The organism is Bdellovibrio sp. SBM16, assembly GCF_056175625.1.
The window spans coordinates 806,402-862,843 of record NZ_JBJKJG010000001.1; the positions used below are offsets into that span (position 1 = coordinate 806,402).

A 56,442-nucleotide genomic window follows, 5' to 3' on the forward strand; every position below is an offset into this window, starting at 1 on the left:
GATCTCTGCGGCTTTTTTCATTTTTGCCGGCGTGCCGTCGGCCCCTGAAAAGTTTGAATAGCTTAACATGGCAATTCTTGGTTTTTGGCCAAAGTGTTCAGCGACGACCGCTGTCTGAATTGCGATCTGCGCCAATTGTTCAGCGGTCGGATTAACGTTTACGGTTGTGTCTGATAAAAATAAAAATTTATTATCTGAAATCAACAGGTTTAAACCTGCCGGCACGTGATCCTGCGCAAGGCCGATCGTGTGCAGAATCGGTTTTACGGCGTTGGCGTAGTTTGTCGTTGCGCCATTGACCATACCATCGGCATCACCCTGGTCGATCATCATCGATGCAAAATAGCTTGGGTCATTCATTAAACGCTCAGCTTCTTTGATGTTTACACCTTTACGCTGGCGGCGTTTGTAAAGTTCCTGTGCGTACTGCTGAAACTTCGGATGGCCGTGAATATTTACAATTTCAATGCCGTCCATGTCGATACCGTGCTTTTGGGCCTTTTCGCGAATCGCATCCGGTGTACCGATCACGATCGGGTGGCAGATTTTTTCATCGATCAGCGCGCGGATTGATTTTAAGATCTTAGAGCTTGTGCCTTCAGGAAACACCACGCGTGGAAGTGCGCCCTGGCGTTCAGTGTTGGCGTGCACCTGATTGATCACCGAACGGATAAATACTTTTTGCGGGCCTTGAATTGCTTCTAGGCGCTCGTGGTATTTGTCCCAGTTGTCAATTTTAATTCTGGCAACGCCGGTATCCATCGCCGCTTTGGCCACGGCCGGGGCAACCCACATTAATACGCGGGTATCAAATGGTTTCGGGATCAGATATTCGCGGCCGAATTTAAATTTTTGGCCGCCGTAACTGGCAGAAACCGTATCAGGAACTTCTTCTCTGGCAAGTTTTGCCAGTGCATGAACCGCAGCCAGTTTCATTTCTTCATTAATTTGAGTTGCGCGGGTATCTAAGGCGCCACGAAAGATCGACGGGAAACCTAAGACGTTATTCACCTGGTTGGGGTAATCCGAACGGCCGGTAGCTACGATTGCATCCGGTCGGGCAGCACGGGCTGCATCCGGGGTGATTTCTGGATCAGGATTTGCCATCGCAAAGATGATCGGGTCTTTGGCCATGGTTTTAACCATATCGCCAGTGACTGCACCGGCCGCAGAAAGACCTACGAATACGTCTGCGCCTTCTAAGGCTTCAGATAATGTGCGCTTGGTTGTGTCGTTGGCGAATTCTTCTTTGTATTTGTTCATGCCGTTGGTGCGGCCTTTGAAGATCACACCTGTGGTATCACACATGATGATATTTTCTTTTTTAACACCCAGGCTTACGAAAATTTTCGTACAGGCGATGGCCGAAGCGCCAGCTCCGTTGACGACTAATTTTATGTCAGAAAGTTTTTTGCCCACGATCTGGCAGGCGTTGATCATGGCTGCACCTGATACGATGGCGGTTCCGTGTTGGTCGTCATGGAATACCGGAATATTCATTTCTTTTTTAAGTGTCTCTTCAATTTCAAAGCACTCAGGGGCCTTGATATCTTCTAAGTTAATTCCACCGAAGGTTGGCTCCAGTGTTCGGACCGCAGCGATGAATTCAGCCGCTGAAGATGTTTTCACTTCGATGTCAAAAACATCGATGCCGGCAAAGTTCTTAAATAAAATTCCTTTGCCTTCCATCACAGGCTTAGACGCTAAGGGGCCGATATTGCCTAGACCAAGTACTGCCGTACCATCAGAGATCACCGCAACTAAATTACCTTTTGTAGTGTAATCAAAAACCGCGTCCGGGTTTTTGGCGATCACTTTACAAGGGGCTGCTACACCGGGTGAATAGGCTAAAGCCAAGGCTTTCTCCGTGTTACACGGTTTAGTTGAGATAACTTCGATCTTGCCCGGTCTTCCCATTTGGTGGAATTCAAGGGCCTGTTTATCAAAATTTGAACGATCATTGGTTTTATCAGAATTAGTAGTTTTGTGAGATTCAGATGATTTTTGCAAAATAAACTCCTAGAGTTTTCATTCTAAGTTTTACCTGATTCTAGGGTCAACAGTTGCTAACGTCCTATATTGATAGGCGTCATTTGCATAACGATCATTTTGGGTTTAGGCTTAGAGGGTCTGTTTTAAAGTAGAGGTAAATATGTCAAACAGGGATGTAGTGATTGTTGAAGGAGTGCGTACTCCATTTGCAAAAGCAGGAACAAAATTAAAAAGTGTGCATGCAGCAAAGCTTGGCCAAGTGGCAATGAAAGATTTGTTGGCACGTACGAACTTGGATGTGGATGTTGTTGATGAAGTGATCATCGGTAACACGGGTTCACCGTCAGATGCGGTGAATATCTCACGAGTGGTGGCTTTAAATGCCGGAATTCCGCAAAAAACTTCAGCGGTAACAGTTCACCGTAACTGTGCGTCGGCATTAGAGTCGATTTCTGCAGGTTACGAAAAGATTAAATCAGGGACTATGGATACAGTGTTAGTCGGCGGGACTGAAAACATGTCACAAATGCCACTGATCATGCCACCATCGATCACCTCGATCTTAGAAAAACTAGGTTCAGCCAAAACCCCTGGTCAGCGCCTTGCGGCTTTATGGGCATGGTTTAAAGCCGATCTTTCGCAAATCAAAGAGATGGTAACAACGCCACCGATGGCGAAAACAAAATACAAACCGATTATTTCAATCGTTGAAGGTCTGACAGATCCTTTTGTCGGCATCAACATGATGGGTACAGCAGAAATCTTAGCCAAAGAGTGGGGCTTAACCCGCGAAGCGCAGGATATGTTCGCTCTAAATTCACACTTAAAAGCAGCTGCTGCTAAAGCTAAATTGGCTGAAGAAATGACGCCACTTTATGTAGAACCTGATTTTAAAGAAGTAATCACTGAAGATATCGGGCCGCGTGCCGAGCAGACGATGCAGGCATTAGGAAAATTAAAACCGATGATCGATAAGGTGACGGGAACAATCACTGCGGGTAATGCCTGCCCGATTACCGATGGGGCGGCGATGATGTTAATTATGTCGCGTGAAAAGGCCCAGTCTTTAGGTTATAAGCCGTTGGCCAAAATCCGTGGTTACGCGTTTGCCGGCTGTGAACCTGAAAGAATGGGTTTAGGCCCGGTTTACGCTTCGCCAATCGCTCTAAAACGTGCCGGTCTGACTATGAAAGACATGGGCCGTGTCGAACTTAATGAAGCGTTCGCAGCCCAGGTGATGGCTTGTCAAAAAGCTTTTGATTCAGACAAATTCGCGCAGGAAAAACTAGGCCTGTCGGCAAAAGTTGGTGCTGTTGCTGATGACATCTTAAACGTAAATGGCGGGGCTATTGCGTTGGGCCATCCGGTCGGAGCAACCGGAACCCGTTTAGTTTTAACTTTAGCAAAAGAACTAAAACGTTCGAACAAACAATTTGGATTAGCAACTTTATGTATCGGTGGCGGCCAAGGTGGCGCCATGGTTATCGAGAATGAAGGGTAATAGGTAAAATGGAAATGCAAACCACACAAACAACAGGTACGACAGCAGGAAAAGCTTTTTCTTTAACAGAGAAAAACGGCATTGCCACGGTTACCTTCGATTTGCCGGGCGAAAAAGTTAACAAATTTTCTACGCCGGTGATGTTGGAGTTTAAAGCTCTGTTAGAAAAGCTTAAAACTTCGAGTTACAAATTTGTCATCTTTAAATCAGCTAAACCAAAAATCTTTATTGCCGGTGCTGATATTGAAGAAATTAAAGCCTTAACAACCGAAGAAGCTGTGCGCGGTGCGGTTGGCGGGGGTCAAGATATCATGAATATGGTTGAAGACCTGCCGATGCCAACGATGGCTTTAATCAACGGGGCCTGCGCCGGTGGCGGTTGTGAGTTTGTTTTAGCCTGTGACTACCGTATCGCTTCAGACGATTCGTCAACACGTATCGGCCTTCCTGAAACACAGCTTGGAATTTTACCTGGTTTCGGTGGCTGCGTGCGTATGCCGCGTGTTGTAGGTATTCAGGCTGCACTTGATGTGATTTTGGCAGGTAAATTATTAAACGCCAAAAAAGCCGCTAAGATTGGTCTTGTTGATTATGTCGTTCACCCGAATTTATTAGAATCATTTGCCGAAAAAGAAATCGAAAAGATTTTATCTTCTGGCAAAGGTAAACGCCGTAAAACCTTTAAAGCTAAAGGTTTAATGGCTAAGTTGCTCGAAGGGCCGCTTAAAGGTGTTGTGTTTTCACAGGCCAAAAAAGCCACTCTGAAAGCGACCAAAGGGCATTACCCAGCTCCGATTGAAGCTTTAGAAGTGATCAAAAAAACTTACGGTATGTCAAACCGTGCCAATGCGTTAGAGATCGAAAAAGATCACTTTGTTCGTTGTGCCCTGACCGACATTTCTAAAAACTTAATCCACGTGTTTTATTTAACTGAAATGGTTAAAAAAACCTCTGGTGTTGCTGATAAAAATGTAAAAGCAAAAACCGTAAAAAATATCGGCGTGCTAGGTGCCGGAACCATGGGTGGCGGTATCGCTTACGTAGCTGCTGATAAAGGTATCGGTGTGCGCGTAAAAGACATCTCTCATGATGCCAATACCAAAGCCTTAAAACACGCTTACGATCTGTGGAAAAAATTAGTGAAGAAAAAAGTCATTGATAATTATCAATTTTCACAAAAAACTTCGTTAGTTTCGACAACTTTAGATTTTTCAGGTTTTAAAACTTTAGATGTTGTGGTTGAAGCAATCGTTGAAGATATGAATATCAAGAAAAAAGTGATCGGCGAAACGGCGAAAAATATGCGCGAAGACGCGATCATCGTGACAAACACCAGTTCGTTATCTGTGACTGAAATGGCTGAAGGTCATCCGCGTCCTGAATATTTTGCAGGTATGCATTTTTTCTCTCCAGTTCACAAAATGCCATTAGTTGAAGTTATCCGCGGACCAAAATCTTCGGATGAAACCATTGCTACAGTTTTTGAATTATCGAAAAAAATGGGCAAAATGCCAGTGGTTGTTAAAGACGGGCCGGGCTTTTTAGTAAACCGTTTATTACTGCCATATATGGCCGAAGCAGCGTTCTTATTAACAGAAGGCATGGATATCGAAACGGTTGATAAAGCTTACTTAAAATTCGGTATGCCGATGGGACCATTTGAATTGATGGATTCTGTAGGTTTAGATGTTTGCGCGAAAGTACTAAAAATCTTTCGTAAGGCGTACCCGGATCGCGTAGAAGTAAGCCCGATCATGGAAAAACTTGAGCAAAACAAATCACGTCTTGGTCAAAAAACGAACTTAGGTTTCTACAAATATGATTCAAACGGCCGTAAGACCGAAGTGGATCAAACGGTGTACGCTGAGCTTGGTTTAAGTGCGCGCACTAACCCATACGATACCAAAGAATGCGTTGAGCGCGGTGTATTTGCGATGATCAACGAGTGCTGCTTAGCTTTAGATGCAGATAGAATCGTTGAAACCCCGCATGAAGTAGATCTGGCAATGATCATGGGCACAGGCTTTCCGCCGTTCCGTGGTGGGTTACTTAAATACGCTGACAGCGTGGGTGCAAAATACGTAGCTGAGCGCCTAACTCACTACGCAAGTGCACGCAATGCAAAGGCGCGTTTATCGCCGAGCACTAAATTATCTGAGCGCGCAAGTTCAGGTAAAACGTTTTACGTTTAAAAAATCAATCACCAAAAACAAAAAAAGGCTGCAAAGAAATACTCTTTGCGGCCTTTTTTATTTTAGCAGCAACGTTGGAGTTGCTTTTTAAAAGAAAAATTTTATCAGAATAAAAGTTCTAATTAAAGACGTAGCGAAGGTAAATTAAAAATGCGGTCGCCTGTGGTTTGATAAAAGTGCGATCTAAGCCCTGCAACGTTGTCGCATCGGCATATGCGCTGACTCCGGGCCGCCATTTTTTTCCGGCATAGCCGGCACCGAATTTTAAAGAGTAGCTGATGGTCGAGTAATCAATATTTTGCTCGTCGTTAACGAGGGTGTATTTATAAAGGCCGTAGGTTCCTGTTATATCAAGAACTGCCCCGGCAAAGAATTTTGATGAGGAAACCCAGTATTTTCCGGCGCCGAGGCCGAGATTAAGTGTATTCACTGACAGTTTTCTTAAACTATCCAATTCCGGGTTGATTCCCTGTAACGGTGCAGGGATCAAGGTGTTTGCGGTATCTAAGCTGTACTGGCGAAAACCACCGACGATAAAATAGCTGCCGACTGACTTAGTGATTTCATCGGCCTGGTTAAGTAAGCCTGCAATGGAAAAACCGTCGTTACTTAAAGCATTACGGCCCATGAGGCCGTAATGGTTGAATTTTAAATCCGGAAACAGGTGGTAGGTGGTCGTGCCGCCGACTTCAGAAGAGTTTTTTAAATAAAATCCTTCGTAGTTCTGCACATACAGGTCAACGCCCCATTTTTTATTGTTGTAACTTAACTGGAAATCTAAAAATTTACTTTCGCCTTTGTCCTTATCAAGTTCTTCGACTGAACCACGGGTGGATAGTGACGCCCCTAAGCCAAAAGCACTTAAGCCCACCCGTGACAGGCCCGGTATATTAGGCTCGTATTGCAGCTTTTCTTGAGCCGCATTAAAGCTATCAATTGAAAACAAAAAGGCGTCCGAGCCCACGCCGAAGTAAGGTGAGACTTTTTCAGTTGCGATTGCCTGCTGATTTAAGCAGAATAAAAGAATGAATAATTTAGCCACCGGACAGAGACTTTTCATATTGTTTATAATTCTACTCAGTGTTGTAGCTATTGATCAATGGACTAAGGTTTTAGCCGTTGAGCATCTTTCCGGAAAAGCACCGATTATTTATTTCGGTGGCTTGTTTCAGCTTGTGTACGCCGAAAATCCCGGAGCTTTTTTAGGAATGGGCGGAGACTTACCTCGCTGGGTTCGCTTTCTGGTATTTGGGTTGTTTGTTTTATTGGGTTTAGTTGTGATGCTGTGGTCGCTGGTTAAAAATAAGATGAATTTGACCGATCTGCTGGCCTATTCATTTATTTTAGCCGGTGGTATCGGTAATGTAATTGACCGTTTAACTCACGATAACGGCCATGTGATTGATTTTATGTTCATGGATTTTCAGTTGGCCCCGTTTACCAGAACTGGCGTGTTCAACATCGCCGATGTGGCCATTGTTATTGGCTTTTTTATCGCCCTTTTCGGTATGGTGCGAGAGCGCATAAATATGCATCAGCACAGTGTTGGTTAAATACAGACTACGCTTTAAGCAGATCTGTTCTCATTTTGTAATCGTTTTGTTGCGGGCGTAAATTTCTCGATTGCTTCAAAAGTTATTTAGGTAAACACTTCGGTGTTATATGAAAAACTGTCTTTTATCTTTTGTTCTGTTGTTTTCTTTAGCCGCGCCAGCGACCGACCTGACCTGGGGTTTAAATGATGTAACCTACATCATGCCGTTGCCTTTAAACGCGAGCGAAAATAATTTATTAAAGTTACAATCAGCTGCCAACAAGGGGCCATTAGTTCCTGAAGCGATGGTGATGCAGTTGCCTTTTATGGACATGCAACACGAAAAAACTGAAATCAACGCGATGACTCGTCTGATGGCTGTTCGTATCGACCACTGTTTTCCGCTACCGACGCCATTATCGTGTCAGCAGCAGATCCGCATGATTTGGCAGCCGGTTAAAGCCACCAGCACTGGGGTAACGACCATCGATGCGGCTTTTCACAGTTTTTATGTTTTAACCGCCGACGAATTCGTAGCACTGACGGCCGAGTTAAAAGCGTGGAAGTTAAAGCACCAGAGCCAGGTAACTGATAACGCCAAAGAAGCCTTAGACGTGCATCCGTTCTGGAAAAAAGACCGCGATGCCAGCCCGGCATTAAAAGAATTCAATACTCTGGTAATGAAATATGCCGGCGAAAAAAATCTAAGCCGCGTAACTGTGATGGTGTTGCGCCGTATGAATGACGTGTGGGGGTTTTTGGGTGCTGAAGTTGCAGAAGGTAAGCTGGTTATGGGAGCTATTCCGCGTTTAGACGGTAAAACTTCGCAGATGTTTTTTAATCAGCTAGGCAACAGTAAAAGCTACACCGGGGCAGGCATTGCACAGCCGCCGGCAACAAAAGAAGCCAATTTAACTGACTTCGTTAATAAAGTGAGTAACGGCGCTTCATTCACCGAAGCTGAGCTGGTTGATAATTTAAAAGCCGCTTATGCCATTGAAAATCCGGATTTGTTCAACCCCGAAAGTATGGATTGTGTTAACTGTCATATTGCGCAGGCTGCGCGTGAGTATATTTCTGAAAAGCTGTCTGCCGGCGGAGATCAAAACCTGCTTGCTGCCGTTAAGTTTAAAAACAGCCATTACAATTTAGAAAATAAAAGCAGCGAGGTGTTTAACACTCACCAATTGCGCGGGGTTGGTTACTTTGGCGTTAATCTGGCGATCAGCCAGAGGGTAATTAACGAATCTGCCGCCGTGGCCGAGTGGTTAAGCCGCTTAGACTATAAAAAGCCATAACGATTTTTATAGGGTAGAACCGGGTCTGTTTGAACCCTGTTAGAAACCTGACGGTTGTCTATGCTTGCGTACAGAAATTGTCTTAACACGCTCAAATCTAATATAACACAAGCTTTTTCTCACAGTGAGACAGCTTTTTTGGCACATGCCTTGTAGTAGATGGTGGTAGGAGTCTTTTATGAAAAAAGTTATTCTACTATCATTAATCGCATTAGTTTTTGTTGGTTGTAACCCACAAAAAGAATCGTCAAAACGTACATCAGGAAACGCACGTACGCAGACGATCTCAGGCACGACAAACGGTGTTTTCAGTCAGTCGTACTGCGGTAATAACTTATCTTCAATCGGTACGATCTACGATCAAGGGACTTCGGCCTCATTATATAGTACCGGAAACTTTGAAGCCCGCGTTAAAGGGTTATTATCTGCGACAATTGATCCTTCAGAAGTAGGCCAGATCAGTTCAGGTCCAAGCGATCAAACCGGTGTGCGCTTTCAAGGTCAGATTAAGATTGAAACAAACGGCACGGTCAATCTGGCGCAGTCTAAAATCTTGATTAAGGTTTACGATAGCTATGTATTGCAATCAGCTATGGATGGTTCAAACCAGTACCAGCCAATTCCGATCGAGTTTACCAGTGCGGCAGCTGGCCAATTTAATATGCAAACGGGCTCGGGTTATGTCGTGTTCCGTGACCAGTACGGCGAGATCAGACTTGATGGAAATTTAAGCGGTGATTATTTTTCTGGCCAAGTTAGCTTCACCAATTCAACAAATGTGACTGGTGGTTCAGCAGCTTCTGGCGTCTTAGGGCAATTCTATGTTGCTCGCTGCGGAATTATTAAATAGTCTCTCAAGGTGAATGCAACACCGTGAATCAGGCCGACTAAGCTTTTCTCATTTTAAGTTCGATCCTACCGCTCTATCTGTTATTGCAGGTGGAGCTTCGACGTTAGATCAATCAAAACTATACATCCAAAATTTAGAACAGGCCGATGCATTTGTAAAAAGCTATGGTTTTGATTACGCCAGCGAAGATGATTTAAAGCGTCTGTGGTACTTTCACCGCCGTTCGGTGGTGCTGATAACTGAAAAATTAAAATTTAAAATTGAAGAAATTCCCAAAGAGGTTCATAACCCCGAACATTTAAAAGATCTGCGTAATCTCTTGGTTTGGGCCACGCACCACGAAGATCAGAATATTCAGCGCTGGTCGTGCGCGATGCTTCGCTGCATTCATGTGTTTGTGCATTCTGAGACTGATCTATTTTCACATTTCGCAGAAGAGATCCAGCGTCAGATTTTGATTCCGTTTGAAAACGCGGTTGTGCACCAGGATAAGTTGTATTTAAAGCCACTGGGTAAAGATGAAAACACCAAGGTTGAGCTTTATAAATTTCAGACTAAGCCGTTTAAGACGTCGACATCGACGGTCATCAAGCTTCTGGCTAAGCCCGATGCTTTAGCGGTTAAGGTCTATGATAAAATCGGGGTGCGTATTGTTACACCTACGATTTTTGATTCGTTTCAGGTGATCCGTCACCTGGTTGATGCAAATTTAATTTCTTACCCTCATATCATGCCGGATCAGTCATCAAACAATATGTATCCGGTCGATGAGTTTTTGCAGGTGTGTGAACATCTGGAACGTAAACACGGTAAAGACTTTATGATGGATTCAGAAAAAGTAGACCGACTTTTACGCCAGCAGCTGAAAGTCAGCAGTAATCCGCTGATTAAGCTTTTTCGCAAAGAAAATCCGTATTCTTCAATTGACTTCAGATACATTAAATTTATTTGCCGTAAATTGATTAAAATCGCTCCGGGGTTAAATTCAACTGGCGGGCAGAACGTGAAAGAATTTTCATTTTTCTATCCGTTTGAAGTGCAGATTATGGATCAACACGCCTTTGAAAAAATGCAGACCGGAGATACCGACCACGAGGCGTATAAAAACCGCCAGATCGCAGCCGCAAGAAAAAGGATTCTACATTCATGAAACTTATTATTTTAATTCGCGCGGCGATCTCTGTTTTTTTATTCGCGGTGATTACCGGGGGGTTGGCTGCGCTTGGCATTGTATCTAATATTATTTTTAACCGCCGCCGTTATGACAACTGGGTCATACAGACCTGGGGAAGACTTTCGTTTGCAGTGATCGGGGTAAAGCTTAAGGTTTTTGGTATCGAAAATCTGACACCGAGACAGGGCACGGTCATTTTATTTAACCACTCAAGTTTTATGGATATTTTAGCTATGTCTGCAGGCATACATAATATCCGCTTCGGCGCTAAAATCGAACTTTTTAAGATCCCGCTGTTTGGCACCTGCATGCGCAGGTTTGGAACGCTTCCGATTGCCCGTGGTAACCGCGAAGAAGTTTTTAAAGTGTACGAAGAGGCCAAAGTGCGCTTTGCCAGAGGCGAAAGATTCTGTCTGTCGCCAGAGGGCGGAAGATTTCATTCAGATCAATTACTGCCATTTAAGGCCGGCCCATTTGTTTTTGCCATCAACTCGCAGGTGCCCCTGACACCGGTGGTGATCAAAGGCGCTTACGAAGTATGGCCAAAAGGAAAAATCCTGGCTAATAGCGATAAGTGGTCACGCACCATCGAAATTCACGTGCTACCGCAGGTGCCAACAACGGGTATCACCACAGATAACCGCGGCCCGCTTCAGGAAAAAATCTATAAAATGATGAATGACGTATATACGGCTAAGTAAAATTCGGAGTTAGAATTTTACAGGTGTCCAGTCTTGGGAGAAGATTGGCGATTTTAGTCGGACTTTGCGGGTGCCGGTGTGCACGTCGATCACGACGTTGTAGGGTTTTTGCACTTTGATTTTTGTGATCTGGATTTTCTTCGGTTGCACGCCGGTAGATTTTGAAATGGCCGATGATACTTTGTCGACCTGGATGTAGTTATCAAAAGTTTTTCCGCCATCGGTGCTTCGGTAGTTGCCGACAAACATCAGTAAATCAGAAAAGAAATGCACCGGGCCGGAGTAGTCTTTAAACTGCGCAATCTCAGTCCAGTTTTGGCCGTCTTCCGTGATAAAAACACCTTTGGCTGACACGAGTCCTTTTTTGGGATTGTCGCTCTGAAACGAAACCGAATATATATCTCTTTTAATGAGTTCGTCGATTGATATTGTGTTCTTTGCCAGGATTTCGGTATCGGGACGTTGCCACCAGACAAGGCCGTGGCCTTTGATATGACTTTGCAGCCACGGTTTGGCTTTTTCTTTGACGAGTTTAAAGCTTGTCCATTTCGGGTAGTGTTCGTTTTCTTTGTACGCAAACGCCAGTTTTTGGTCGACGATCAGACCTTTAATTTCTGCAAGATGCATCGATGGGTTGTCAGCGATGATCAGGGTGTCAAACACACGGCGTTCGACAACTTCCCAGTTATTGGTTTTAGATTTGAACGAAAAGGCAAATTTTGCAAAATCATATTTTGAAATACAGTCATTGATGTCGATAAAACCAAATTCGTTTTTATAAAGGATTTTGATAAAACCTTTTTCGAAACTGATCGGGATAAAGTAGTTAAACTTCGGAATGGTTTTAAGGGCGGTCGCACCTGCGTGTGCGGTTTTGCGTAATTTGGTTTCGTTCAAGGTTAGCACTAAACCGCGGTCATAGGGATCGGTGTCGTAGTTTAAAAGAATTGTCGCCAAATCCATTTCGTTATTGGGTTTAACTCTGCGTTTGGTGTATTTTTCAATCCACACGCGCGACAGGTGATAGGCGGTTATGTTCGGAACCAGGGTGGGCGAGATCTTTTTTTCATCCTTAGCCAGGTAAAAAGCATCATGGCTTTCGGATGACACCATTTGCTCGTTTAAGCGTTCTAAGCTTGCATGACCTGATGGAAAAACACTCATTTTGGACTTAAAAAATGGAACTTCTTTTGTCTTCCGGCCGGCGAAAAGTTCGCTTAAAACAGGGGCTTGGTTGTTGGATACGCTATCAACTGCCGCAAAAGCAGAAAAACTAGTCAAAATAGCAGCGCTAAAGGCCATGACAAACAGCATCTATTCATTTTGGCAGAGTAAAGTCGTTTCATTCAAGACCAGTTCTTTGCTATAACTAGGCATTATTTTTATAGACAAAATTTAAGCTATTTTCGGAGGAAAAATCATGGTTGAAGCGATCAAAAAAATCGGTGTTGTCGGCGCAGGTCAAATGGGTAACGGAATTACACAGGTCGCAGCGGCTTGCGGTTACGATGTTGTCATGTTTGATATCAATAATGCAGCCTTAGACAAAGGTCTAACTACAATTGCTGGCAGCTGTGATCGCTTAATCAAAAAAGGCACAATGACTGAAGATGCCAAAAAGGCCTTACTTGGAAAAGTTAAAGCAACAACGGCCATGGCCGATCTTAAAGACTGCGATTTCGTGGTTGAGGCAGCGACCGAAAATATTGACTTAAAACTTAAAATTTTCAAAGAGTTAGATCAAACTGTGAAAGCCGGATCTATCTTGGCTTCTAACACTTCTTCAATTTCTATTACAAAAATCGCAGCTGCAACTTCACGCCCGGATAAAGTAGTGGGTATGCATTTTATGAACCCAGTTCCGCTCATGCAATTAGTAGAAGGTATCAAAGGTTTACAAACTTCACCTGAGACTTTTGCGACAACAAAAGCTCTATCTGAAAAATTAGGAAAGATCTTTGTTGAGTCAGTTAAAGATATGCCAGGTTTTATCGTAAACCGTATTTTAATGCCGATGATCAACGAAGCGGTCTATACACTTCATGAAGGTATTGCGTCAGTTGAATCGATCGACAACGCGATGAAGCTTGGTACCAACCAACCGATGGGGCCGTTAACTTTGGCTGACTTTATCGGTTTAGATACATGCCTTGCAATTATGAACGTTCTTCATGACGGTTTAGGTGATTCAAAATACCGTCCATGCCCGTTATTAGTGAAATACGTTGAAGCCGGCTGGTTAGGTCGTAAATCTGGCCGTGGTTTTTACAATTACGCCGCTGCAGCGGAAAAGCGCAGCTAGGCATAAAGGATTAAATTATGAATCTCGATTATCAAACAATTAAGCTTGAACAAAAAGAAAACGGTGTTTGGATCTTAACGATCAACCGCCCAGAGAGTTTAAACGCCTTAAACATGCAAGTATTAAACGACATGGCCGATGCCCTTCGCCAGATTTCAGAAGTGGATTTTGAAACGGCAAAAGCGCTTGTTATCACCGGGGCTGGTGAAAAAGCGTTCGTCGCCGGTGCCGACATTAAAGAAATGCTTGATATGTCAAACGAGCAAGCGGTGGCTTTTGCCCAAAAAGGCCAAAGCGTGTTTCATGAATTAAATTTATTAAAGATTCCGGTGATTGCCGCTGTTAACGGTTTTGCTTTAGGCGGAGGATTAGAATTAGCGCTGGGCTGTGATTTTATGATTGCATCTGATAATGCAAAATTTGGTCTTCCAGAAGTTTCTTTGGGTTTAATCCCGGGCTTTGGCGGTACCGTTCGTTTAACGCGCGCCGTAGGTATTAGAAAAGCGCGTGAATTAACCTTTACCGGCGAAATGATTAAAGCTGATGAGGCACTTCGTTTAGGAATCGTTTCTCAAGTTGTTCCGCAGTCTGAGTTAATGATGGCGGTCAATAAAAAATTAGAAATGATTATTGCCAAATCGCCGTTAGCGGTTAGTCGTGCCAAACTTTCAATCAACCAAGCTTTTGATTTAGAAACAGAAAAAGCTTTAGAAAATGAAGCCGAAATCTTTGGTGGATTATTCGGATCATTTGACACGACTGAAGGCACAAAAGCTTTCACAGAAAAAAGAAAACCAAACTTTAAAGGTATCTAAGTGTCTGGGGGTAGCCCAGCGAGGTTAATAAATGACTAAAAATCCTGTGCGTATTGTTACTGCGGCTTCATTATTTGACGGCCACGATGCTTCAATCAACATCATCCGTCGTATGCTTCAAGAATTTGGAGCCGAAGTTATCCATTTAGGCCATAACCGTTCGGTCAACGATGTGGTGAAAGCCGTTTTACAAGAAGGCGCCCAGGGTGTGTGTATCAGCTCGTATCAGGGCGGACACATGGAATACTTTAAATACCTTCGTGATTTATTAAATCAAGCCGGTGCATCGCACGTAAAAATTTACGGCGGCGGTGGCGGAGTGATCGTGCATGATGAAAAACGTGAATTAGAAGCGTATGGCATCGCGCAGATCTTTCATCCAGATGATGGCCGAAGACTTGGTTTAGAAGGCATGATCAAAATGATCGTCGAAGGTTGCGACTTTCCCATGCCGACGAGCCTTGCATCCTCGACTTCCGTGCAAAACGTTTTTGCCGGCGATAATATTCCATCAACGCAGCTGGGTATTGCCTTAACTGCGATTGAAAACGGGCAGAAAGACGTAACACCTGAAAAATTTGGTCTGGCCAACTTTGTCCGCAAAACAAATACACCGAAAGTTTTGGGTATCACCGGAACGGGTGGTGCCGGTAAGTCATCTTTAATCGATGAGTTATCACAACGGTTTTTAAATGCGTATCCAGAGCAAAAAATCGCGATCGTCTGTGTTGATCCGTCAAAGCGTAAAACCGGCGGTTCGCTATTAGGTGACCGTATTCGTATGAACTCGTTATCACGCCCGCATATCTATATGCGCTCGGTGGCCTCACGTGGTTCAGGTAAAGAGATCGCCAGCTCGTTACCGGATATTTTAAATTTTTTAAAAAAATGTGATTTCGATTTTATCATCGCTGAAACTTCAGGTATCGGCCAGGGTAATATGGCGATCACTGATGTATCGGATTTATCGATGTATGTGATGACCTCTGATTTCGGAGCGCAGTCGCAATTAGAAAAAATTGACATGATCGATTTCGCAGACTTTGTTGCGGTCAATAAAGCTGACCGCCGCGGGGCTTTAGATGCGGTTCGAGATGTCACAAAACAGTACAAACGTTCACGCAAAATCTGGGATGATAAGGTTCAAGTTCCGGTGTTCTTAACTCAGGCTTCGCAATTTAATGACGGTGGTGTTAATAACTTATTCTTTTCAGTTGCAGACAAGCTTCATGAATTAAAATCGTTACCGGAAGTGCCAAAGGCTTACCGTGAAACTGTATTATCTGCAGATGAGCACACCGTGATTCCGCCGGATCGTCAAAACTACTTAGCTGAAATCGTATCGACCATTCATAAGTATAAAGACCGCGTAAAGCTTTTATCTGAGAAGGCGTCTAAGTTAGGGGCTTTAGAGAATCTAAAAGCTGAGCTTGGGTTAACTCAGGACCAGGTTGCAAAAAAACGCAGTGAATTTTCTGAAGGATTTACCACCGAAGAATTACAATCATTAGAAAAATGGGATGAGTTAAAACGCATTTATGCTCAGGATGAATTAATCTTTAAAGTGCGGGATAAAGAAATTCGCCAATCATTAGTTACGAAATCACTGAGCGGGACGAAGATTCGTAAAATCGTTTTACCAAGTTATAAAGACTGGGGCGATCGTTTTACCTTTTTAAAGATGGAAAACGTGGCCGGTGAATTTCCGTATACAGCCGGTGTATTCCAGTTAAAACGTGCCGATGAAGACCCGAAACGTATGTTTGCGGGCGAAGGTACGCCGGAAAGAACAAACCGTCGTTTTCATTATCTGTGCAAAGGTGAAAAAGCGCACCGCTTATCTACAGCATTTGATTCGGTCACACTCTACGGGCAAGATCCTGATTTGCGTCCGGATATCTACGGTAAAGTAGGTGAGTCCGGGGTCAGTATTTGCTGCCTGGATGATATGAAAAAGCTTTATTCTGGCTTTGATCTTATCAATCCGAATACATCAGTATCGATGACAATTAACGGACCGGCGCCGATGATCTTAGCTTTTTATTTCAACACGGCGATTGATCAGCAGGTTGAAAAGAAAGAAAAAGAACTGGGCCGAAAATTGGCTGATACTGAATGGCGCGAGCTTGCAACGGCTACGATGATGCAGGTACGCGGAACGGTTCAGGCCGATATTTTAAAAGAAGACCAGGGGCAGAATACCTGTATCTTCTCGATTAACTTCGCATTAAAGATGATGGGAGATATCCAGCAGTTCTTTATCGACAAAAATATCCGCAACTTTTACTCGGTTTCAATTTCGGGATACCATATTGCTGAAGCCGGCGCGAATCCGATTTCACAGTTGGCCTTTACGCTTTCAAACGGCTTTACTTTTGTTGAGTACTACTTATCGCGCGGCATGAAGATCGATGATTTTGCGCCGAACTTAAGTTTCTTCTTTAGTAACGGTCTTGACCCCGAGTACACGGTGATCGGCCGTGTGGCCCGCCGTATCTGGGCCGTGGCGATGCGCGATCTTTATAAAGGAAATGAACGTTCGCAAAAATTAAAATACCATATCCAGACTTCTGGGCGTTCATTGCACGCGCAGGAAATCGACTTTAATGATATCCGTACAACCTTACAGGCGCTTATCGCCTTAAATGACAACTGTAACTCATTACATACGAATGCCTACGACGAAGCGATCACAACGCCTACGCAAGAATCAGTTCGCCGTGCGATGGCGATTCAGATGATCATTAACCGTGAATACGGTGCAATGAAAAATGAGAACATCAACCAGGGTTCATACTTTATTGAAGAATTAACTGATCTGGTTGAAGAAGCGGTATTAGCAGAATTTAAACGTATCTCTGAGCGCGGTGGCGTTTTGGGGGCGATGGAAACCCAGTACCAGCGTTCAAAAATCCAGGAAGAGTCGATGTACTACGAACATCTTAAACACTCTGGCGAATTACCGATTATCGGTGTAAACACGTTTATCGATCCGAAAACTTTAGAAGCTGGTTATATTCCGCCGAAAATCGAGTTAGCTCGTGCTTCGACCGAAGAAAAAAATCATCAGTTAAAACAAATTGAAACGGTACAAAAGGCGAATCGAGCCCAAGCTGACCTTGAGATTAAAAAACTAAAAGAGGCCTGTTTGAGTGGCGCAAATATTTTTGAAGCACTCATGAGTGCGGCTCGATATTGCACGTTATATCAAATGTCGCAGGCACTCTACGAAGTTGGCGGGCAGTACCGTCGTAATCTGTAGTCATGTATTGATTGCTGGTTTATCCCAGACTGAAAAGCGGTCAATAAATAGTATTCCCGAAACAACCCGGTTTAAATCGGGTTGCGTTTCCATGTGAATTTCTGAAAGGTTTAAATACTTAGCGTACGTGGATTGCACTTCTTCGCAGAATTTTTTATAAGCTTCGTCATTTAAAATCAGCTCAAATTTTTTATTATATCCGGCCTGTTGTGCGCTATTCTCGATACGGGCGAAAATATTCTTAAGCACCATTTCACCGTAGGTTTTATGAAGTAAGCCGTTGGGCTGCCAGCGGACCGGGTAATGGATCAACGCCGCAAAACGATCACCCGGAAGCAGTTGTGCTAAGCCAACTTTTTCCAGCTCACGGGCGTGTTTACGTAAATCTTTTTCTGACATTTTTAACTGGGATTTGATATTTGCAAAACTAACCCCTGATAAGATGTAGCGAAACAACATTTTAATTTTGAAATCTGAAGCAAGAAGGCTTTCTTGTTCGGGGGTAAATAAATGGGGTTCGCGTTTAACATATTTAGAAAGCTCGATAATTTCGTAAAACGAAACTTCTAAAGCACTGGCTAGTTCTTTAAGTTGTTTTAGGGTTAGGTCGTCGCCGTTTAAGCGCCGTTTGATTGTTGCCGGAGAGGTCTTTAAAGCTTTGGCCATGCTTTCATAGGTGGCCTTTTTTGACTTCATCAAGTTTTTTAAAGTTTTCTGAATTTTTTTACACTCGTAGTCCATAAGTCATTTTCCTCTAAATCAGGTCAAAATCTGACCCTTTTAATATATTAATGTACATCATGGGTCAAATATAGTTTTTTAAGTTTTATCAGGAGAATCTATTTATGAAAAAAACCGTAAAATTAATCTTAGTGACTAGCCTAATGCTCACATCAACGTTGGCATCAGCGGCCGCACTTTGCCCACCAAGTTCATGTAACCCGCACAATGGCTGTATGGATGGCTGTTATACATTTACCGCCAGCGGATCAGCTGCATGTACTCCGGATGATCCGAAGATCGCTGAAAATGAGGCTATCAAAACCGGAACTAACTTTGCTGCAAAGTCGTGTTATTATGGTTTTTTTATGACGACACCTTGGCATATCAGCACACTTCAAGATGCTTCAAAGTGCGTCGTGAACGCTACGGCTAATTTTTCTTGTATTGATTAGTAACTGAATAATCGCGGTTACTTTAATTTATCGAAGATTTTTTCTGCGCAGCGAATACCATCAACGGCGGCTGAAGTGATGCCGCCGGCGTAACCAGCACCTTCGCCGCAAGGGTATAGGCCTTTGTGCGATAGGCTCTCGAGAGTTTCATCATCACGGGTTACGCGTAACGGGCACGAGGTGCGCGATTCAACGCCGTAAAGCTGTGAATCTTCGGTGATAAAGCCCTTCATGCTGGTATTGAAGTTATTTAAGCCTTCGGCCAGTTTTTGGTACATAAATTTAGGTAACAGCTCATCTAAGCGGATTGGTAATACACCTGATGGCGACGATGTTTTACGTAAAACATTTTTATTTGAGCGATTTAAAAACGAAACCAGGTTCTGTGCCGGTAATTCTTTAGTGCCTTTGTTTTCGCGAACCGCTTTAAACGCATTGGTTTCAAGTTCACGGCGCAGTTTCATTCCGCCAAGTAAGTCTTTACCGAATAATTTTTCATGCTGGATGCTGACAACAATCGCCGCATTGGCGAATTCTGAATTTCGGTTAAAGTTGCTCATGCCGTTGCAGACGATGCCGTCTTTTTCAGTGCCGCTGGATAACACGTAGCCGCCCGGGCACATACAAAAGCTGTAAACACCGATGCCGGTCTTATCGTCGTGGTGAACCAGTTTGTAGTTAGCTGAGCCTAATTTTTCGTGTTCAGAAAACTGACGGTACTGGATGTTGTTAATTAATTTTTGCGGGTGCTCGATACGTAAGCCCATGGCAAAAGATTTACCGTCAATATGCACGCCGGATTCTAACAGGTGATTAAGCATATCTTCGGCTGAATGTCCCGTGGCTAAAATCACATTTTCAGATTTGTATTCGGTAAGTTTGCCAGAGTCGTCTTTGATCACCACACCTTGAATGGATTTATCGCCGTAAATTAATTTTTCAACTTTAGAATCAAAATGTATTTCACAGCCGTTGGCGCGTAAAAAATCACGCACCTTCGGAATCACGCGGCGGATTTTATCAGAGCCCACATGCGGGTTAGATAACCACTGGATTTCTGCCGGCGCACCGAACTGAACTAGTCGGTTTAATACATACGGGATATGCGGGGATTTAATACGGGTAATTAATTTTCCGTCCGAATATAACCCTGCGCCACCTTCGCCGTAACAGACGTTGTTTTTCGGGTCTAATTCGCCGTAACGCCAGAAGCGGTTGATGCCTTTGATACGTTCGGCCGATTCCGAGCCACGCTCGAATAATAAACACGGAATGCCGCGCTCGACTAAGCGGATGGCGGCAAATAAACCTGCCGGGCCGGTGCCGACCACGATCGGGCGGTCGATTTTTTTATCGGGATTGATTTTTTCTAATTCAAATTTTTCTAAACTTAAGGTTTCGCCTTCTTCAGCTACTTCAATGGTGTATACAAAGTGCGGCGAGTGTTTCTGGCGGGCATCGACAGATTTTCGTAAAATTCGGTATTCGCCATGCTTAGGCATGAGCCATTCCAGATGTGACTCAAGATCATCATCAATTTTAAGTTTAATATCTTTAAAAATCTTCGACATTTCCTGGCGAATATAGCAGAATCAGCCCATGGCAGCAATCACACAGTTTTTACCGAAGAATCACTTAAGCTATATCGTGGGTAAATTGGTCCATTTGCATTTACCGCGTTTTATCTGGACACCGATCATTAGAATTTTTGCAAAAGCTTACAACATTAACCTTGAAGAGGCTGAATTTTCAGTCGACCAGTATCCGAGCCTAGGTGAATTTTTTATCAGAAAACTAAAGCCAGGGTTACGTCCGGTCGGTCAGACCTGGGCGGTACATCCGGCCGATTCGGTGATTACCCAGGCTGCAGTGATCGAAAACGGTAACCTGATTCAGGCCAAAGGTAAAACCTACAAAGCCACTGAGTTTACCGCAGATCCAAAGGCACTTGAGGTGTACAATGGTGGTCAGTTTTTAACTTATTATCTTTGTCCGACGGATTACCACCGTGTGCACAGTCCGGTAAACGGCACCATTGAAAAAGTCGTGCATATCCCGGGTGCCCTGTGGCCGGTTAACAACTGGTCAACCGACAATATCCACGAGTTATTTTCGATCAACGAACGGGTGGTGGTCGAGATCAAAACTGACCGCGGCTTAGTGAGTGTGGTGTTTGTGGCGGCAACCAATGTCGGCGATATTGCACTAAGTTTTGACCCGGATATTCGCGGTAATCAGTTCAGAGTATTTAAGCCGCTCACGAAGACCTATAACATTCCGGTCAAAAAAGGTGACGAGCTTGGCATGTTTCGTATGGGTTCAACCATTGTGATGCTATACCAAAAAGGTGTCTTAGGTTTACAGAATTCGCAGCTGGAACATTTTCACGGAAAACCAGTCAAGGTGAATGCTGATTTCGCCAATTAAGATTTACTGACCCGTTTAGTTTACGGGATAAGTGCACTCGGTCGTCGGGGTTTCCATAATGGTTACCGATTTAAGTAACGGAAGTTTTACTTTGGCGCGCTCAAAGATCCATACCGCTAACAGCTCAGAGGTTGGGTTTTCTAAACCCTTAACTTCGTTTAATACCCGGTGGTCGATCTCGGCTAATACCGGACGCATGACTTCGTTGATTTCGTGGTAGTCTTGCACCCAGCCGATTTTAGCATCTAAGGGCCCACGCAAAGTTAAAATGATTTTAAAGCTATGGCCATGCATGCGCTTACACGGGTGCCCCTCGGGGAGGTTCGGTAGAAAGCGCGCTGATTCAATTTGAAAGTGTGACTTTAGTTCAAAAGCTTGGCCCATTAAATATCCTTGCGAGGCTTTAGCCTCGACTTGTTATATAGCCCCAAAACGATTATACTGTCAGCATGAAAACCACCTCTTTACGCCTGGCTAAGCAAAATTTTAAGTTCTCTTCGGCGCATTTTCTGATTTTTGATCAGAAATCCGCTGAAATGCTTCACGGCCATAACTATCAGGTAGTGGTTTCAATGCTCGCGCCTGATGTAGGTAACGCGTCTGATGACGACGGCAAAATGGGCTACATGGTGGATTTTAACGTATTAAAAAAATTCATCAAAGCCCGCCTAGATGTGTGGGATGAGCATGTGCTGTTACCAAAAAATCATCCCGACATGAAGCACAGCTTATCAGGAAATAAGAAAAACTGGGAAATCACTTTTCGCGACCGTTTTTACTCATTACCAAAAGAAGAAGTGATCTGGCTCAACTGTTCAAACACCAGTGTAGAGCAGTTGTCATCAATCTTAGCTGAAGAATTTTTTCAGGAATTCAAAAAATACGGCATTAAAAAACTCACCGTAGCGGTTGAAGAAACGCGCGGCCAGTCGGCAGCAACGACGATCGAATAATTATTTAGGATTTTGAACTTCTTCTAAAGTAAGTTCTTTTTTGATCCGGTAAGACCAGAAACAGATTTTTCCTAAGCCTCTGACCCAGGCTTCAGCTTGATCTTCTAACATTTGCGGAAAGCCGTTGCAGGCGGTTGAGCCGAAGTCAGAAATATTTGTCACTTCAGAAACTGACCATGACCAAAAGCTTTTTTCTTTTTTCAGCAAATTACGGTTAAAGCCCTGGTGGCCTAACTGAATTTTGGCAAAAACGATTTTGTGCATATTCGGGTTGGCGATTTGCTCGCGCGCTTTTTGTAACAGGGTAGGGTCGTTGATTTTTACGATGAACTGATCACCGTTATTATCACTTGGGCCCATTAAAAAATATTTATCATCTGCTGAAGCAACTGAACGCTGGGGTTTGACCAGTGCGGGCTTTAACACTTCGCTCGCTGTTTTAACCGAAGTACGAAAACGTTCTTCCGCCGAAATCTTTACCCACAGCGAAGTAGGTTCTGGCTTTAATGTCAGGGTAAATAACTCTTTGCCTGCGACTTCGATTTCCAGTGGTTCAGATTTTTTTATAAAACTTAAATCTTCGACATAAAAAGTATTACGGCCCGGAAACAGGTTTTTAAGTTGCACTTCGTTATTAACCGTCGGATCAATTTTGTAATAAACCACGCCGCCTTCTAATGAATCGGCCGTGACGTGATCACGTAAATTACAATTGGATTCAACAACCAGGTCTTTCGGAGTATCCAGGGCTAATAACGAATAATCCTGGGTGGCCTGCGACGGGTCGTGTGAGAGCTGTAAATAAATTTTACCTTTGGCCGGAACCGTATGATCGATTTCATCGACCAGATATTTATCCCATTCCTGCAGCCACACGGTTTGTGGTTTGCTGGATTTATTTTCGACCGTGATGGCTTGATTTACACAGAGTTTTGGCCAGCGAAACACTTCAGCTAAGGCTGTATTAGATGCTAAAACTATAAGCACTGAGGTCATAAGCTGTAAATATCGAGCTGCTGGTTGGTTCATACTAACCAGATCGGACTTTGGTAAACCCGACTTGACCAGAGATGGGGTTTTCTGGACTTTGATCGCGATAAAAAAGTCAGTTGGCTTTCAATAAGCTGTACTTCAAGGCAAATTATGTTCATTTGCGCCGAAGCTGGTTACAAGACCCTTATGCCGACAGAAACCAAATTAAAGTTAAAAGGGTTTAACCAAGTAGAATCGACCCCGCAAGCCAGCCAAGATCTCATTCAGCGATTAATCGATTTCGGATTATATCCCGGCGTTGAATTTGAAATTGTTAGAACCTTGTCTCTATCAAAAGTAACGGTGATCCGTTTTCACCAGACATTGCTGGCATTAAATGAACAGGAGTTCAAATGTCTAGCGCACTAAATGTATTATTAGTCGGCTCACCAAACTCTGGTAAAACCACATTATATAATTGGTTAACGGGTTCAAAATCTAAAACCGTAAATTACCCGGGTGCAACGGTTGAGTATGCGATTGGCTCATTACAATCCGCACTGGCAAAAAAAGCAGAAATGCAGCCGTTAGGTATAATTGATACCCCGGGAATTTATTCTTTAGACCCAAGATCCGATGACGAAAAAGTTACGGTAAATATTTTAAAAGACTCACACCATGTGAAGTACAATGCGGTAGTCCTGGTGGTTGATGCGACCCAGATGAACCGTCAGTTATTGCTGGCCAAACAATTAATTCAGCCTGAATCACATGTGATCGTGGTACTGACGATGTCTGATTTAATCGAAAAAAACAAACAACAGCTGAACATCTTAGAGATCAAAAAATTCTTAGGGGTTGAGCAGGTTGTTCTGTTTGACGGTGTTTTAGGTAAAGGCCTGACTGAAATCGTGGCTTTGTTAAAAGCTACGCCGCAAAAACTATCGCGCTATTCTCAACTGACCCACTCTGGCGAGAAAAAAGTCGAAGTGCTGAAAGACATTTCTCAGTTTTTGAAAGAAAAAGCTTTCACCGAAGAAAAAGTGGCTGCGGCCCAGGCTGCGATTAAATCACAATCGCAATTGGAATTTACTCTTAAAGTTGATAAATGGTTGTTACATCCGGTTTTTGGCTATTTGTTTTTCTTTGCCTTTATGACCGTGTTCTTCGCCTCGATATACTGGTGGTCAGCACCGCTGATGGATTTGATCGACGGCGGAATGGCTTCTGCAATTGATTTGGCCAAAGAAAAATTTCCGGGTTTAGTCGGTGAGTTTATCGGTGATGGTCTATTGGCCGCGATTACCGGTGTGATTATTTTTGTGCCGCAGATTTTTATTTTATTTTTAGGTATCGGTTTATTTGAAAACACCGGTTATCTATCTCGGGTGGCAGCGTTAATCGACGGCCCGCTTAAAAAAGTAGGTCTCGGCGGCCGTTCGTTTGTTCCGATGTTATCTGGCTTTGCCTGTGCAATCCCTGCGATTATGGCCACCCGTAACATCAGCGCCCGCAAAGAAAGATTGATCGCCCAGATCACCATTCCGTTTATGAGCTGTTCAGCGCGTGTGCCGGTTTACGGTTTAATGATCGGCTTTTTAACAGCTGGAAGTGCTAATCCGTTACTTGGCGGTTTTATCATGACCTCGATTTACTTTGGTTCAATCGTGGTCGGTGCCGTTGCTTCGGCGATTTTAGCAAAACTTATCGCTGCTGATCAGAGTTCGCGTTTAATGATGGATTTACCGTTTTACCGCCGTCCGCGCTTTATGACGATCTTGCGCCAGTCGTGGGATAAATCGGTTTCGTTTATTAAAAAAGCCGGCCCGGTGATTTTGGTGCTGTCGATTGTACTATGGGTGGCAACGACATTTCCGAAAGCCGCTGAAGGCACTCCGGAAGAACAAGTGCCGCCGACGTATGCGCAACAGGTTTCAACAGCGATTGAGCCGGTCTTTAAACCGCTTGGTTTAGATGGCCGTGTGGGCTTTGCCTATCTGGCCTCATTTGCAGCGCGTGAAGTTTTCGTATCAAGTTTAGCGGTTTCATTAAATGCGCAGGTTGAAGACGAAGAAGACACCCTGCCGATTTTAGAAAAAATGGCCGGCGCGAAATTCGCCGATGGGACACCGATTTTTACGATCGCTTCGATTGCGGGCATTCTGATCTTCTTTATGATAGCTATGCAGTGCTTAACAACGGTGGGTGTATTGTACAAAGAAAACCGCAGTCTGCTCTGGACAGGATTACAATTACTGGGCAGTAACACAGCTGCATACATTTTAGCAGTTGCGGTGGTGCAATCTCTTAAGGCATTCGGCCTATAGCACAATAAGACATTCCTTCTCATCCTCGTGTAAAAACTCTAGTATTTGGATACACGAGGATCCAATGGCTAATAAAAAATCACTTCTATCGAAAAAAGTCTCTAAAAGAACCCAGGCTATTCACGGGGAGCACACCACTTCAGCCTGGGATTATTCACACCACATTATTCCTCCGCTGACGGCGTCCACCACATTTCGTCTTGAAAGTTTGCAGCGTGGTGCTGAGGGGTTTACTCAGTTTGCTGATCCAAAAGCTCAGACTCCGATTTTAATTTATGATCGTCTAGATGAACCAACCACACTGATGCTTGAAGAGCAGTTAAAAACCATGGAGTCTGCTGAATGTGCTGTGAGTTTCGGAAGCGGTATGGGGGCCATTTCGACGACGATCCTGTCGTTTGTAAAACAAGGGCAGAAAGTTTTATCACATAAAACTTTGTACGGTTGTACGTACAGCCTGCTTACGAACTGGATGCCGAAATTCGGTGTTGAGACCGAACTTTGCAATTTAAATAAAATCGATCTTGATGAAACGTTTAAAGATAAAGCAATTCGTCTGGTTTACTGCGAATCTGTGTGTAACCCGAATTTAGAAATCATTGATCTTGAGCGCGTCGTTAAGGCTGTCGCCAAAGCCAATAAATCCCGTAAAGAAGAAAATAAAATTTTAATCGCTGTTGATAACACCTTTGCTACCCCGTGGGGACTGCGCCCGATCGAGTGGGGTGTTGATATCGTGATTCAAAGTTTAACCAAAAATATGTCTGGCTTTGGGACTGATATGGGGGGTGCGGTCATGACCCATAAAAAACACGAAATGACTCTTAAGCTGGGCCGTAAAGATTTCGGAGCTATCATTAATCCGTTCTCGGCATGGCATATCATGGTGTACGGCTTATCGACCCAGTCGCTGCGTTTTGAAAAGCAGCAGGAAAACGCCATGGCTATCGCTAACTTTTTAGCGAAGCATAAAAAAGTAGAAAAGATTATCTATCCGGGGTTAAAAAACTTTCCCGACCTGAAGTTGGCAAAAAAATATTTAAAAACACCGGAAGGAAAATTTGCGCCGGGGTTAATGATCGCGTTCACATTAAAAGGCGACATGAAAAAAACGGCGAAGTTTGTCGATGATATTGCAAAAAATTCGTACAGCATTACGCTTGCTGTAAGCCTTGGTTTAAACAAAACTTTGATCGAGGTGCCTGGCTATATGACCCATTCAGCTTATCCAAAAGATAAGTTAGATGATTCGGGTATTGATCCAAAGCTCGTCCGTTTAAGTGTGGGCTTAGAAAGCATTGATGATTTACTCAATGATTTACAAGAAGCATTGGCGCGGGTTTAATATCTATTTTTTGCGTTTATGGTAATAATATTTGCGGTACCACGACGAGGTTTTCTTCCACAGAGAAAACTTTGACTCATCCGGAAACACATTCACTCTGAAAATCTGAAAAGGTTCTGCAAACATCTTCATCCCGCCGCTATCGGTGTTTACGGCAAAATCATAACCAGCAGCTTCAGCTAACTTTGCGCAAGCGGCATTGGTATCACCGTAGGTGTAAGCGTAGACGCAGACTTCGCGCTCAAATTCTTTTTCCAGGGCGCGTTTTGAATCGATCAGCTCAGTAAAAGCCTGATCCGGGGTCATTGCGGTTAAGCGTTTGTGGCTAAAGCCGTGCGAGCCGATTTCAAAATTAGAATTAAGCCAAAGTTTACGATCTTTTCCGGATACAATTTTATCGCCCTTTGCCGGATCACTTTCATCCCATTGGTTGTGCGAGATTTCGCTGTTGGCCAGTAAAAAAATCTGCGCCCTAAAGCCATACTTTTTAAGTAACGGATCGGCGTTATTGTAATTATCCCAGTAGCCATCATCAAAAGTTAAGACCAGCGGTTTTTTGGGAAAATCGGCAAACGAGCGGGTGCCGTTTTTAAACTGTTTTAGTTCGGAAAAAGTTACGGTCTGAAATCCTGCGGCCTTGTAAAACTGTAAATGTTTTTCAAAATTTTCTTCGGTCACGAAAATTTTGTGCGGGGAATTAAGCTCTGTCTTTGGTACTTTATGGTACATCATTACCGGTATCCAGTCGGCATGATGGGCCTCAAAATAACTGGCTTCGTAGATTTTCTGAATCTGCTCAGCCACGGTTTTAAGACCAAACTGGCTTTTAGTAAGCTTTGCCAGTTCCATCAGTTGTGCGACATTTAGCTTATAATAATTTTCAATGTCGGCATCCATCTGGGCCATAGACACTTCGGGTTTACCGAAGGTATGGCTTTCGATATCGCCGAAGTTTGATTTAATGTGCTCAGAGAAGTTTTCTTTTTGACAGAGGCCTAAGTACTTGGCTTCGCCAAACGCAATCGTTGCAGTTCCACACATTAAGCTTTCCATGCAGACCCGGCCTGAACCGATCACCAGATCAAACTGGGCGTAAATACCCTGGTTTAAATTTTGTGGCGGGTGAAAGTAAATGTTTTTTCCGTGCAGAGTCTTTTCAATCTCGCCTTCAGAGGCGCCGATAATATGAATTTCAAACTGGATATTTTTGCCAGTTAATAACGAGCTTAAACTCTGAATGGCGTTTTCGGTGCGTGTTTTTTTAGGGCCGGTAGCGCGTCCAACGATCGCAATTTTTAAAACCTCAGATCTATTTTTGGCTGAGGTCATTTTTTTCGGAAAGTACATGTCGCTGCTGATACCGTTTCTGATAACTTTAATATTTTCAGGCTGGTAGCCAAACTCGTTTATTAACTGTTCTTGCACATTTTCGCAGATAGCAATCTGATGTGAGCCGTAAATATTTTTTAAACGCTTAGAAAACGACAGATGCTGGCGGCCATGAATGGTGCTGATGTAGCCGATCTTTAAGGCACGGCTGGCTTTGTAGGCTAACTTAGAGGCCGCCCGCGAGTGGGCATGAATGACCTGTACGTTGTGTTTAAGCAATAAATCTTTAAGAGTTTTAACGCTTTGGTTAAATTCAGCACTTGATTTGGTTTCAACTTTTAGTTCGAATTTTTCAGCCTTGGTGGGGTAATAAAAGCCGTTTGAAACCTGCAAAATCCGGTGGCCGGACGTCACTTGCATATCGATAAGCTGACAGGCGTAAACTTCAGCGCCGGTGAGGTGGTTTTGAGACAATAAATGAAGAATAGTCACATGACTATTCTTCCGTATTTGCGGTCAATGGGCTACATTTTTTTGGGTGTTCGGCAGGAATTTCGACCGCTTGGGCCCAATCTTTTTCAAATAATGCCGTCATTTTTTCTTCGATCGCAACATCGCTGAACACAATTCCCAGTTCGCGGGCTTTAGTTAAGGAATTAATTGAGAAATTTTCTGAGCCGATAAATACGGCCTTACGGTCGACATTAATGGTTTTAGCGTGAATATAGGGGATCTCAGCAGTTGCCGGAAAGGGGTTACCTTTAACCGTAACACCTTTAGAGCTGAGATCTTTAAGGTTACGGTAAGCGGCATCAGCGGCCATACCTAATCCGCACACCGATGTTAACACGCGGACTTCGACTTTACGTTTTACCGCTGCGGCCAATGCTTCGTGGATTCGAGGATTTCCCATATTTTCAATCCAGATCTCGATCGTTTTATCTGCAGCCGAGATTAAATCCACAAGTTTGGCGTCGGAGTTATTCGGGCTCCAGACCAGATTTGTGTTTGTGAGTTTTGGGGTAATCGCTGACTGATCTTGGGCATTTTTAACATCCTGGTCGAAAACGGCGATGATCTCTTTTAAAATTTCGGCATCAGACGTAAACACGCCTAAATCGCGCATTTGGTTTGAACGGCTGATAAAGTTCATCGTTGAAATAAAGGCCAAGGATTCATCGATCACAAACATTTTCCAGTGCGAAATCGAAAAGCCTTTGGTCGCCAGCATAATGTTGGCACCCGCATTTTTAAGTTGTTCAAAGATGGCGTTACGTTTTTCGTTATTCGTGCAGTATTTATCGCAGATGATTGTGACCCTGATACCGCGTTTGATCTGCTTTTCGATCTGATCAGCCATCTCTTTTGACGAAATACCAAAAATGCCGATGCGGATTGTTTTCTGTGCTTTGGCAAAAGCGTTGTAGAGGGGAGTGTGGTCCTGCTCTGGAGTTACAACTAATTCAAGATCAGAAACGGTGTCTAATTGTTTTAACCAGCTGGCTTTTGGTGAATAGGCCTTGGCCGTCGAGATAAATAATAATGCTGAAATAAATAAACGTAGAAACATATCGTGGTGACCCCTCTCACACTCATAATTGTGCGAGTATTTCCCTACGAAATGCATAAACATGCAAAACAAAACCTATGCTGCATAGGCACACTGACTGAATCTTAAAAGCCGTAGATAATTTTGACTAAGTTTAAGGCGGCGCTGCTTAAAAATGCGTAACTATATTACAGTTTTTTCTCGAAAAGAATTTTGATAACCGGGCTTAAGCTTGTTTGCTCGGTGCCTACAATATCAAAACCGGCCTTTAAATTTAAGGCCATCATCGCTTTATGGCGATTATCTGATTTAGAAAGAATTAATTTGTAGCCTTGCGTTTTAGCCCAGGTATGTTGTTCATGCATTAATGCTAAGGCTACGCCTAATTTACGGTGCTGCAAAGATACTGCACCCATCCAGCTGTAGTATTTGCTTTCGTCTAACTCATAGCCGGCTTTAAATCCGACCAGTTCTTGTTCGTAGAAAAAGGCAAAGAGAGTAAAGTTTTTTTGTCCATGGGCACGTTTTCTAAATTTTTCTTCGTTAAAATCGGTAAAAGCTTCGCGGCATAAGGCGATGACGCTGTTTTCGGTCTCAGCCAGCGAGTTAAATCTTTTGATCTCAAACGGCACCTGTGCAAATCGCGGGGTGGTTTTTCCCTGAAACTCATTTACTTCAAAAAACATCTCTTTCGGACGAATCCATAACGTGGCTAATTCGTTCGGGTAGAGGCACTCGTAAATAACGTAGTCTTTTAACTCTTCTGAGTGTTTGGCTTCGCCGATATAGCGGTACGGCTTATTTTTATAGTGCTTAAAGTATTTTGAAGATTTTTTCATAAGGCGAGAGATGTTTTAGGCGGCAGAGGACTCATTGTCAAAATATATCATTTTGGCAATGTCCGGCGAGTCTAAAAACAAACGTAACTTAATATCGCGGATCCCATCGGCTAAACGCAGGTAGTTAGTGTAGGCGACAATCTGCTGAATCGGTGAGATTTCGTAGTGGCCCATGAGTAGATCCTGGTTTTTTTCGTTGAGCAATTTTTTAAGATTAACAATGCTTTTATTGTCATCGGTGACAACTGAGTAAATGCTCATCAGCTCCGGCCCTAAAAACGTAAGCACCGAGACCGTGTTTTTTTCGTTGGTGATTTTATAGCACGAAGCATTGATCTGTTCGATCTGGTAGTTCAGTTTAGCCATATGGGTCAGGGTGCGTTTGTAAATCGCCGTGTCTTCGGGGTTTAAAAAATTCTCCGGAGCTAAACAGGGAATAATATTTTTTCCGTAAGTGAGCGAAAAACTTTTTAACCACAGGTGATTATTCTTCATGTCAGTTAAGTACTGATCTGTATAGAACTTCATTTTTTGTAAGTTTAAAATTTCCATCACGATTTGGTCTTTATCGTCAATCCGGCGCCCCAGTTCGGTGATCATGGTGGCGTAAAGATAAAGTTCTACGTCTTTATCTGACATTGTATCTATTCCCCAGTGGCAGCCACGGTGGCAGTGATTCATCTGGGCGACAAATTCAACCAGGCGTTCATAGCTTAAGCCCTGGTGATCAAGCGGTACTTTAAGTTTAACAAAACCAAAGCTGTCATCGGCGTGTAATTTATTATCTTCTAATACCAGAGTGAAATTGTGATTTAATTTTTCGACGACGGCGCAGTTTGCCTGAATCGAAATTTCCGCATCGGAAAACGTATCCTTAATATGGGGTAGAATGCGGTGTAAGTATTGATCAGGCATATAGTCTAGGTATCGGACCTTAGGCTTGTGATCTTTAAATTATAATGAAATTGCGCGTCTCATAATGATGCGGGCCTATAGCTTGCTTGTTTAAGTGTATCGATTTTAAAACGAAAGGAATAATTATGTATAGCAAAGTAAAGATTATGGGGCGCGCCGTGCATCCGATGTTGGTCAGTTTTCCCATTGTTTTCTACACTGCGGCTTTTGTTTGTTTTAGTTTATTTCAAAGCACCGAAAATCTTTTTTGGTATCGCGTGGCATTTATCGCCAATGCCGCCGGAGTGATTAGCGCCGTTTTCGCCGCCATTCCCGGTGTTATCGATCTTTTATTTGGTGTACCGAGCGATAAAACCGAAATCAGAAACCGGGGCTTTTTGCATGCGGCTCTCAATGTGACCGCGCTTTTGTTATTTTGTATCAATCAGTATTTGCTCGCGGGCACATTCGATAGCGTGGTTGCGCCAAATTCGTTTAACCTGATTATCGCAGGAATCGGTTTTGGTTTAACAGTCGTTGCCGGCTATCATGGCCATACGCTGGTTGCAAAACATAAAGTCGGCGTTGAACTAACCCCTGAACAAGAGCGCATCGAGATCCGCCGCCGTCCCATTACTACTTAAAATTAATTAGCTAACCAAAGGAGAAACTTATGAAAGTTAAAGATTGTATGTCAAATTATGTAGAGCTTGGTCGCCCGGATATGACCCTGAAAGAAGCGGCCTGTCTGATGCGCGACGGAGATTTTGGCTTCTTGCCGATTCAAGAAAATGACCGTCTGATCGGAACTGTCACGGACCGCGATATCGCAATTCGCGGTGTGGCTGCCGGATTGAATCCTGAAAAAGCGAAAGCCAAAGACGTGATGTCGCAAAAAGTATTATACTGTTTCGAAGACCAATCCCTTGAAGAAGTTACGCGCAACTTAGGTGATAATCAGGTGCGCCGTTTGCCGGTGTTAAACCGCGATAAACGCTTAGTCGGCATATTGTCACTCGGGGATATTGCCCAGTCTGATTTAGCTCCCGATCAGTTTGAAGCTGCAGTAAGCCGTATATCCAAAAGTACACCAACATCACACACCGGACGTAATTTTCAGTAGTTAGAGATGCGTTAAGACCTGTTGGCTAACATGGACGTGGGCCAACTTTTGTCTAGGTACTTAAGATCAAGACTTTCTGTCTTTTGCTTATCAGTGAGAACATACTTGTATGGCAGCACTTTCTGATAAGCAAATCGCAGAATTCTTTGATCGTGGTTACATTGTTTTAAAAAAAGTATTTAATCAGCATGACCTGAACATGATGGTTCAATCCACGGAAAGACTGCTCACTTCCAGTAAAAAATTAAACCTGACCACTCAGCTTTACCACGGCTCAAGCTTTGTCTTTGAAAACCAGGCCCTGCACCGGGTTGTCTGGGCCGGGGCGCACGAACAAAATCTGTTAAATTTTGGCTGTGATGTCAGAATTGTCGAGCCCGTCAGTCAGTTGTTGCGTTCAGATGAGATGGATCAGCTGATTAATCAAATTCATTTTAAAATGCCCGGTGATGATATTGAATTTGAATGGCATCAGGACAGTCAGCACCGGGGGTATGGCACCGCCGATTGGCAGGATATCAACGGCACCGGTAGTTACGTGCAAACCTTAATCGCTATTGATGAAGTCACGGCCGATAAGGGGCCGGTAAAATTTGTGCCGGGTAGTAATAAACTTGGTCATGTGGGTTTAAATAATATCACTGATATAAATTCTGTATGTGATGTTTCCAAAGCGGATGAGCTATTGATGCAGCCAGGGGATATGGTTTTGTTTCATCCCTATGTGATCCATGCGAGCACGAAAAATATTTCATCGACGCCGCGCCGGGTTTTGATTAATGGCTATTCTTATCCCGGAGCCAACCATAAAAAATACCCGGGCGAAGGCTCGGGCCGCCGACTCAGTCTTGAGACGCTAAAAAATAAAAAATCCGCGTAAAGCAAACTGGCTGTTACTTTACGGTGCAGTTGTGGCTTCCGGCTTGATAGCCGTTTATGAAATGTGTTTCTAATTGTAAATCTAAATGCAATTTGCCTTGTTGACATAAGTTTTTCATGCCTTCCGCCAGACGTTTAGTGTTTAAGGCAAACTGGTTGTAATCTTTTTCGGTCATCATGGTCTCAAAGATAAAAAAGTCTTTAGCAAAGGCTGAACTTTGAGCTGCCGATAAATACGCATGAAAGCGCTGTAATTGATCGTAGGTTGATTTTTTCATATGACGGACATTCTCTAACATTTTTAATTTTTCGGCGATGCCGGTGCGGGCTACGCCTGATTCAACCGCGACGCCGCAGTCGTTATCTTTTAACATGATCCGGCGGACCGGTACGCCCGAAGTTCCATACTTGCTCACAAATTCAGTTAGAGATTTTTGTAATTCTTCGCCTGAGTCGGCTTTTTTGACATCAACAGATTTAATTTCGGTTTTTCCGCTCTCTGTTTTTACCAGGCCGGTGACTTCAAGTTTGTAGGCGATATTATTAAAGCGATCTTCCTGGCGCAGCATAAAATCCATGACTAACATATCGGCGGCATCAGCCATCAGGCGAACACGCTGAACATTGCTTTCGTTCCACTGCGTGCCGACAAAATCTGCGGTAAGGTTGGGATTAATTAAATCTAAGTACACCTGTTCCTGCATAAATGCACGACCACGGGCCATTTGATCGCCGCCGGCGTGATTTGAAATTTCCAGCCAATCGGCTTCGCCTTTGGCATTTTTAATCAGGCCTCCGAAAGTTTGCTGATAATCAGAGGTAAAAATATACGGGGCCCGTTTATCTGAGGTCGGGTTATTTAACTGGTTGATGACGGCTTTCCAGGTTGCAGCGATCACTCCGCCCTTAGCAAGAGTTGTTTTTCCTTTTAGCGGAACTGCTTTATAACTTTCGGCATCCATTGTTCGTAGCACAACTGGCGGCACTTTTAAAATATCGCCCATTAAGCGCGATACGTGATAGTAAGCTAGAATTGAAGGTGTGTAACTACAGCTGGTGCTAAGTTTATACTTGGCAATCTTTGTTCCCTCGCGCAGGTCTGAGGGCCTATCGCAGATCTTAGATTCAAGCGATGTTTTGCTAGACCCTGCACCGATTTCGTATAGCTCAAGACCCGGGTTGGTGTTGTGCAGTTTCGGGCAGACCGCGATAGCGTAGTTACTGCTGCTGTTTTTTGTGTATGGCGTCTGAGCATGAAAATCCATGCGACAAAGTTCTAGTTCAGATTCTATGTCCTTATTCGAATAGTTTGATTGGCCTTGTTTGTAAGGATTAATGTTGGGAAACTTGCGCGGAATCACACAAATCTCGTTTTTAGCAAAGCTCATGGTTTGCTGGCCACGCGGAGTTTTTAAATCCATATAGGCAAAGACGCTTGAAGAGAGCAGAATCGGTAGGGTTAACAGTGCTAAATTGGCTTTGAACATGGTTTTCTCCCGGTCTATAAATGTAGCAGGCCTGATGCCAAAGGGTGGTGCCTTTTAGCGGAGCTGAGCTGATGTAATGTGTTTATGGTTTAGACAGACTGGCACTATATGGAGTCTTAGCCTGCGGGCGGGCCGGTTAAAAGCATTTAAAACCAGTCTCAGATGGCACCTTGGTTGCTCAGTTCATAGCTTGTGGAGGATCTTATGAAATTATCACGTTGGCTTATCGTGGTTCTGTTATCGGGTTTTGTTGCTCAGACCAGTTTTGCCGCCTGTGAGTTTTTTCCCGACCTGGAAAAGCCGATCCGCAACAGTGATCCAAACCGCATTGCCTGTCTGCGCGAAGCCAAATTTTTATTGCCTATGCCTGCAAAAAAAACGCAGGAAGAAATCATCAACGGCCCTGAATCAGAAGAGGCAGCGATTGCCCCGCATAGCCGGATCTACTGCCGTTATTTTTACCGCTTCCAGAACGGCTCGAGCAACAAATTTCGCTGTCTGAGAACCGATGATAAAAACATCCTGATGTCAGAAAAAGGTGAGTTGTACCCTGAAGCTGTCGGCACCAGAGATTACACGATCGCCGGCAAAGTCGAAGAAAATATTCTCGTACGCGCCGATGGCAGCATGATCACAAAAGTAAACAAAAAAGGCGAAGTTAAACCGGTTACGGCTGATGTTTTAAAAGTACGTTTTAAAGTTTCGCAAGAAGGGCTAAAAAACCAGACTGAGTTAAATGAATGGCGTCACCGCGAAGCCTATACCAGCTCGGTTGCAACCCGTTTAGCCTGGATGATGGGTTTTCCGAGTGAAGACTACTACCCCGTCAAAGAAGTGGTGTGTTTTGGTTGTGATAGCGATCCATGGAAAAACGGATTACAGCCGCAGTTAGTGCCGGTGGCAAAAACCAATATCTTTCCGGGGGCAAGCATCGAGCGTAAATTTGCCGGTAAACGCATTATCAAAGCCTACACCTCTGATCCAAAGCTGGGTAAACAGTTCGTCAACACGCCTTGGCGCTGGGATGAGTATATCACTAATTTTAAAAAGCTTTCGTCGCAACAGCAGCATGAAATTCAGGTCTTGGCTTTATTTATTAATCTGGTTCACACCGTCGAAGAGCGCGGAAGTCAGCACGTGCTTTTATGTGAAAATGAAAATGTAATTAAGTCTTCTTCCGGTGATAAAAAAATCTGTACCGCGCCGATCGCAGGAACCCATGATCTGGGCTCAGCTTTTGGTAACCGCGATCCAAAGTTTGTAAAAAACAAAAATCACCCGCGCGGAGACTACGCCTCTTATCGGGCGTTGAATATGTTTTTAGACAATAACTGTACCCTGTCTGCCCAGCCTGGTAAGGGGCCTAAAAAAGATTTGCCGGGATTAAAAACAGTGAGCGAACAGGCCCGTCGTGATTTCGTGGCCCGATTAGATCTGGTTTCACGCCAGGATCTGTTGCTGATTCTGCAGACTTCAAATTTCAGTGACGTTGACATGCCTTTTAAAAATTCTGTAGCCAAACAGACAGGATTAAAAGGCGATGCTTTAAATGCTAAGGTTATTGAAATGTGGGCTGATCTGATCTTTTCTAAAATGAACCAGTTCAGAACCATGCAGTGCCCGCACGGTTCGCCGCTCTAGTTTAGTGCGAGATTTGATATCCCGGTTTTAAGTTCATTAATGCTTTGCCGTCTTCAGCCACGGGCACAGAAAAGTGCTCGTGAATAATGCGCCAACGGTGGTTGGTCTTCTTTAAAATACAACTGTAACGGCCCCAGCAATCAATTTCAGGCGGTTCGCCCTGTTGTGGCTCTTTTAGCGAGCCTGCGGTGTGGATTAAACAATGAAACACTCCAAGATCACCATCGACATGAATTTTCTCTTCATTGAATTCATAGGTGAGCGGAAACTTCATTTTTGTCGTAAACATGGTTTCCCAGTTTTTTCGGTATTCATTGGCATTGGTGAAGCGTAAGGGAGGGGCGACATCAAAGGCAATTAAACCAGGATCATAGAACGACATAATATCTTCAATTTTTCCACTGCGAACTGAGTCGGCAAATTCTTCTAACAGCTGGCGGATCTCACTCTCAGCGGCCTCTTTGGCTTGCGCTGTTACGGTAACGGGAGCATTGGTTGCCAGATTGGTTACGGCAGCGCGCGCACGTTCTGCGGCAGTTTCAACGGTCGTTGAACCGTTGGTGGGCTTATTCTGTTCCATAAAGTCTCCTCAATGTGGAATATTGGGATAGTTAATATGCACTTCCACAATAGCGAAGCTAAGTGTGCAAACAGGTCGCCACTATTTAATTGTACTTTTTAATTGTACATTATTGGAATTGTACTTTATTGGCCGAGATTGAGGTCTTGTGCCGATGTTTTTTCTAATATTTAATTTTGACAGTAGAAACTTGCCAAGCCTTAAAAACTTCTAAGGCCTCCGGACGCATCATCTGCACCATCGAGATTTTGCGCTCTGAAATCGGTTTCGGGATTTCAGTGTAGATAAAGTCGTCATCAAATTCGATGGCCGCCGCATCTTTTTTAGTGTTGGCGTAATAAATCTTAGATAGGCGCGCCCAGTAGATGGCTGACAAGCACATCGGGCACGGCTCGCAACTGGTATAAATTTCGGCATTGCTCAGGTCAAAATTGCTGATATTTTTACACGCTTCGCGAATAGCTTCAACTTCGGCGTGGGCCGTGGGATCGTTGTTGGCCGTAACCTTGTTAAAACCTTCGCCGATAATTTTGCCGTCTTTAACGATAACTGCGCCGAAGGGGCCGCCACCGTGTTCAATATTCTTTCTTGAGAGCTCAATGGCTCTTTTCATATACTCGTTGCTCATGACGAACTACGTTACAAAAGAAATATCTACAGATCAAGGGTCTTCTATTGAAGAATGAAGGATTGTATGAAGACACGTAATTATATTTTGTTTTATCTCAATGGTGAAAAACATCAGGTTTCGGGTGATCAGGCCGGGGTGATGTTATCGGATTATCTTCGTTATCACAAAAACTTAACCGGCACAAAAATCGTCTGCGCCGAGGGTGATTGTGGGGCCTGCTCAGTTTTAAGATTTTTTCCCTACAGTTCTGGCAAAAAAAAGAACATCTTTCTGCCAATTAATTCTTGTGTCACAACTGTTGCGCAAATGGATGGTTCACATTTAGTCACAGTCGATGCCTTGGCCAAGCAAAGCCGAGCGGCTCAGCCTGAACACACGCCAGTGCAAAAGGCGATGATGAACTGTCACGCAAGTCAGTGCGGTTTTTGTACACCGGGGTTTGTGATTGCTTTTACGGGCCTGGTCGAGAAAAAACTATGTCTCAAGCAAACAGAAATAACTTCAGCCGATGCTAAAAATGCCACCACCGGAAACCTCTGCCGTTGTACCGGTTATCAGCCCATCATAGATGCCGCTAAAAACATCTCATTGGCCGAGAGTGAATCGGTCAGCAAACGTTTTTATTCTTTGGCTTCACAAAAAGAAATCGCGCAAGCCTTAAAAGTTGCGGTCAGTATCGAAAGCGAAAATTTTAAGTTTTTTGCACCCACAAAGATCAAAGACGCTCTGACCTTTTTAAGTAAAAACAAAACAGTACGCATTGTCGGGGCTTCGACCGATTTAGGGGTTGTGCACAATAAACGCAAACTTCGCCTGACTGAGGCATTAAGCCTGCATTTAATACCAGAACTGTATGACATCGAAAAAGAAGGTAAAACCCGATTATCCGTCGGAGCCCGCGTTACGTTAAGCGACCTGCGGTTATATGTAAAAGACCTGATCCCTGAGTTTGCCACTTTCTTAGATTTATTTGCCTCACCGCAGATTAAAAATGTCGCGACCTTGGTTGGCAATGTGGCCAATGCCTCGCCAATTGCCGATACGCCGCCGTTTTTACTGACGATGAATACCGAAGTTGAAATTCACGGGCCTAAAGGAAAGCGCTTGGTAAAGCTTGAATCTTTTTTCCTGGATTACCGTAAAATCAATCTCTCCGCAAAAGAGCTGATTGTGGCTTTACACTTTGATATTCCGAAAAAAGATGAATCACTGGCGCTTTATAAAATTTCGCAGCGAAAGGATCTGGATATTTCGGCCGTGAATTTTGCGGCCCGGGTTTCGTGGGCTGATAAAGAAAAAACCGAAATCAAAGATATTAAACTTGCTTTAGGCGGGGTGGCAGCCACCACGCTGCGTCTGTTTAAGACTGAAAAAAGTCTGATCAATCAAAAGCTTAAACCTGACAATTTAACTAAAGCTTTAGAGCAATTGCACAGCGAAATCACTCCGTTAAGTGATTTGCGTGCGAGCAGTGCGTTTCGCCATGTTGTGGCAGAGAATCTGTTTAATAAATTCTTTCGTGAACATGGAGGACAGGGTGAATAATCTTCCGCATGATTCAGCCCACACCCATGTGACCGGGCGCAGTGAGTTCGTTGATGATCGTGCAAAACTTTCGAACGAAGTTTTTGTCGATGTGCTGTACAGTCCGCACGCTAAGGCAAAAATTAAAAAAATAAATATCGAAAAAGCGCTAAAAGCTCCGGGCGTTAAAGGAGTATTCTTAGGTAAGGATTTTCACGATAATGTCTGGGGAACTATCTTTCGTGACCAGCCGCTACTGGCCGTTGATGAAGTTAATTTTGCCGGTGAAGCGATTGCACTTATTGCTGCGGAAACTCCAGATGCCGCAGCCCTGGGTAAGTCGTTAATCGAAATTACCTATGAGATCAAACCGGCCATATTATCCGTGCAGGATGCAATTGCATTAGAATCGTTTATCGCAGGAACTCGGAAAATCGAACGCGGCGAAGTTGAAACAGCTTTGGCTTCGGCACCGAATAAAATTGAAAACACCTTGGTTATCCGCGGGGCGGATCACTTCTATTTAGAAAGTAATGTCGCTGTCGCCTATCCAAAAGAAGACGGGCAGATTGAAGTGCATTCATCATCGCAGCATCCGACCGAATGTCAGCATGTGATTTCGCACGGCTTAGGTTTAAGTTCAAAAGATGTAACGGTTATTGTTAAACGTATGGGCGGAGGCTTTGGCGGTAAAGAATCCCAGGCCGCGCCGATTGCCGCGTATGCGGCGTTAGTGGCGCAAAAACTCAATGTTCCGGCACGTATCGTATTAACCAAAGATGACGATATGATCATGACCGGCAAGCGCAATCCGTTTGAGGTGTTTTATAACGTGGGTTTTGATAACGAAGGGTATATCACGGCCCTTGATGCTAAACTTTATTCGGATGGCGGGGCTTACGCCGATCTTTCTACTTCCATCATGGAACGGGCCATGTTGCATTCAGATAATGCGTATTTTATCCCGAACTTACGGGTGACCGGGCAGGTTTGCCGCACGAACTACCATCCGCACACAGCGTTTCGCGGTTTCGGTGGGCCAAAAGGCGTGGCGATGATCGAAAAGATCATCGAAGAAGTGGCGCACTTTTTAGGAAAAGATCCGTTAACGATTCGTAAATTAAATTGTTACGCCGACGAGGGCGGAAGAAACATCACGCACTACGATCAGGTGGTTGAAAACAACTGCCTGCCACAGCTATTAAATGATTTAAGCCAAGAGTGCAGTTACGATGAACGAAGAAAAGAAATCGATGCACATAACATCAAGGCTTTATCAGACCGTTCTCTACCGGTGAAAGGTTTATCGCTTACGCCGGTTAAATTCGGTATTTCGTTTACCACGCGGTTTTTAAATCAGGCCAATGCTTTGGTGATTATTCACCGTGATGGCTCATTGCAGGTTTCAACCGGTGCAACCGAAATGGGGCAGGGAGTAAATGCGCGTATTGCAACCCTGGTGGCCAGCGAATTGGGTTTGCAACGTCAAGACGTGCGCATGATGCCGACTTCAACTGATAAAAATGCCAACACTTCACCTACCGCAGCGTCTTCAGGCACTGATTTAAATGGTGCGGCGGCAATCTTAGGTGTTCGCCGAATTAAAATGCGTTTAAGTGAACTGGCCGTAAAATTATTTGATGTTCCCGAGAGCCAGTGGGCCCGCCATACCGCAGGTCTTGGCACACAGCCTGAAGTCGAAGTTGAAAATGCAAAAATCACCAATGACCCCAATGAAGGTGCCGAGTGGAATTCAGGTATTGCCGAATATCATGGGGTCACGTTTAAAGATGGACAGGTGTTTCTGGCCAACGACCCCAAAAAACGTATGAGTTTTCACTCGTTAATTGTTGAAGCTTATCATAACCGTATTGCTTTAAGCGAATACGCCCATTACAAGTTTCCGGGGTTATCATTCAATAAATTAACCGGCAAAGGAACTGCGTTCTTGTATTACACCCAAGGAGCAGCTTGTTCTGAAGTCAGTATTGACCGCGACACCGGTGAAGCCAAAGTGACCCGTGTCGATATCATCATGGATCTGGGGCGTCCGATTAACGAGGGCCTGGATCTGGGTCAGGTGACCGGCGCATTTATCCAGGGCATGGGTTGGGTTACGACAGAAAAATTATTTTATAAAAACGGCTTTTTATTATCACATGCACCAAGCACTTACAAAATCCCGAACATTCAGGATACGCCTCGCGTATTTAATGTCAGATTATTAAATAACAACGAAAATAAACCGAATGTGCGCGGAACCAAAGCCGCCGGCGAACCCCCGTTGTTACTCTGCTTAAGTGTCTGGACGGCGATTCACGATGCATTAAAAAAGCTTGCGCCGTATAAATACAAATACCCGCACATGGAATTACCTGCGACGAATGAAGAGATTTTAAAAGCTATTCATCCTGATTTATTTAAAAAATGGACGGTTAAAAAATGAAAACCTACTGGGATATAGCCTGCGAACTCAAAAATGCAGCCCAGTCTTTTGTTGTCGTGACCGTGATAGGCTCACGTGGGTCGGCTCCGCAGGATGCCGGTGCCAAAGCAATCGTTATTGCAAACGGCCTGCACTGGGGCACCGTCGGTGGCGGTAAAGTCGAAGCCCGTGCTATCGTGCACGCAAAAGATTTACTCAAGACTGATAAAAACGATCCCGAACTTGTCACCTGGAATCTGCAAAAAGATATCGGCATGAGCTGCGGTGGCGAAATAACCTATTTATTTGAAGTGCATCGCTATACGACCTGGCCAATCGTTATTTTTGGTGCCGGCCATGTGGCGCAGGCACTGGTGCGTACATTGTTAAATTTAAATTGTCAGGTCACCTGTGTGGATAATCGTACCGAGTGGTTGGACAAGTTGCCTGAGTCATTTCATTTAAAAAAGATTCACGCTGAAGATCCGTCATCGGTAGTTGATCAGTTAGATAGAAATTCTTATTTCGTAATTATGACTCAGGGTCATGCCATGGATCTGCCGATTTTAAAGCGTCTTTACACGATCTATCCCGATGCGCCGTTTATCGGTAATATGGGAAGCAAGGTTAAAGGCATGAAGCTGCGTAAAGAGCTGCAGGAGTTCGGAATCAGTGCGCAGGCGCTAAAGGATTTTAACTGCCCGGTCGGGATTCCGCTGGGGCAAAACCATCCCTATGAAATCGCCATCAGTATTTCTGCTCAGTTGATTCAGGTTCGCGATCAAGTAAACGGTCAACTGTCTTTGCCAAAGTGGGAAAAGACGTAAGCGCTTTTTTGATCCAGGCCTGAGGAAACGCACGTAAAACAAAAAAGATCAGATACGCAATGGCGATCACCCGCAAGCCATAGACAAAAACATCGAAGTAACCTGATTTTTCGGTCAGCAACATAAAGGCAGTGGCTAAGACCAGCGATAAAATCATCCAGGGATTTAATAAATCTTGTAACGCGCCTCTGGCTGCATTTTGCGGTTTTTTATTTTTAATCGTTTTAGTTGTCAGATCTTTGTACTTCAAGATTTTTGTGAAGTACCTTTCGGTAATCCAAGTCGGATATTTCCAGCCAATCAGGGCGACGACCCAGCTTAAAATGACTTTAAGCATGACGATGCTTAAGAGGATTTTAAGGCCGTAGTCTGGCGAAAGTGAAAGTTTACCGGCGATTTCAAGCCACAGTTTTTCGATGGCAAAAAATAGTTTTTCGCCAAAAAATAAGTAGGCAAATAACAAGGGCTGAGCAAAGGCCCACAGGCTGAGCAGACTAATCCCCAGTAGCATCCCGAAAATATTATTACCGAGCGCTAAAATTCCGAGCGAGAATAAAAAGCCCTGCATACTGATGGCGAGCATTGGCGTAAGTCGTTTGCCGATGGGCGAGAGCGATTTTAGAATTGCGGTGATGATGGCGATGCCGTTCGTCGCAGTGATGGCTTCTTTGCGGGTCTGGGTTTTCTGGCAGGCCTGGGTCAGGATCAGCCCCTGATTAAGCGATAGGGCGTGGCCAGAAAACGGAATATGAAAGGCGTGCAGAAAACTGCCTAAGCCGACTTCGACCAGTGATTGCAGTGTTGCGTAGTAGCTGATTAGGCCTTGCATACCAAGACTGCGCCGATCCACGCTAAGGCAATACCGGCGATGCGGAGATTTGAAACCGGAATTGATTCGATTTTTACATCCCAGATTAAACTGGCCAACAGCTGTGCGGAAATAATTAAAATAAACGTATGTACAGCGCCCCATTTGGCGATGGCCCACGGGCCGCCAAAGACCAGGATGCAGCCTAAGGCACCGGGAACCAAGTACCACCACGAAAAACTTTTTAGATCAAAAGTCGATTTACCGTTTTGAAATAACAGCACTGTTCCGGCGATAACAGCAAAGACCAACGCATTTAAAAAAACGGCTGACGGTAATCCCCACTGACCGGAAATTTTGCGGTTTAAACCCGCTTGTAAAACAACAACCACACCTAATAACGCTGGTAAGAAACTAATTACTGTGTTCATAGCATAAAACTAGCACTGTTACGTGTTGTAAACCAAATTAAATTTTAAAAATCGAGGTAATAAACCCCGTATATTCTGGCGATCAACTTGCACCGTTATCTTTGAATGTGCAGCAAAACAATTTTTTGAAGGAGGAAAGACTATGAATAAACTATTTCTTACCACAATGTTGTTAACGGTATTTACGTTCGGGCATGTGCAGGTCACGAGTGCCGCGGAATCAACGACCACGGATAAGATGGCCCAGGCTGTTACCACAATGCAGATGTTATCGGACGGCGAAAGTGCTGAAGTGCTGGTAACCTTAAACGAAGGTGAAATCGACATTGGCCAGTTAGCAAAGCGTAAAGCTAATCATAAACAAGTGAAAGATTACGCAAAAATGATGGTCGATCAGCATAAAGATAACGAAAAAGAAACCAAGCGCGTTGCACGTAAACAGGATCTCAATTTTAAAGAAACTCAGTTAAGCGAATCGGTTGAAGCACAGGCCGAAGATAACGAAAAAACCTTAAAGAAAACCGCGAAAAATGATTTTGATATGGCCTATATCAACCAACAGGTTTCACGCCATGAAAAATCGCTGGAAACACTCGATTCATTAATCAGTAGTGCACAGAATACGGCCTACAAAACCCATTTACAAAAAACACGTGATGCGATGAGTGTGCATCTGGCACATGCAAAAGAAATTCAAAGCCAATTAAAATAAGAAAGGGGAATAAGATGTTAACACCGCAAATAAAAAGAATAGCAGTATTATTAACCTTGCTCGGTGGAGTTTACGCCAGTGCAAGCCCAACCGCAGGCCACAACCACCGGAGCATTGCCAGCGGGCGCCGCGCCGACAGAAATCACCAACCTGGATCCTATGGATCCGGCGCGTGATGCTGATAAAGCGAGTAGTGATGCCGTCAAGGATAACCGGGCTATGGCTCCGGCACCAGTTTCGGGAACTGTGATTCCTGATTCTCGGACAACAGCCCCATACTAAGGGTAAAACACAGTAATTTTAATGCAGTTAAGGATTAATCATTGATCTTTAACTGCATTTTTGTTTTAAAAAGCGCATGGAAACTGAACAGCGCCTGATCGATTTAGAAACTAAAATCGCCTACCAAGATAAGACTATCGAAGATCTAAGTGATGTTATCTATAAACAGCAGCAACAGATCCATAATCTGGAAAAATCGTTAGAGCTGTTAAAAAACCAGATCAACTCGATCGGTGAAAACGAAATCCGCGGTCACGAAAAACCACCGCACTACTAAAACTATACAGCTAAAAATAAACAGCTAAGATTTAAGTTTTTTAAGTTGTGCCTTTTGATAAGTGGCAAAACCTTCACTGAAAAGACAACGAATCAGTGGATCTTCAATCAGATCGACCTCTTCGTCATCACAGCTAATTCTTATATACATCGAAGTAAGTGATTCACCTTGTTCTAAAGCGGCGTACAGTTTTTGCACCGGTACTTCAGTTACCCAGTCGACCTGGGCCGGAATGTCCGAGCATAAGGTAAGCGAGTCTTCATTAATTTTGTAGTGGTATTCGGTCTTATCGCCGCTATGGTCATATAATTCTAATTTCCAGAAGCGAGGTTTAACGAAATAAGGATCGGCTGATGGGCCGATTTGGAAATACTTATCTGCAAGTTCTTTGTCACAGAACAAACGTATGCGCGATTTTTCGTTTTCAGTAAGTGTGGTAAAGTTTTTTGCAATCGTAGAAGTTAATTGCGGTTCTACCTGAAGGTTGTAATCATAGTCGACGTCTTGGTTGCCAATAGGTTTGATCCATTTAAGTGGTGGTGCAGGTGTAAGACCTGCGGGTGATAAGGTAAATGCGGTGCCCGGATTTAAGCGGTAGATCTGAGTGTTTGCCGCTACTGCAGTTACTTCGTTGCTGAACTGAGTATAGCTGATCGGAAAAAACGCCTGATTGTACCACGACCACGGCTCCATCTGAAACTGGCACGAACTTGGGATTAGAATCTTGGGGTTAAGTAATTTTATCTGGGTAAGCCACTCTTCCGGTAGGTGTTGCGGTTCTGTTTTATAGCGTGCCGGTGATAACACTTCTACTTCGCGCATGGTCTGAAATGGCCACATGATCAGATCCCACGGGCTTTCACTTTGTAGTAACTGCAAGGTATCATCATCAATCCATGAATCAACTACGTTTAAAATATTTAAGCCCTGTGATTTTACCTGAAACAGACAATCAACATATCGGTCTAAAGCTCTTCTGGGGATAACTTCCAAATCTCTCAAGCGGATTGGTTTATCCAACGTTAACGAGTGCACCTGTTTAAAGCCCAGCTCTTTAAGCATAGTAAACATTTCTTCGTGCACGCAGTACATGTAGATCGGGATGTCACGGTTTAATAGATTTAAACTTTCAAACGAACAATGATCATCATGGTGATGCGAGATAAAAACCGCATCCGGTTTTAAGGTTTTAATTACTTCCGTGTTAAATTCAACGCTGGGAAAAGCATGGCAGTTACGACTGAACGGGTTTTCAAAGATCGGGTCAAACAGCACCGTTGTCTGTTGAGATGCGATCTGATAACCGGCGTGCAAGAGGCGCGAGATCGTTACGGACATGTTTGCTCTACAAACGTTTTAACTTTTTCTAAAACTAAAGCTTCATGTTCGCGGTGAGGGATGTGACCGCAGTTTGGAACAATTACTTTCGTTGCCGGGCCTGCAACCGTAGTCGCAATACCATCCGGAAAAGCAACTGAGCCGTACTCATCGCGCTCACCGTGGATCACCAACACTGGACAAAGAACTTCCGGTAAGTGCGGAAGCAGACTCCAGTTGGCAAATTCTTCTGATAACCAGGTTTCAGTCCACGCTTTAAATACCCACAGTGTTTTTTCACCGTGGTATTTTTTTAATTTATCAAACTTTGCCGAATCCTGGTAAAAAGCAATGGCCTGTCTGATTCCGGCGGTGGTTTGTTCTTCAACAAAGGCCTGCGCCGAAACGCTGATCACAGCTTTGCAGCGTGAGTTATTTTTAGCGGCGATTAAACTCATAGCGCCACCGACACTGTAGCCAAAAAGAATAAATTCCTGAAGATCTAAGGCTTCGGTGAGTTTAGTAACTACAGATGTTTCATCTTCGATAAAGCCGTAGCTTAACTGTTCACTACGCGCTGAAGATTTGCCAAAACCCAAGCGGTCATAGGCAATGACCGTGCGGTTTAAATGTTTGGATAATTTTTCGGGAAAATCACGCCACGTATCCACACAACCTAAAGAGTCGTGCAGCATGACAATGGGTATTTGCTGGTTATCTGTATTCCAAATGCGGACAAAAACCTGGCCGCCATGAATTTCGATAATGCGATCGTTGATCATAACACCTTCTATCTACGGCGAACCAGTCCTACGGTTTCGTAAACTTTTTTAATCGTCACTTCGGCGCGCACCGAAGCGCGCTCAGCACCTTCGATTAATAACTGATCTAAATAATCACGGTTTTTCATTAAGTCATCGTATTTAGCTTTAACCGGCGATAGCTTTTCAACGACCACGTTGGCTAAATCAACTTTTAAATGACCGTACATCTTACCAACGTAGTCGTTTTCAAGTTGTTCGATGGTTTTACCGCTCAATACCGAATAGATCGTAAGTAAGTTAGAAACACCGGCTTTGTTCTCAGTATCGAATTTAATTTCAGTGCCTGAGTCAGTGGCTGCCGCTTTAATTTTCTTTTCGATTTTTTTCGCATCATCGATGATCGAAACAAAGTTTTTCTCATTCTCATCAGACTTCGACATTTTTTTAGTCGGGTCCTGCAGCGACATAATACGTGCGCCGGTTTTACCGATCATGGGAGCTGGCATTTTAAAAATACCCGCGCCGTAGCGGTTTGCAAAATAATCAACTAAATCACGGCATAACTCTAAGTGCTGTTTTTGATCTTCGCCCACAGGTACGATATCGGCTTGGTATAATAAAATGTCGGCTGCCATTAACGTCGGGTAAGTAAAAAGCCCTGCGTTGATGTTTTTAACATGCTTTTCGGCTTTTTCTTTAAACTGCGTCATGCGGTTTAAATTACCCATTGGTGTTAGGCAGGTTAAAATCCATGAAAGTTCTGTGTGCTGTGGCACTTGAGATTGCGCGAAAATGATATTTTTTTTAGGATCAAGGCCAAGCGCCAAGTACTGCGCAAAAAAACTGTACGTTCGGTTACGTAAAACTTCCGGATCCTGATGCACGGTCAGGGCATGCAGATCGGCTAAGAAATATAAGCAGTCGTACTCATCTTGTAACTGTGTCCAGGTGTTGATTGCTCCGATGTAATTACCCAGAGTTAGATCGCCAGTGACTGTGCTTCCGCTTAAAATTGTCTTCTTCATGGGGTATAATGTAGTCGCTTTTTAGATGTTTTTAAAGCTTAAAATCTCGGCAACTACGCTGTCAACGCTGGCAGTGCGAGTCATTGTCATCTGCTGGGCTACGCTTACGGTAATACGCTTATCGGGGCAAAAGCGAAAACAAGAGTAGGTCGATAAATTCCAGATGCGGTCGGGGCGCTTTTCTTCTAACGCGGCTTTGACGGCAGCCAAGAACTGCTCGTGTTCATCAGGAGTAGAGGCTACGTGTTTTCCCATACAGCCAGAGCAAATGACAATGTCGACGGTGCAAGTTTCTGCCATGTCAGATAGTATAAAGCGGAGTTACAAAGATGGTCAAAGAGTGCTTTGTAGGGCATTGTCTTTGTTATGAAAAAAGCGCAGAAGGCTAAGGTAAATTTAAAACTTTTGTACCCGATCGAGGCGTTAGGTGTTGAACACGCCTATCCGGGTGAGATCCGTGTAGAAAAACTGTCTGAGCGTTTAAAACCGAAAGTCGACTTTCCGCACCGTCATGATTTTTACCAGCTGACGTTTGTCACAAAAGGTAAAGGCTGGCACGAGATCGACTTTGTTAGGCATAAAATCAATGGCCGCCAGATTTTTTTTATGAAGCCAGGCCAGGTGCACACGTGGGTTTTTGCCAAAGGGGCTGAAGGTTTTGTGATCGAATTTACCCGCGAATCACTGCCATCGTTATCTGAAAAGTCATTACTATTGTTAAAACAAATCTCAGCCATTCAGGATGCGACCATTTTCAAAAATGAAAATCTTTGGAAAAATTTTGCGACCATTTGCAACCTGATGCTTCACGAATTTACCCATAAATCCGAGCACTTCGAGATCAGTCTTGAAGGTTTATTGCAAAGTCTACTGGTTCCGCTATTGCGTTTGTCTCAGGTCGGTGCGCAACATAATACCTCAACACTTGTTGAAAAGTTTCAGCGGTTATTAGAAGAAAATTTTCAGGCTGAACAACAGGTGTCATTTTATGCCCGCAAGCTGAATATGACTCCTAAAGCCCTGACCATGCAGATCAGACGCAGTTTGAATAAAGCTCCACGTGCAGTTATTCAGGAGCGGATTTTATTAGAAGCTAAGAGACTGTTGTCGTATTCGGATATGAGTGTAGCCGAAGTCGGGTATGATCTTGGTTTTGATGATGCCAACTATTTTACCCGTTATTTTACCAAAGCTGCAAAAGTTTCTCCGTCGAAGTTTCGCGACAAGGTTAAAATATTAACTTAAATGTTTACCAAAGCCGGTTTCTTCCGAGCTTGAACCTTTATTATGGGCCTTTTCGGCATCGAGTGCTACTTTACCGGTTACGCCGACCCATTCGGGAAAAAACATCAGCAAGGCCAGATACACAATTGTAGCGGCAAAAAAAACGATCACGCCACCGGCAAATACCGTTAATACAGTATCATCCATTAAAAACTCCTTGGGCTTTGACTCTATTATAAGCCTGAACCCGCTTTAAGCTAGGTCAGGATTCGACTTTAAATAGCACAAAGGTAACAAAGCTTAACTGGCCTTGCTGTCAAAACTGTGGACAGTAAAATTTCCAGCAAAATACCAGTTGTGGGGAATAATCGTCATTTTTACAGAAATTGTGTTCGAATTTAGGTATAACGCTTAAAACTTTACTAAGTGCCTTATGGGGGTAGTCTATGAATCTGATCGGCGTAATTTTAATAGTATTATTTTCAATTAATATCGTGGCTAACGCCAATGAAGCTGCACGCAGCTTGGTGCAAAATGAGCTTGTAACTTATCAGGCCGAGTACGGCATTTCTAATCCACAGGTTGGTGAATACCTTGGTGTAGTTAACAAAAAATATTCTTTTAAAGTTCAGTACAACAAAGATTTCTGTAACTCGGTAGCCTGTGTTAAGCTTCTTTGTGCCACAAAAGTTGGACTTGATTCAGATGCAGTGATCGACTTCGAAGCTGAAACAAATCCAAATCGTTGTATTAAATAATTTTTAATTACTCTTCAGTCTTCTCAGCATCTGCAACTGCTGGGAAGTACACGCTCTTGGCGTTGATCTTATGACCTGCTGGAAGTCCTGTACCTAACTCATCGGCGCGCATTACGCTTTCTGGCAAGTTTAACGTCTTACGAACTTCGTTCATCGTCTCTGGCGCAAAAGGCGCCAGCATAATCATTAAGTTTTTTAACACGTAAAAACAGGTAAATAGCGCATCTTTGCGATCGGCCTCAACCCCGCGGTCATCGTGCGGTTTAAACTGGGTGAATAAGCTGTTGATCTGGCGGGCGTAGTTTTCAATCTGGCCAAGTAGTGTTGAATAATCGCCTTTTTGCATCGAGCGTAAGTACATCTGAACTAATTTAACTGTTTCAGCTTCGGCTTTACCGATGAGTTTTCCTTCCGGAACCACACCACCGAATTTACCGTTACAGGCAGAGATCGGTTTTTCGATCGCCGCATTTAACGGGCCTGCCAAAAATTTGTTACGTTCAGCAAAATGCGCAAAATCAAAATTCGACGCTTTGACCGGTAAACTTAGCATTGCTAAATAATAACGGATCTGTTCAGACGTATAACCCATCTCTAAGAGTTGATCGCCTGAATAGAAATTGCCTTTTGATTTACTCATCTTTTCGCCGTTCACCATCAAGTGAAACACACTTAAGATTTCTGTCATCTGTAAATCAGTTTTCGTAGGCAGGGCCTGCGGATTGGCCTGTTGGCCTAACCACATCGAGCCTTGCATAATCACATAGAAAAAAACGTTATCTTGACCCAAGAATTGCACCACGGTGCTTTCCGGATCACACCAGAAATCTTTATAACTTTCTGGGTCGCGGCCAGATTGTTTTAAGGCCACTTGCGAAAACACAATCGGGGCGATCAATGAATCAGGCCATACATAAAGTGTTTTACCCTGCATTTCAGGGTCAATCTCTGGCGGCACCGGAATGCCGTTAGAAACATCGCGGGTAATGGGGCGGTAAGCCCAGTGGTCAGTGGCTACCGATGGAATGCCATTGGCTTCAAGTAACGATTGTGCGGTTGCAAGATCTGTTTTGTTCTCAAATAAACATTCAACTTTTTTACCCGGAACATAACGCGATTTATGCTTTGGCAAAGTATCTTTTATCACTTTGTATGCGGCTTCGTGGGTGTTTTCAAAGCGGCAACCGATTAATACCGTGTTGGTCACTTCCTGGACTACGCCGGTGCGCCAGGCTTTTTGTTTGCTATCAATCCAAGACTTTAACGGATCTGCCACTTTCCACATATTAAGCCACCAGTGGGCGGTATCACGCAATTCGGGAGTTGCGTCGGTTAACTGCGAGCGCGGATCTTTAAGCTCACTGGGGTCAAACTTTGCGCCACAGGCGTCGCACTCATCAGAATACGCTTCGACACTTTGGCAATTAGGGCAGGTGCCGCGCACAAAGCGGTCCTGTAAAAAACGGTTAGCTTTTGGGTCAAACCATTGTTTGGTAACGCGTTTTTCTAACATGCCGTTTTTGTACAGACGGCGTAAAAAATCCTGCGAGAATTTTTCGTGTAACGGGTAGGTCTCAGGGCGCGAAGTTCCGGTGAACACATCGGTTTGGATAGAGTAATTTTTTAAGGTTAATTTTTGCTGCTCGTGAATAGTGTCGATAAATTCACGAATGGTTTTTCCGGCTTTAGTCGCCGCAACTTCTGAAGTTGAACCGTGATCATCATTACCGTTAACGAATAAAACGTTTTCAGCGCCGATTAACATGCGCATCCAGCGGGCGTAAATATCTGCGGGAACATGTGCTCCGGCTAAGTGGCCTAAGTGCAGCGGGCCATTGGCGTACGGCATACCGGCTGTGATCACGGCTTTTTTCGGGCGTTTGTGCATGGCTAACACTGATTTTACATCAGTAGGTGGAGTAAATTGCGGCTTTTGAGCTTGAGACATAAGTTAACCTCTAAAGGTAATAATTTAGCTAAAATTCCAAAGGCTTGGCACTGTTTTTAAGGCAAAAACTGATATTTGTGCGTTACATAATACTTGTTTGTGCTTTGATAAGTTTGACCGTGCGAATTACGCGTGCAAACATGCTCTGCATGCACCCGCAAAACCAAGCCGAAAAGCTCAAACCGATCGAAGTCCCTAAAGAAAAATTATCGCCAGAAATCCTTGACGCCCTGATTGAGGAGTTTGTCTTACGCGAGGGCACGGATTACGGAGCCATCGAAATCAGTCTTGCTACTAAAAAGCAACAGGTCGAAAAACAGCTTAATAAAGACGAAATTAAAATTGTTTTTGATTTTTCAACCGAGACAGTGACCCTTGTCACTCTTCAAGAATTTAAAAGATTAGGTCTTTAAAAAAATCCCTGATGGCCTTTTTGTGCTTAAGCCCACAAGCTAACGGCAAGTAGTGTAGCTCAAAGCCACTGGTCGCGAAAGTTCTTGCGGTCAACCGGCCAGGTTTTCCATTGGGTTTTAATGCTCAACGCGAGTTTAAAGTTTTCTAAAATCAGGGTGATGTCATCTAGCGACCAGAAATCATCCCGGTATTTTTTAGCCTTCGGGCTTTTTAGGGCCAGCGCTGTGACTAACGAATACACCATGCCGCTCATCGGTGGGATCAGGCAGCCAAAAGTTGATAACACACCTTGCAGGCGTGAAAGTACGCCTTTACCGCCGACGGAGTGGTTTAACACAAACACGGCCGCAGGTTTTCCGGTAAAACTATCTGTACCTTCTAACTCAGTCGCTTCTTCTAAAAACCGCTGCAGCGGTGACCCCCACGAATCCCAGTAGGTACCGGTGACAAAGATAAATCCCGAAGCTTTGTTAATCTCTTTATATAAAGAAGAGATGTTTTTTATTTTGCTCAAGTGAATCACTTTAACGGTCTGTGATTTAGAAAATGATGTTGCAATAATGCTGATGAGCCTTGTGCAGTTACTGCGGGCGCCTTGTGGACTTCCGTTGAAAATCAGTATCGATTGTTTCATCATATCTCCTTAGATTTAATAGCCTAGATACATCTCTTTTATACCATACCTAAGCTGTCTCACTAGAATTTTCTTTAAGCAAATCGGCGAGCCAGCTCTGTTCCGGAAAGCGTATTAGCATCTGTTTGATCCAGCTAATCTGAAAAAACATTGGCATGTGCTGTAGTATTCGCACTGTCAGCACACTGTATTCGGCTTTCATGGCCTCTTGTGAATTTAAATGCTGGCGCATCACCTCATTTAATAAGCGCAGATTTTCGTAGTAAAGGTATCGCAGGCGCAACTTTGCCAGGGCCGGTTGGTTTTGCTCGATCAGCGAGCGTAAATACAAAAGCTCGGTCTCGGCTTTTTTGGTGTAGTGATCATAAAAGCTCACAACATTAGATGTGGTGATATTGTCTGATTCGACAGCATGTAAATGCGCGATAGTTTTTTTCAAATATTTCCCCTTTAGTTAGTCGTCCCGGGGAAGTTGAAGCTAGAACCGTGCCTGTTGAAAGCTGATAAACTTGGTCTGCTGTATCATTTTCGTCCAAGCCTTAGTCACTGGATGTCAGGTTAAACAGTTTCTCAGTTTGAGAATCGTGGCTATAGCTTTTCCGGGTAAAGCTTGTTAGATTGCCCGCATGACCATCCCGAAAAAAGCAGACTTACCTAAAGCAGTTTTAGTTGGAATACAGCTTCCACAAATAGATAACGCTGAACTGCAGAGTTCTTTAAATGAATTAACCCGCTTAGTGACAACCCTTGGTTACCGGGTCGTAGGACAAGTAACGCAAAAGCGCAGCAGCGATCGTTCGGCCTTAATCTTGGGTGACGGTAAAATGCAAGAGCTCGCCCGTTGGACCGGGGGAACCGGAAAAGTTGCAAGTCTGGTTGAACGTAAAAAATCCAAAGCTGCTCTTAGGTGGGAAGAAGAAAAATCGCAAGAAACTATTGAGGCCGATCACAGCGATGAGATTTACGAAGAAAGCGATGCGGCAGTTAACGAGATTACCGAAAAAGCTGATATCGTCATTGTTGATTGTGATCTATCGCCATCACAGTTGCGCAACTTAGAAAGTGCGACCGGAGTATCGGTTTTAGACCGTACCGGTGTTATTATCGAGATCTTCAGTCGTCATGCTAAAACCAAAACAGCGCGTCTGCAGGTTGAAATCGCCCGTTTAACTTACGTGGCCCCTCGCCTGCGCGAAACGGGCGGGGGAGATGACCGCGAGGGCGGCGGCGGTAAAGGTGTCGGTGAGTCGGCCCTAGAACTGGATAAACGTAAAATCCGCGACCGCATCAAAGAACTTAAACTAGAATTAAGTGCAATCAGTAATGAGCACGATGTGCGCCGGGCCAGACGCAGTCAGGAGCTCACGGTCGCTTTAGTAGGGTATACCAATGCCGGTAAGTCTTCGCTTATGCGGGCCCTTACCGGCAGTGACATTCTCGTGGCCGATAAGCTATTTGCCACGTTAGATACGACCATTCGTCCGCTGTATCCCGAATCGCGTCCTAAACTGTTAATATCAGATACGGTGGGCTTTATTAAAAAGCTTCCGCATGATCTGGTGGCCTCATTTAAATCAACTCTCGACGAGGCTTTACACGCATCGCTGCTTTTATATGTCGTCGATAGTTCCGATCCATCTTTTCGCACCCAGCTGGAAGTGACGCAGAAAGTGTTAGCCGAAGTCGGGGCCACGGATGTTCCGCATTTACTGGTGCTAAATAAACGCGATAATTTAACTGACGAAGAACAGGCAAACCTGGCCAGCGAGTATCCAGAGGCCATCGCCATCTCAACCCGCAGCCCGGAGGATCTAAAACACCTGCGGGAAAAGATCTTAAGTTATTTTGAAAGTGATATGGTTGATGAAGAGCTGTTTATTCCGTATCTTGTTCAGGGGCAGATTATCGGTGATATTCGCAGCCGGGTCAGGGTTTTATCCGAAAGTTATAACGAATTAGGACTGACGTTAAAGATCCGGGCAAATTCGAATGTGGTGGCCCAGTATCAGGAGCAACTTAAAAAACTTACTAAACGCAGCTAAAGCCGTATAAAAATTGACCAGTAATGTGCTTAAACCAGGGGAGCGTTCACATTCTAGTAGCGAATCAATAGTATTGTGTTAATCATAGCTTTATGAAAAAGACGGCTACCACAAACAAACTCCTCCTTGAACTGACTAAACGTAAACTTGAAGCTAATAAAGCAGGTACCTCTGAGTCTTTCGGTAAGTTTTCCTATAAAAAACCGCGCAATGAAAATAACTCAAACGTAGGCCCGTCATGGGGCGGACGTAAAGGTAATTAGTTTTTAAAAAAGGTTTACGCCGCTACTTTTCTGGAGATAACGGAATTTTTCGCGAAAACCTGGCCTCTTGCGGATTGTTCAGATCAATTTTTGATTCAAGTAGAACGTGATCATCGCGTACTATGATGCGCTCTACGCCCAGACCAACAAAATAATTTAAGATATTCGCGACAAAATTCTGCAGGTATTCAACCACCGCAATCGGCGTTGATACAATCGATCCGAACGGAACCACTTCTCCGGCATCATCAAAAAAGCGCTTAAATGGTATCGTGCCGACCGGCAGAAGATTGATGGCATCAATTTCCAGCGAGCTAAATAATAGATCTCCGATAAACGTTCCAAACTTGGTTTTTGAAAGTTTGTAGCCTTTTAAAAAGTAAATAATCACATAGTCTTTTTCAGGATCACCTTCATTATGGGCACAGATATAAACAATATTGCGGTCGCGGTCTAACTGCGCCACAAATAACGGAATCGGTAAAATTGAAAACCAGGTCGACTCTGTCGGGCGGTAATAGCCTTCAAAGGTAATATCGCGCTCAGCTTTGAAAGATCCGTTTTTAAAGTTTACTTTGCTCTCGGCGCGGTTTTGAATAATTGATTGTTCGGGAAAATACTCACCTTCTTCTTTATTGGCTTTAAATATCCGCTGTGCCACGGTGGCGATCTCTTTAGGTTTGATCAAGCAATGCTCGCCCACAGCTAAGGCGGCCTGGGTGCTTAAAAGAGTAATGATTAACAGTAAAAGGTTCTTCTTCATTACGGCTTCCTAACTGGCGGGTTATGGCCTTGTGCCTGCCACTGTGTGCTGCCATGGACATAAAATGGGCGCTGCATTTTAGCCAGATTCAGATCAGTTTCTAAATCAATATCAACTTGATCCTGCGAACGAAACTGTACGGTTAAATGCCCCTGATAGATCATATAATTCTTTTCAGATCGCTGGCCGCTGTTGTTTAACTCAAAATGCGTAGCACGGATAATGTCGGTCA

At 43.9% G+C, this 56,442-nt stretch carries 57 protein-coding genes (2 of these 57 only partly in view); 31 read left to right on the forward strand and 26 right to left on the reverse strand.

Annotated elements, in window-relative coordinates:
- Positions 1-1,917 carry the 5' portion of an NADP-dependent malic enzyme gene (locus AC04MM_RS03695; RefSeq protein WP_475379034.1) on the reverse strand. The gene continues 333 nt to the left of window position 1, outside the view, so only the first 1,917 of its 2,250 coding nucleotides appear in the window; the start codon lies at positions 1,915-1,917; its stop codon lies beyond the left edge, outside the window.
- 235 nt (positions 1,918-2,152) lie between these two features.
- Between AC04MM_RS03695 and AC04MM_RS03700 the strand changes: the two genes are divergently transcribed.
- Complete coding sequence (locus AC04MM_RS03700) at positions 2,153-3,493, forward strand: thiolase family protein (protein WP_475378964.1); 1,341 nt, start codon at positions 2,153-2,155, stop codon at positions 3,491-3,493.
- Positions 3,494-3,507: 14 nt separating this feature from the next.
- Positions 3,508-5,685 (forward strand): 3-hydroxyacyl-CoA dehydrogenase NAD-binding domain-containing protein, encoded by a 2,178-nt coding sequence (locus tag AC04MM_RS03705; protein WP_475378965.1) that lies wholly within the window; start codon positions 3,508-3,510, stop codon positions 5,683-5,685.
- Between the two features lie 118 nt (positions 5,686-5,803).
- Here AC04MM_RS03705 and AC04MM_RS03710 read toward each other — a convergent pair whose 3' ends face one another.
- On the reverse strand, positions 5,804-6,745 hold the full coding sequence (locus tag AC04MM_RS03710) for a DUF4421 family protein (protein WP_475378966.1): 942 nt from the start codon (positions 6,743-6,745) through the stop codon (positions 5,804-5,806).
- Position 6,746: 1 nt separating this feature from the next.
- Here AC04MM_RS03710 and lspA point away from each other — a divergent pair, with 1 nt between their 5' ends.
- The 5 genes from lspA to AC04MM_RS03735 all read left to right on the forward strand — a co-directional run bounded on the left by lspA (position 6,747) and on the right by AC04MM_RS03735 (position 11,242).
- A complete protein-coding gene (lspA, locus tag AC04MM_RS03715; protein WP_475378967.1) occupies positions 6,747-7,238 on the forward strand; it encodes a signal peptidase II in 492 nt (163 codons plus the stop codon).
- Between the two features lie 109 nt (positions 7,239-7,347).
- Positions 7,348-8,517, forward strand: a complete 1,170-nt coding sequence (locus AC04MM_RS03720; RefSeq protein ID WP_475378968.1) for a hypothetical protein — start codon at positions 7,348-7,350, stop codon at positions 8,515-8,517.
- Between the two features lie 178 nt (positions 8,518-8,695).
- A complete protein-coding gene (locus tag AC04MM_RS03725; protein WP_475378969.1) occupies positions 8,696-9,367 on the forward strand; it encodes a hypothetical protein in 672 nt (223 codons plus the stop codon).
- A 13-nt stretch (positions 9,368-9,380) separates the two neighbouring features.
- Complete coding sequence (locus AC04MM_RS03730; protein WP_475378970.1) at positions 9,381-10,517, forward strand: TIGR04552 family protein; 1,137 nt, start codon at positions 9,381-9,383, stop codon at positions 10,515-10,517.
- Complete coding sequence (locus AC04MM_RS03735; RefSeq protein WP_475378971.1) at positions 10,514-11,242, forward strand: lysophospholipid acyltransferase family protein; 729 nt, start codon at positions 10,514-10,516, stop codon at positions 11,240-11,242. The genes AC04MM_RS03730 and AC04MM_RS03735 overlap by 4 nt, the downstream gene beginning before the upstream one ends.
- Positions 11,243-11,251: 9 nt before the next feature.
- On the opposite strand, the gene AC04MM_RS03740 is transcribed toward AC04MM_RS03735, so the two are convergent.
- On the reverse strand, positions 11,252-12,406 hold the full coding sequence (locus AC04MM_RS03740; RefSeq protein ID WP_475378972.1) for a WD40/YVTN/BNR-like repeat-containing protein: 1,155 nt from the start codon (positions 12,404-12,406) through the stop codon (positions 11,252-11,254).
- A gap of 256 nt (positions 12,407-12,662) precedes the next feature.
- Here AC04MM_RS03740 and AC04MM_RS03745 point away from each other — a divergent pair, with 256 nt between their 5' ends.
- Genes AC04MM_RS03745 through icmF form a run of 3 tightly spaced genes read left to right on the forward strand, consistent with a single transcriptional unit; the run spans position 12,663 to position 17,621 of the window.
- Positions 12,663-13,544, forward strand: coding sequence for a 3-hydroxybutyryl-CoA dehydrogenase (locus tag AC04MM_RS03745; RefSeq protein ID WP_475378973.1), 882 nt, complete (start codon positions 12,663-12,665; stop codon positions 13,542-13,544).
- A 17-nt stretch (positions 13,545-13,561) separates the two neighbouring features.
- Positions 13,562-14,359, forward strand: a complete 798-nt coding sequence (locus AC04MM_RS03750; protein WP_475378974.1) for an enoyl-CoA hydratase/isomerase family protein — start codon at positions 13,562-13,564, stop codon at positions 14,357-14,359.
- A 31-nt stretch (positions 14,360-14,390) separates the two neighbouring features.
- Positions 14,391-17,621, forward strand: a complete 3,231-nt coding sequence (icmF, locus tag AC04MM_RS03755; RefSeq protein WP_475378975.1) for a fused isobutyryl-CoA mutase/GTPase IcmF — start codon at positions 14,391-14,393, stop codon at positions 17,619-17,621.
- Here icmF and AC04MM_RS03760 read toward each other — a convergent pair whose 3' ends face one another.
- The gene (locus tag AC04MM_RS03760; RefSeq protein WP_475378976.1) at positions 17,622-18,317 is read right to left on the reverse strand and encodes a helix-turn-helix domain-containing protein; all 696 of its coding nucleotides are present in this window, start codon (positions 18,315-18,317) and stop codon (positions 17,622-17,624) included.
- 149 nt (positions 18,318-18,466) lie between these two features.
- Between AC04MM_RS03760 and AC04MM_RS03765 the strand changes: the two genes are divergently transcribed.
- A complete protein-coding gene (locus tag AC04MM_RS03765; RefSeq protein WP_475378977.1) occupies positions 18,467-18,796 on the forward strand; it encodes a hypothetical protein in 330 nt (109 codons plus the stop codon).
- A 17-nt stretch (positions 18,797-18,813) separates the two neighbouring features.
- On the opposite strand, the gene AC04MM_RS03770 is transcribed toward AC04MM_RS03765, so the two are convergent.
- The gene (locus tag AC04MM_RS03770; RefSeq protein ID WP_475378978.1) at positions 18,814-20,367 is read right to left on the reverse strand and encodes an NAD(P)/FAD-dependent oxidoreductase; all 1,554 of its coding nucleotides are present in this window, start codon (positions 20,365-20,367) and stop codon (positions 18,814-18,816) included.
- Between the two features lie 28 nt (positions 20,368-20,395).
- On the opposite strand from AC04MM_RS03770, the gene asd reads away from it, so the two are divergent.
- Positions 20,396-21,223 carry an archaetidylserine decarboxylase gene (asd, locus tag AC04MM_RS03775; protein WP_475378979.1) on the forward strand — a complete coding sequence of 276 codons (828 nt, stop codon included), beginning with the start codon at positions 20,396-20,398 and terminating at the stop codon, positions 21,221-21,223.
- Between the two features lie 15 nt (positions 21,224-21,238).
- Here asd and AC04MM_RS03780 read toward each other — a convergent pair whose 3' ends face one another.
- Entirely contained in the window at positions 21,239-21,607 is a 369-nt protein-coding gene (locus AC04MM_RS03780; protein ID WP_475378980.1) for a 6-pyruvoyl trahydropterin synthase family protein, read from the reverse strand.
- Between the two features lie 65 nt (positions 21,608-21,672).
- Between AC04MM_RS03780 and AC04MM_RS03785 the strand changes: the two genes are divergently transcribed.
- Positions 21,673-22,176 (forward strand): 6-pyruvoyl trahydropterin synthase family protein, encoded by a 504-nt coding sequence (locus AC04MM_RS03785; protein ID WP_475378981.1) that lies wholly within the window; start codon positions 21,673-21,675, stop codon positions 22,174-22,176.
- Here the strand turns inward: AC04MM_RS03785 and AC04MM_RS03790 are convergent, their stop codons facing one another.
- Positions 22,177-23,205, reverse strand: coding sequence for a BP74-related protein (locus tag AC04MM_RS03790; protein ID WP_475378982.1), 1,029 nt, complete (start codon positions 23,203-23,205; stop codon positions 22,177-22,179).
- A 150-nt stretch (positions 23,206-23,355) separates the two neighbouring features.
- On the opposite strand from AC04MM_RS03790, the gene AC04MM_RS03795 reads away from it, so the two are divergent.
- The 3 genes from AC04MM_RS03795 to AC04MM_RS03805 all read left to right on the forward strand — a co-directional run bounded on the left by AC04MM_RS03795 (position 23,356) and on the right by AC04MM_RS03805 (position 26,820).
- Positions 23,356-23,577, forward strand: a complete 222-nt coding sequence (locus tag AC04MM_RS03795; protein ID WP_475378983.1) for a FeoA family protein — start codon at positions 23,356-23,358, stop codon at positions 23,575-23,577.
- Positions 23,562-25,475, forward strand: a complete 1,914-nt coding sequence (gene feoB / locus AC04MM_RS03800) for a ferrous iron transporter B (RefSeq protein ID WP_475378984.1) — start codon at positions 23,562-23,564, stop codon at positions 25,473-25,475. The genes AC04MM_RS03795 and feoB overlap by 16 nt, the downstream gene beginning before the upstream one ends.
- Positions 25,476-25,539: 64 nt before the next feature.
- Positions 25,540-26,820: a trans-sulfuration enzyme family protein gene (locus AC04MM_RS03805; RefSeq protein WP_475378985.1), complete on the forward strand. Its 1,281-nt coding sequence runs from the start codon at positions 25,540-25,542 to the stop codon at positions 26,818-26,820.
- A gap of 3 nt (positions 26,821-26,823) precedes the next feature.
- On the opposite strand, the gene AC04MM_RS03810 is transcribed toward AC04MM_RS03805, so the two are convergent.
- The 4 genes from AC04MM_RS03810 to AC04MM_RS03825 form a co-directional block, all read right to left on the reverse strand.
- Entirely contained in the window at positions 26,824-28,623 is a 1,800-nt protein-coding gene (locus AC04MM_RS03810; protein ID WP_475378986.1) for a polysaccharide deacetylase family protein, read from the reverse strand.
- Between the two features lie 22 nt (positions 28,624-28,645).
- Complete coding sequence (locus tag AC04MM_RS03815; protein WP_475378987.1) at positions 28,646-29,719, reverse strand: phospholipase D-like domain-containing protein; 1,074 nt, start codon at positions 29,717-29,719, stop codon at positions 28,646-28,648.
- A gap of 167 nt (positions 29,720-29,886) precedes the next feature.
- Positions 29,887-30,537, reverse strand: a complete 651-nt coding sequence (locus AC04MM_RS03820) for a GNAT family N-acetyltransferase (protein WP_475378988.1) — start codon at positions 30,535-30,537, stop codon at positions 29,887-29,889.
- A 15-nt stretch (positions 30,538-30,552) separates the two neighbouring features.
- Complete coding sequence (locus AC04MM_RS03825; RefSeq protein WP_475378989.1) at positions 30,553-31,452, reverse strand: hypothetical protein; 900 nt, start codon at positions 31,450-31,452, stop codon at positions 30,553-30,555.
- A gap of 125 nt (positions 31,453-31,577) precedes the next feature.
- Between AC04MM_RS03825 and AC04MM_RS03830 the strand changes: the two genes are divergently transcribed.
- The 3 genes from AC04MM_RS03830 (at position 31,578) to AC04MM_RS03840 (ending at position 33,434) form a co-directional block, all read left to right on the forward strand.
- Positions 31,578-32,075, forward strand: coding sequence for a DUF2231 domain-containing protein (locus AC04MM_RS03830; protein ID WP_475378990.1), 498 nt, complete (start codon positions 31,578-31,580; stop codon positions 32,073-32,075).
- A gap of 29 nt (positions 32,076-32,104) precedes the next feature.
- On the forward strand, positions 32,105-32,554 hold the full coding sequence (locus AC04MM_RS03835) for a CBS domain-containing protein (protein WP_475378991.1): 450 nt from the start codon (positions 32,105-32,107) through the stop codon (positions 32,552-32,554).
- A gap of 109 nt (positions 32,555-32,663) precedes the next feature.
- Positions 32,664-33,434, forward strand: coding sequence for a phytanoyl-CoA dioxygenase family protein (locus tag AC04MM_RS03840; protein WP_475378992.1), 771 nt, complete (start codon positions 32,664-32,666; stop codon positions 33,432-33,434).
- Positions 33,435-33,447: 13 nt separating this feature from the next.
- Here the strand turns inward: AC04MM_RS03840 and AC04MM_RS03845 are convergent, their stop codons facing one another.
- Positions 33,448-34,920 (reverse strand): hypothetical protein, encoded by a 1,473-nt coding sequence (locus tag AC04MM_RS03845; protein WP_475378993.1) that lies wholly within the window; start codon positions 34,918-34,920, stop codon positions 33,448-33,450.
- 204 nt (positions 34,921-35,124) lie between these two features.
- On the opposite strand from AC04MM_RS03845, the gene AC04MM_RS03850 reads away from it, so the two are divergent.
- Positions 35,125-36,561, forward strand: a complete 1,437-nt coding sequence (locus AC04MM_RS03850; protein ID WP_475378994.1) for a hypothetical protein — start codon at positions 35,125-35,127, stop codon at positions 36,559-36,561.
- Position 36,562: 1 nt separating this feature from the next.
- On the opposite strand, the gene AC04MM_RS03855 is transcribed toward AC04MM_RS03850, so the two are convergent.
- Both AC04MM_RS03855 and AC04MM_RS03860 read right to left on the reverse strand, forming a co-directional pair.
- Entirely contained in the window at positions 36,563-37,141 is a 579-nt protein-coding gene (locus AC04MM_RS03855) for a YybH family protein (protein ID WP_475378995.1), read from the reverse strand.
- 163 nt (positions 37,142-37,304) lie between these two features.
- A complete protein-coding gene (locus AC04MM_RS03860; RefSeq protein WP_475378996.1) occupies positions 37,305-37,769 on the reverse strand; it encodes a nucleoside deaminase in 465 nt (154 codons plus the stop codon).
- Between the two features lie 66 nt (positions 37,770-37,835).
- Here AC04MM_RS03860 and AC04MM_RS03865 point away from each other — a divergent pair, with 66 nt between their 5' ends.
- Genes AC04MM_RS03865 through xdhC form a run of 3 tightly spaced genes read left to right on the forward strand, consistent with a single transcriptional unit; the run spans position 37,836 to position 42,548 of the window.
- Positions 37,836-39,317: an FAD binding domain-containing protein gene (locus AC04MM_RS03865; protein WP_475378997.1), complete on the forward strand. Its 1,482-nt coding sequence runs from the start codon at positions 37,836-37,838 to the stop codon at positions 39,315-39,317.
- Positions 39,310-41,742, forward strand: coding sequence for a xanthine dehydrogenase molybdopterin binding subunit (locus AC04MM_RS03870; RefSeq protein ID WP_475378998.1), 2,433 nt, complete (start codon positions 39,310-39,312; stop codon positions 41,740-41,742). The genes AC04MM_RS03865 and AC04MM_RS03870 overlap by 8 nt, the downstream gene beginning before the upstream one ends.
- Positions 41,739-42,548 carry a xanthine dehydrogenase accessory protein XdhC gene (gene xdhC, locus AC04MM_RS03875; RefSeq protein ID WP_475378999.1) on the forward strand — a complete coding sequence of 270 codons (810 nt, stop codon included), beginning with the start codon at positions 41,739-41,741 and terminating at the stop codon, positions 42,546-42,548. Before AC04MM_RS03870 ends, xdhC begins: the two co-directional genes overlap by 4 nt.
- Here the strand turns inward: xdhC and AC04MM_RS03880 are convergent.
- Positions 42,469-43,377 carry a hypothetical protein gene (locus tag AC04MM_RS03880; RefSeq protein WP_475379000.1) on the reverse strand — a complete coding sequence of 303 codons (909 nt, stop codon included), beginning with the start codon at positions 43,375-43,377 and terminating at the stop codon, positions 42,469-42,471. The genes xdhC and AC04MM_RS03880 overlap by 80 nt on opposite strands.
- Positions 43,365-43,787, reverse strand: coding sequence for a DMT family transporter (locus AC04MM_RS03885; protein WP_475379001.1), 423 nt, complete (start codon positions 43,785-43,787; stop codon positions 43,365-43,367). The genes AC04MM_RS03880 and AC04MM_RS03885 overlap by 13 nt, the downstream gene beginning before the upstream one ends.
- 142 nt (positions 43,788-43,929) lie before the next feature.
- On the opposite strand from AC04MM_RS03885, the gene AC04MM_RS03890 reads away from it, so the two are divergent.
- From AC04MM_RS03890 to AC04MM_RS03900, 3 genes are all read left to right on the forward strand, one after another.
- Positions 43,930-44,499 (forward strand): DUF4142 domain-containing protein, encoded by a 570-nt coding sequence (locus tag AC04MM_RS03890; protein WP_475379002.1) that lies wholly within the window; start codon positions 43,930-43,932, stop codon positions 44,497-44,499.
- Between the two features lie 78 nt (positions 44,500-44,577).
- Entirely contained in the window at positions 44,578-44,781 is a 204-nt protein-coding gene (locus tag AC04MM_RS03895; RefSeq protein WP_475379003.1) for a hypothetical protein, read from the forward strand.
- A 76-nt stretch (positions 44,782-44,857) separates the two neighbouring features.
- The gene (locus AC04MM_RS03900; protein WP_475379004.1) at positions 44,858-45,058 is read left to right on the forward strand and encodes a SlyX family protein; all 201 of its coding nucleotides are present in this window, start codon (positions 44,858-44,860) and stop codon (positions 45,056-45,058) included.
- Positions 45,059-45,082: 24 nt separating this feature from the next.
- On the opposite strand, the gene AC04MM_RS03905 is transcribed toward AC04MM_RS03900, so the two are convergent.
- From AC04MM_RS03905 to AC04MM_RS03920, 4 genes are read right to left on the reverse strand one after another with little or no spacing between them, the layout of a single operon-like run.
- Positions 45,083-46,396, reverse strand: coding sequence for an MBL fold metallo-hydrolase (locus AC04MM_RS03905; RefSeq protein WP_475379005.1), 1,314 nt, complete (start codon positions 46,394-46,396; stop codon positions 45,083-45,085).
- Positions 46,387-47,157, reverse strand: a complete 771-nt coding sequence (locus AC04MM_RS03910) for an alpha/beta fold hydrolase (protein ID WP_475379006.1) — start codon at positions 47,155-47,157, stop codon at positions 46,387-46,389. Before AC04MM_RS03910 ends, AC04MM_RS03905 begins: the two co-directional genes overlap by 10 nt.
- A gap of 8 nt (positions 47,158-47,165) precedes the next feature.
- Complete coding sequence (gene trpS, locus AC04MM_RS03915; protein WP_475379007.1) at positions 47,166-48,164, reverse strand: tryptophan--tRNA ligase; 999 nt, start codon at positions 48,162-48,164, stop codon at positions 47,166-47,168.
- A 21-nt stretch (positions 48,165-48,185) separates the two neighbouring features.
- Entirely contained in the window at positions 48,186-48,464 is a 279-nt protein-coding gene (locus tag AC04MM_RS03920; RefSeq protein WP_475379008.1) for a hypothetical protein, read from the reverse strand.
- 66 nt (positions 48,465-48,530) lie between these two features.
- On the opposite strand from AC04MM_RS03920, the gene AC04MM_RS03925 reads away from it, so the two are divergent.
- Positions 48,531-49,409 carry an AraC family transcriptional regulator gene (locus AC04MM_RS03925; RefSeq protein WP_475379009.1) on the forward strand — a complete coding sequence of 293 codons (879 nt, stop codon included), beginning with the start codon at positions 48,531-48,533 and terminating at the stop codon, positions 49,407-49,409.
- Here the strand turns inward: AC04MM_RS03925 and AC04MM_RS03930 are convergent.
- Positions 49,401-49,595: a hypothetical protein gene (locus AC04MM_RS03930; protein ID WP_475379010.1), complete on the reverse strand. Its 195-nt coding sequence runs from the start codon at positions 49,593-49,595 to the stop codon at positions 49,401-49,403. The two genes, AC04MM_RS03925 and AC04MM_RS03930, sit on opposite strands and share 9 nt — an antisense overlap.
- A 239-nt stretch (positions 49,596-49,834) precedes the next feature.
- Between AC04MM_RS03930 and AC04MM_RS03935 the strand changes: the two genes are divergently transcribed.
- Entirely contained in the window at positions 49,835-50,146 is a 312-nt protein-coding gene (locus AC04MM_RS03935; protein WP_475379011.1) for a hypothetical protein, read from the forward strand.
- 7 nt (positions 50,147-50,153) lie between these two features.
- Here the strand turns inward: AC04MM_RS03935 and AC04MM_RS03940 are convergent, their stop codons facing one another.
- On the reverse strand, positions 50,154-52,094 hold the full coding sequence (locus AC04MM_RS03940; protein ID WP_475379012.1) for a methionine--tRNA ligase: 1,941 nt from the start codon (positions 52,092-52,094) through the stop codon (positions 50,154-50,156).
- Between the two features lie 44 nt (positions 52,095-52,138).
- Between AC04MM_RS03940 and AC04MM_RS03945 the strand changes: the two genes are divergently transcribed.
- Positions 52,139-52,507: a YheU family protein gene (locus AC04MM_RS03945; protein ID WP_475379013.1), complete on the forward strand. Its 369-nt coding sequence runs from the start codon at positions 52,139-52,141 to the stop codon at positions 52,505-52,507.
- A gap of 59 nt (positions 52,508-52,566) precedes the next feature.
- On the opposite strand, the gene AC04MM_RS03950 is transcribed toward AC04MM_RS03945, so the two are convergent.
- Both AC04MM_RS03950 and AC04MM_RS03955 read right to left on the reverse strand, forming a co-directional pair.
- Entirely contained in the window at positions 52,567-53,142 is a 576-nt protein-coding gene (locus tag AC04MM_RS03950; RefSeq protein ID WP_475379014.1) for an NAD(P)H-dependent oxidoreductase, read from the reverse strand.
- A gap of 49 nt (positions 53,143-53,191) precedes the next feature.
- Positions 53,192-53,581, reverse strand: a complete 390-nt coding sequence (locus AC04MM_RS03955; RefSeq protein WP_475379015.1) for a hypothetical protein — start codon at positions 53,579-53,581, stop codon at positions 53,192-53,194.
- Positions 53,582-53,768: 187 nt separating this feature from the next.
- Between AC04MM_RS03955 and hflX the strand changes: the two genes are divergently transcribed.
- Positions 53,769-55,184, forward strand: a complete 1,416-nt coding sequence (hflX, locus tag AC04MM_RS03960; protein ID WP_475379016.1) for a GTPase HflX — start codon at positions 53,769-53,771, stop codon at positions 55,182-55,184.
- A gap of 92 nt (positions 55,185-55,276) precedes the next feature.
- Complete coding sequence (locus tag AC04MM_RS03965; RefSeq protein ID WP_475379017.1) at positions 55,277-55,447, forward strand: hypothetical protein; 171 nt, start codon at positions 55,277-55,279, stop codon at positions 55,445-55,447.
- Positions 55,448-55,469: 22 nt separating this feature from the next.
- Here the strand turns inward: AC04MM_RS03965 and AC04MM_RS03970 are convergent, their stop codons facing one another.
- Together AC04MM_RS03970 and AC04MM_RS03975 are read right to left on the reverse strand one after the other, a co-directional pair.
- The gene (locus tag AC04MM_RS03970; protein ID WP_475379018.1) at positions 55,470-56,210 is read right to left on the reverse strand and encodes a hypothetical protein; all 741 of its coding nucleotides are present in this window, start codon (positions 56,208-56,210) and stop codon (positions 55,470-55,472) included.
- Positions 56,210-56,442 carry the 3' portion of a hypothetical protein gene (locus AC04MM_RS03975; protein WP_475379019.1) on the reverse strand. 604 nt of this gene lie beyond the right edge of the window, so only the last 233 of its 837 coding nucleotides appear in the window; its start codon lies off the right edge, out of view; its stop codon occupies positions 56,210-56,212. The genes AC04MM_RS03970 and AC04MM_RS03975 overlap by 1 nt, the downstream gene beginning before the upstream one ends.

What these genes read in the sequence shown, in the direction of transcription:
- AC04MM_RS03700 (WP_475378964.1), top strand. Translation starts at nt 2,153, where the DNA reads ATGTCAAACAGGGATGTAGTGATTGTTGAAGGAGTGCGTACTCCATTT.
- AC04MM_RS03705 (WP_475378965.1), top strand. Translation starts at nt 3,508, where the DNA reads ATGCAAACCACACAAACAACAGGTACGACAGCAGGAAAAGCTTTTTCT.
- AC04MM_RS03710 (WP_475378966.1), bottom strand. Translation starts at nt 6,745, where the DNA reads ATGAAAAGTCTCTGTCCGGTGGCTAAATTATTCATTCTTTTATTCTGC.
- AC04MM_RS03720 (WP_475378968.1), top strand. Translation starts at nt 7,348, where the DNA reads ATGAAAAACTGTCTTTTATCTTTTGTTCTGTTGTTTTCTTTAGCCGCG.
- AC04MM_RS03725 (WP_475378969.1), top strand. Translation starts at nt 8,696, where the DNA reads ATGAAAAAAGTTATTCTACTATCATTAATCGCATTAGTTTTTGTTGGT.
- AC04MM_RS03730 (WP_475378970.1), top strand. Translation starts at nt 9,381, where the DNA reads ATGCAACACCGTGAATCAGGCCGACTAAGCTTTTCTCATTTTAAGTTC.
- AC04MM_RS03735 (WP_475378971.1), top strand. Translation starts at nt 10,514, where the DNA reads ATGAAACTTATTATTTTAATTCGCGCGGCGATCTCTGTTTTTTTATTC.
- AC04MM_RS03740 (WP_475378972.1), bottom strand. Translation starts at nt 12,406, where the DNA reads ATGAGTGTTTTTCCATCAGGTCATGCAAGCTTAGAACGCTTAAACGAG.
- AC04MM_RS03745 (WP_475378973.1), top strand. Translation starts at nt 12,663, where the DNA reads ATGGTTGAAGCGATCAAAAAAATCGGTGTTGTCGGCGCAGGTCAAATG.
- AC04MM_RS03750 (WP_475378974.1), top strand. Translation starts at nt 13,562, where the DNA reads ATGAATCTCGATTATCAAACAATTAAGCTTGAACAAAAAGAAAACGGT.
- icmF (WP_475378975.1), top strand. Translation starts at nt 14,391, where the DNA reads ATGACTAAAAATCCTGTGCGTATTGTTACTGCGGCTTCATTATTTGAC.
- AC04MM_RS03760 (WP_475378976.1), bottom strand. Translation starts at nt 18,317, where the DNA reads ATGAAGTCAAAAAAGGCCACCTATGAAAGCATGGCCAAAGCTTTAAAG.
- AC04MM_RS03765 (WP_475378977.1), top strand. Translation starts at nt 18,467, where the DNA reads ATGAAAAAAACCGTAAAATTAATCTTAGTGACTAGCCTAATGCTCACA.
- AC04MM_RS03770 (WP_475378978.1), bottom strand. Translation starts at nt 20,367, where the DNA reads ATGTCGAAGATTTTTAAAGATATTAAACTTAAAATTGATGATGATCTT.
- asd (WP_475378979.1), top strand. Translation starts at nt 20,396, where the DNA reads ATGGCAGCAATCACACAGTTTTTACCGAAGAATCACTTAAGCTATATC.
- AC04MM_RS03780 (WP_475378980.1), bottom strand. Translation starts at nt 21,607, where the DNA reads ATGGGCCAAGCTTTTGAACTAAAGTCACACTTTCAAATTGAATCAGCG.
- AC04MM_RS03785 (WP_475378981.1), top strand. Translation starts at nt 21,673, where the DNA reads ATGAAAACCACCTCTTTACGCCTGGCTAAGCAAAATTTTAAGTTCTCT.
- AC04MM_RS03790 (WP_475378982.1), bottom strand. Translation starts at nt 23,205, where the DNA reads ATGAACCAACCAGCAGCTCGATATTTACAGCTTATGACCTCAGTGCTT.
- AC04MM_RS03795 (WP_475378983.1), top strand. Translation starts at nt 23,356, where the DNA reads ATGCCGACAGAAACCAAATTAAAGTTAAAAGGGTTTAACCAAGTAGAA.
- feoB (WP_475378984.1), top strand. Translation starts at nt 23,562, where the DNA reads ATGTCTAGCGCACTAAATGTATTATTAGTCGGCTCACCAAACTCTGGT.
- AC04MM_RS03805 (WP_475378985.1), top strand. Translation starts at nt 25,540, where the DNA reads ATGGCTAATAAAAAATCACTTCTATCGAAAAAAGTCTCTAAAAGAACC.
- AC04MM_RS03815 (WP_475378987.1), bottom strand. Translation starts at nt 29,719, where the DNA reads ATGTTTCTACGTTTATTTATTTCAGCATTATTATTTATCTCGACGGCC.
- AC04MM_RS03820 (WP_475378988.1), bottom strand. Translation starts at nt 30,537, where the DNA reads ATGAAAAAATCTTCAAAATACTTTAAGCACTATAAAAATAAGCCGTAC.
- AC04MM_RS03825 (WP_475378989.1), bottom strand. Translation starts at nt 31,452, where the DNA reads ATGCCTGATCAATACTTACACCGCATTCTACCCCATATTAAGGATACG.
- AC04MM_RS03830 (WP_475378990.1), top strand. Translation starts at nt 31,578, where the DNA reads ATGTATAGCAAAGTAAAGATTATGGGGCGCGCCGTGCATCCGATGTTG.
- AC04MM_RS03835 (WP_475378991.1), top strand. Translation starts at nt 32,105, where the DNA reads ATGAAAGTTAAAGATTGTATGTCAAATTATGTAGAGCTTGGTCGCCCG.
- AC04MM_RS03840 (WP_475378992.1), top strand. Translation starts at nt 32,664, where the DNA reads ATGGCAGCACTTTCTGATAAGCAAATCGCAGAATTCTTTGATCGTGGT.
- AC04MM_RS03845 (WP_475378993.1), bottom strand. Translation starts at nt 34,920, where the DNA reads ATGTTCAAAGCCAATTTAGCACTGTTAACCCTACCGATTCTGCTCTCT.
- AC04MM_RS03850 (WP_475378994.1), top strand. Translation starts at nt 35,125, where the DNA reads ATGAAATTATCACGTTGGCTTATCGTGGTTCTGTTATCGGGTTTTGTT.
- AC04MM_RS03855 (WP_475378995.1), bottom strand. Translation starts at nt 37,141, where the DNA reads ATGGAACAGAATAAGCCCACCAACGGTTCAACGACCGTTGAAACTGCC.
- AC04MM_RS03860 (WP_475378996.1), bottom strand. Translation starts at nt 37,769, where the DNA reads ATGAGCAACGAGTATATGAAAAGAGCCATTGAGCTCTCAAGAAAGAAT.
- AC04MM_RS03865 (WP_475378997.1), top strand. Translation starts at nt 37,836, where the DNA reads ATGAAGACACGTAATTATATTTTGTTTTATCTCAATGGTGAAAAACAT.
- xdhC (WP_475378999.1), top strand. Translation starts at nt 41,739, where the DNA reads ATGAAAACCTACTGGGATATAGCCTGCGAACTCAAAAATGCAGCCCAG.
- AC04MM_RS03880 (WP_475379000.1), bottom strand. Translation starts at nt 43,377, where the DNA reads ATGCAAGGCCTAATCAGCTACTACGCAACACTGCAATCACTGGTCGAA.
- AC04MM_RS03885 (WP_475379001.1), bottom strand. Translation starts at nt 43,787, where the DNA reads ATGAACACAGTAATTAGTTTCTTACCAGCGTTATTAGGTGTGGTTGTT.
- AC04MM_RS03890 (WP_475379002.1), top strand. Translation starts at nt 43,930, where the DNA reads ATGAATAAACTATTTCTTACCACAATGTTGTTAACGGTATTTACGTTC.
- AC04MM_RS03900 (WP_475379004.1), top strand. Translation starts at nt 44,858, where the DNA reads ATGGAAACTGAACAGCGCCTGATCGATTTAGAAACTAAAATCGCCTAC.
- AC04MM_RS03905 (WP_475379005.1), bottom strand. Translation starts at nt 46,396, where the DNA reads ATGTCCGTAACGATCTCGCGCCTCTTGCACGCCGGTTATCAGATCGCA.
- AC04MM_RS03910 (WP_475379006.1), bottom strand. Translation starts at nt 47,157, where the DNA reads ATGATCAACGATCGCATTATCGAAATTCATGGCGGCCAGGTTTTTGTC.
- trpS (WP_475379007.1), bottom strand. Translation starts at nt 48,164, where the DNA reads ATGAAGAAGACAATTTTAAGCGGAAGCACAGTCACTGGCGATCTAACT.
- AC04MM_RS03920 (WP_475379008.1), bottom strand. Translation starts at nt 48,464, where the DNA reads ATGGCAGAAACTTGCACCGTCGACATTGTCATTTGCTCTGGCTGTATG.
- AC04MM_RS03925 (WP_475379009.1), top strand. Translation starts at nt 48,531, where the DNA reads ATGAAAAAAGCGCAGAAGGCTAAGGTAAATTTAAAACTTTTGTACCCG.
- AC04MM_RS03930 (WP_475379010.1), bottom strand. Translation starts at nt 49,595, where the DNA reads ATGGATGATACTGTATTAACGGTATTTGCCGGTGGCGTGATCGTTTTT.
- AC04MM_RS03935 (WP_475379011.1), top strand. Translation starts at nt 49,835, where the DNA reads ATGAATCTGATCGGCGTAATTTTAATAGTATTATTTTCAATTAATATC.
- AC04MM_RS03940 (WP_475379012.1), bottom strand. Translation starts at nt 52,094, where the DNA reads ATGTCTCAAGCTCAAAAGCCGCAATTTACTCCACCTACTGATGTAAAA.
- AC04MM_RS03950 (WP_475379014.1), bottom strand. Translation starts at nt 53,142, where the DNA reads ATGAAACAATCGATACTGATTTTCAACGGAAGTCCACAAGGCGCCCGC.
- hflX (WP_475379016.1), top strand. Translation starts at nt 53,769, where the DNA reads ATGACCATCCCGAAAAAAGCAGACTTACCTAAAGCAGTTTTAGTTGGA.
- AC04MM_RS03965 (WP_475379017.1), top strand. Translation starts at nt 55,277, where the DNA reads ATGAAAAAGACGGCTACCACAAACAAACTCCTCCTTGAACTGACTAAA.
- AC04MM_RS03970 (WP_475379018.1), bottom strand. Translation starts at nt 56,210, where the DNA reads ATGAAGAAGAACCTTTTACTGTTAATCATTACTCTTTTAAGCACCCAG.